The organism is Burkholderia sp. 9120, from assembly GCF_000745015.1.
Taxonomy (GTDB): domain Bacteria; phylum Pseudomonadota; class Gammaproteobacteria; order Burkholderiales; family Burkholderiaceae; genus Paraburkholderia.
In genome coordinates, this window is sequence record NZ_JQNA01000002.1 from 3671120 (window position 1) to 3728790 (window position 57671).

Here is a 57671-nt window from a genome sequence, read left to right on the forward strand (position 1 = left end):
CTGGTCTATCTGGTCGGCGTGGTGATCACCGCCTTTCTTTCCAACGACGCAGCCGCCGTCGTGCTCACCCCGGCCGTATTCGCCGCCGCCAAAAAAGCGAAGACGCACCCGTTGCCGTTGCTGTTCGTCTGCGCATTCATCGCCAACGCCGCGAGCTTCGTGCTGCCGATCTCGAATCCGGCCAACATCGTGCTGTACGGCAATCACACGCCCGCGCTCGGTGCGTGGCTGATGCGCTTCACGCTGCCTTCGCTGCTGTCGATCGTCGCGACTTACCTGATGCTGCGCTGGAGCCAACGCGACGCGCTGGCCGGCACCTGCGAGGCGAATCTGGAACCGCTCGCGCTGTCGGCGAGCGGCCGCGTCGCGCTCGCGGGTATCGCGGTGACGGCGGTCGCGTTGCTGACGGTGTCCGCGTTCGATCTGCCGCTCGGCCTGCCCACCGCGATCCTCGGCGCGCTGACGGCGCTGGTCGTGCTGATCCAGGAGCGCAAATCGCCGCTGCCGATGATCCGCGAAATCTCATGGAGCGTGCTGCCGCTGGTCGCTGCGCTGTTCGTGCTGGTCGAGATGCTCGATCACACCGGCGTCATCACGACGCTCGCCGGCCTGACGCAGCGCGCGGCGCTGCACAACGAAATGAGCACCGCGGGCTGGGCCGGCGCCGCCATCGCGTTCGGCAGCAACCTGATGAACAACCTGCCGGCCGGGCTGATCGCCAGTTCGACGGTGATGCAGGCGCATAGCCCGGAGCGCGTCATCGACGCGCTGCTGATCGGCGTCGACCTGGGGCCGAACCTGTCGATCACGGGGTCGCTCGCCACGATCCTCTGGCTCAACGCGATTCGCCGCGAAGGCGAAGACGTCGGCTTCCTGAAGTTTCTGAAGGTCGGCGTGGTGGTGATGGTGCCGGCGCTCGTGCTGGCGCTTGGCGCGCGGATTCTGATCCACTGAGCGGCGGCGCGCCGCACGCACCTCCCGTCCGCCATTCTTCAGCACAACGGGAATTCACCAGGCAATCTTGCGGACAGCATGTTCTATGCTGGTTCAACAGCCTTTTTTGCAATCGATACGTTATCCGCGGCTGCCTGAGGCGCCGTGGCGACGATCCACGGCGTCACGCGAACCGGCGCCAGCGGAGGCGCGGCCACGTGGACCGGATCGACCGGCACGCCGCTGTAGACCGGCCGGGGCGGCGGCGCATAGACCACGGCGGCGGGCGGCAAGGCAAGCGTGCGGGCGAATGGGGTCGACGACCAGGCGAGACCGAGGGCGGTCAAGGTGGAGACGCAAACGCGGCGAATGGTCATGGAGTACTCCTGAGACGGTGAACGGCGCCGTGCTTCTTGCGGTGAAAAAAGCCTGTCGCGTGGTTCGGATTGCTTGAAAGCCGGGGCGTTCCGCGGGTTGCGGCGGCGCCGCTGACGGCGCTTGCTGCGTCGCTCGAGCCGGCAGACGAAAGATACGCAAAGCGCGTTAGGAACGGCATCGCAAAGTCATTTCATTCCATGTCACGCCGACCGGCCGTGGCGGCGCGATGGCGTGTTGGGAGTGCGTGCTGTATTGCGGCAAGGAACGTGAGCCTCGTGAGCCTTCACATGGCGCGGCGTTGATCGCGGCACCCGTCGGTCATGACATAAGTCGACATGATTCTGAAATTGCGTTCGCCCGGCGCTTGCCCAAGAATTCGGCCTGTCATTGAACGGATCGCGGCACCAGCAGGCGACGCTCGATGACCCATCAAGGAGTCGGTCATGAAGAAGTTGTTCGCCATCGTGTTGCTGTGCTGCGCATCCACCGCTACGTTCGCTCAATCCGCCGCGCCGCAGGCCGGTAATCCCCAGCGTATGCAGCGCATGGAGCAGCAGTTGCAGACGCGTTTCTCGAATGCCAACACCACGCACGACGGCAAGCTCACCAAAGACCAGGCGGCGGCCGGCATGCCGATGGTGGCCAAGCACTTCGACGAGATCGACGCGCAGAAAGCGGGCTACATCACGTTGCCGCAGATCGAGGCATTCATGCAGCAACGCGGGGCAGCGCACTGAGCCGCGCGGGTATCGGCGGGATCGTAGGGCCGTGGCGCGGCGCGCAAGCCGTTCCGCAGCCGAACCCTCAGTCGTCCTTTGACCCACCAGCCTGCGCGATGAAATCCGCCCCGTCCCGCCGTTTGCGCTTTGCCTGCGCGTCGATGATCGTCTCGATGAGCGTGGCATTGAGCGCCTGCAAGAGCGTCGGCCCCGATTTCAAACAGCCGGACGTGACGCTCGAAAACCGCTGGCTCGAAACCTTGCCGGACCCGGGGCAGGCCACGCCTGCCGCGCAGGCCGCCTGGTGGACCGCGTTCAACGACCCGGTGCTGAGCGCGCTCGAAGAGCGGGCTTACCAGCGCAACCTGTCGCTGCAGGTGGCCGGTCTGCATATCTTCAAGGCGCGCGCGCAACTCGCGACCAGCGCGGAAAATCTGCTGCCGCAGTCGGGCAGCATGTCGGCGGGCGCGGACCATATCAACACCAGCGGCGTCGGACCGTTGCCGCCCACGCATTTATGGGCCGAACATTTACGCGTAAACGCCGGCTGGGAAATCGATTTCTGGGGTAAGTATCGCCGGCAGATCGAATCGGACCGCGCGCAATTGCGGGTGTCGGAAGCCGCCTATGACAACGCGCTGGTGTCGCTGTTCGGCGACCTCGCGAATGCCTATATCGACTTGCGCACGCTCGATCAGCGCATCGCGGTGGCGCAGCAGAATCTCAAGTCGGTGCAGCAGAGCCTCACGCTGACGCAGGCGCGCTACCGGCACGGCGCGGCGACGCAACTCGACGTCGAACAGGCCGCCACGCTGGTGGCCGAAACGGAAGCGCAGATTCCGCCGCTCATCAAGGCGCGTGCGCAGGACCGCGACACGCTGGCCGTGCTGCTCGCCGATCCGCCCGACGCCGTCGAGGCGCAACTCAAAGGCGGCACGGCGATTCCCGTGCCGCCCACGCAGATCGATGTCGGCATTCCCGCCGATCTGCTGCGGCGCCGTCCCGACGTGCGCCAGGCCGCGCTCAACGCGGCGGCGCAATCGGCGCTGATCGGCGCCGCGAAGGCGAAGCTGTATCCGTCGCTGTCGCTGACGGGGCTGTTCGGGTTGTCGTCGGGCGAACAGCACGGCATTGGTTTGACGCAGTGGGGCAGCAAGACGATCGGGCTGTTTTCCGCGGGCATCACACTGCCGATCATCGATCGCGGTCAGCTGAAAAACGCGGTGCGAGTTCAGGACGCGACGTTTCAGGAGGCCGTGCTCGACTATCAGAACACCGTGCTGCAGGCGCAGAAAGAAGTGGAAGACGCGATCGCCGCGTTGCGCACGTCGCTGGATGCGCTCGCGGCGTCCGCACGCGCATCCGATGCATCGCAGCGCGCGCTGCGGCTCGCGAACGCGCAGTATCGCGCGGGCTCGGTGACCTACGATCCGGTTCTGGACGCGTCGCGTTCGGCGCTGCGCGACGGCGATGCGCTTGCGCAAAACCAGGGCTGGCGGCGCTCGCGGCGGTGTCGCTGTATCGGGCGCTCGGCGGCGGATGGGAGGTCGCCCAAGGGCAGCAGGTGGTGAGCGAACAGATTGCCACGCAGATGGCGCAGCGCACGGATTGGGGCGTTTGTTGAATCCGCCCGCCGGTTCCGCTTTGGCGCGTGCGAGCGTGGCGCAGCCTGAGAACGGGAAATAAGAACATGGCGAATCGATGCGTGAACAACGAGCGGGGCGGCGCTGAGCGTTGTGTGAAAAGCCGGACCCCATCCGCAATCGCCTTTGGCATTACTCCACCAGCAGTCATCACCCAGCTCGTACTCGCCGCGCTGATCCTCACGCTGACGGCTTGCCACGACAACACCACCCAGGCCGCGCAGAATGCACCGCTACCGCAAGTCAGCGTCAGCCGGCCGGTGCCTCGCGAAGTGCGCGAACAGCTCGACCTGAGCGGCACCGTCGCGCCTTCCGCCACGGTCACGCTGGTGGCGCGCGTGCAGGGCGTGCTGCAGCAGATCGGTTTCGCCGACGGCGCGTACGTCAAGCAAGGGCAGTTGCTGTTCCGCATCGAGCCGGATTCGTATCGCGCGCAACTCACTTACGACCAGGCCGCGCTCGTCAACGCGGATCAGGAACTGACGCGCCAGAAACAGCTCACGTCCGACAACGCGACCTCGGAATCGTCGTTGCAGAAAGCGCAGACCACGCGCGACCAGGCGCTCGCCAAACGCGACATGTCGCGCATCAATCTCGGCTATACGGAAATCCGCGCGCCGTTCGCGGGCCGCATCGGCGCGCGTTCATTCGACGTCGGCAATCTGGTCGGCGCATCCGACTCCAGCAAGCTCGCCACGTTGGACCGCATTCAACCGGTGTACGTGAATTTCACGCTGAACGAGCGCGACGCGAATCGTATCGGGCTGTTCACCCAACCGCCGCGCACCGTGCGCGTGAACGTGCTCGGCGCGCCGGCCGCGCAGGGTGAAGACGCCGCGCTCGAATTCGTCGATACCCGCGTGGATTCGGGCAGCGGTGCGCTCAAACTGCGCGCCGATATCGCCAATCAGGACGCGCATCTGATTCCCGGCATGTCGGTCGAGGTGCATATCCCCGCCGGCGCGCCGCACAACGTCATGCTGATTCCCGATACCGCCTTGCTGCGCGAGCAGGCCGGCACCTTCGTGCTGATCGTGAACGGCGCGGGTGTGATCGAGAAGCGCGCGGTGCAAACCGGCGGCCTGTACGGCGCCTTGCGAGCCGTTACCGTGGGCCTGAACGCAAACGATCAGGTGGTGACCGGCGGCGCGCTGGCCATCGCGCCCGGCACCAAAGTGCAGGTGGTCGCGGCCGCGGCGCAGGCTCAGTCATGATCCGCTTCTTTGTCGAGCGGCCGGTTTTTGCCAATGTGATCGCGCTGATCGTGATGCTGCTGGGCGGCGTGGCGCTGATCAATCTGCCGATCGCGCAGTATCCGCCGATCACGCCGCCGACCGTGCAGGTGGTCGCGCGTTTTCCCGGCGCGAGTGCGGCGACGGTGATCGATCGCGTGGCGCTGCCGATCGAAACGCAGGTCAACGGCGTGGAAAACGCACTGTATATGCAATCGACCAGCACCAACGACGGCACCTACACGCTGACCGTGACCTTCGCCGTCGGCACCGATGTCGACAAGGCGCAGGTGCTGGTGCAAAACCGCGTTTCCGCCGCCACCGCGCAATTGCCGCAAGCGGTGCAGCAGCAGGGCGTCACCGTGCGCAAGCGCTCCACCGCGATCCTGCAGTTGTACACGCTGCAATCGCCCGATCCGAAATACGATTCGCTGTTCCTCAGCAACTACGCGGTGATTTCGCTGCGCGACACGCTCGCGCGTTTGCCGGGTGTCGGCGACGTCACCGTGTTCGGCACCGGTCAATACAGCATGCGCGTGTGGCTCGATCCGCAGAAACTCAGCGAGCGCGGTTTGACCGCCGCCGACGTGGTACAGGCGATCCAGAGCCAGAGCAAAGACGTGAGCGCGGGCCAGCTCGGCTCGGAACCGAACGCGGGCGGCTCCGCGTTTCAACTGACGCTGACAATGCAAGGCGCGCTCACCGATCCGCACGAATTCGACGACATCATCGTCAAAGCCGATCCGAACGACGGCGGCCATTTCGTGCGTATTCGCGACGTCGGGCACACCGAACTCGGTTCATCCAGCTACGGGCAGTTCTTTAACCTCGACGGCAAACCCGCGGCCGGTATCGCGATCTATCAGTTGCCCGAGGCGAATGCATTGGAGGTCGGCAATGCGGTGAAGGCCACCATGGCGCGTCTCGCGAAAGACATGCCGAAAGGCATCAGCTATCAATTGCCATTCGACACGACGACCTTCGTACGGCAATCGGTGCTCGACGTCTACAAGACGCTGTTCGAAGCGGCCCTGCTGGTGCTCGCGGTGATCCTGCTGTTTCTGCAGAACTGGCGCGCGATGCTGGTGCCCGCCACGACGATTCCGGTAACGATCATCGGCACGTTCGGCGCGATCTATCTGCTCGGCTTTTCGATCAACCTGCTGACGCTATTCGCGATCGTGCTGGCTATCGGGATCGTGGTGGACGACGCGATCGTCGTGGTGGAAGGGATCACGCAACACATCGAGCTAGGCAAGACGCCAAAACAGGCGGCCATCGACGCGATGCACGAATTGCTGGGGCCGATTATCGGCATCACGCTCGTGCTGATCTCCGTGTTTCTGCCGTCGGCGTTTCTCGGCGGCGTGACGGGACAGATGTATCGGCAATTCGCGCTAGTGGTGGTCGCTACCACGGTGATCAGCGCGATCAACGCGGTGACGCTCAAGCCGGTGCAAAGCGCAAGGTGGTTGCGACCCGCGCGGCCGGGCAAGCCGAACGTGGTGTATCGCGTGTTCGACAAGGGCTACGCGCGTGTGGAAAGCGGCTACGTGCGGGTGGTCGCATGGTTCGTGGCGCGTTGCCGTCTCGCGCTCGTGATCGCGCTGGCGCTCGGCGCGGCGTCCGCGTTTCTGCTCACGCGTATTCCCACCAGCTTCATTCCGCTCGAAGACCAGGGCTACATGCTGATCGCCGCGCAACTCGCGGACGCCGCGTCGCTCGGGCGCACTCGCGAGGCGAGCACGCAGATCGAAAAACTGATCGGCGCGATTCCCGGTGTGAGCCATGTGGTGTCGATCGGCGGCATCTCGCCACTCGACAATAACGCCTCGCTGCCGAACTCCGCGCTGATCTACGTGACGCTCGACGACTGGAGCAAGCGCGGCAAAGGCGAAGACCTGCGCTCGCTGTATCTGCGCATGAACCGCGAACTCGCGAAACTGCCCGACGTGCGCTCCGTGGTGATCGTGCCGCCGCCGATCCAGGGCCTGGGCAATAGCGGTGGTGTGCAGATGCAGGTGATGCTGACCGACGGCTCGCAAAACTATCAGCGGCTGCAGGACGCTACCGACGCGTTGATTGCAGGCGTCTCGAAGCGCCCCGAATTGCAGCGCGTGTTCAGCCCGTTTCGCGCGTCGGTGCCGACCGTCGAACTGACGCTGGATCGCGCCAAGGCCGAATCGTTGCAAGTGCCGGTCGGCAATGTGTTCGATCTGCTGGAGGACTATGTCGGTTCCAGCTACGTGAACCAGTTCACGACCTTCAACCATACGTTCCCCGTGTTCGTGCAGGCCGACGGCGCGTTCCGTCGCGACACCGACGACATTCGCCGTTTGCAGATTCGCAGCAATAGCGGCCATATGGTCGAACTGGGCACGTTCATCGACGCGCACACGAGCGTCGGCCCGGCTGTCGCGACGCTCTACAACCTCGCGCCGGCCGCGGCGATCAACGGCAATCCGGCGAACGGCTACAGCACCGGCGACGCGATCGCGGCGTTCGAACAGGAAGCCGCGCGGATTCTGCCGGCCGGCGTCGGCTACGAATGGACCGCCATGTCGTATCAGGAGAAGCTGGTCGGCAACTCGGCCTACTGGGTGTTCGCCGTGGGCGTGTTGCTGGTGTTCTGCGTGCTGGCCGCGCAGTACGAAAGCTGGCTGCTGCCGGTCGCGGTGGTGCTGGCCGTGCCGCTCGCATTGCTCGGCACGGCGGGCACGCTGGCGTTGCTCGGCGCCGCCAACAACCTGTACACGCAGATCGGCCTCGTGCTGCTGATCGCGTTGTCGGCGAAGAACGCGATTCTGATCGTGGAGTTCGCGCGGCATTTGCGCGCGCAGGGCGTGGGCATTGCGGAGGCCGCGGTGGAAGCGGCGCGTTTGCGGTTCCGGCCGATCATGATGACCTCGTTCGCCTTCATTCTCGGCGTGGTGCCGCTCGTGATCGCCACCGGCGCGAGTGCGAGCGCGCGCCGTTCGCTCGGGATTGCGGTATTTTCGGGGATGCTCGCCTCCACCTGTATCGCCGTGCTGTTCATCCCGTCGTTCTACGTGCTGTTGCAGCGCCTGGCCGAACGGCACGCGGCGCGTCAAACGCCGCCCGACGCTTAAATCAAGGAGCTTTCGCATGGATCGCCCCGCCAAAATCATCGTGCTCGACGACGAAGTCGAATTGCGCAACATGCTGCAGCGCTTTCTGCGCGGCCACGGTTTCGACGTGCGCGTCGCGGAAGACGGCAAGCGGCTCGATCGTTATCTGGAGCGTGAGCCGTTCGACCTGCTCGTGCTCGATCTGATGATCGGCGACGAAAACGGCCTCGAAATCTGCGCGCGTCTGCGTGAACAGGGGCAGACCTTGCCGATCCTGATGCTGACCGCGAAGGGCGATCCGCTCGACCGCGTGGTCGGCCTCGAAACCGGCGCCGACGACTACCTCGCCAAACCGTTCCTGCCGCGCGAACTGGTGGCGCGTATCAATGCGCTGTTGAGGCGCCAGAAGATGGCGTCCGGCGAAGTCACCGTGACCTCGCAGTCCGTGCGTTTCGGCGATTTCACGCTCGACGTCGGCAAGCAGCAACTGTCGCGCGCGGGCGCGCTGCTGGAGATTCATTCGGCGCAGATGCTGTTGCTGGTTGCGCTGGCGTCGTCGCCGAACCGGCCGGTGAGCCGTGACAATCTGCTGGCGCGCGCACGCGGCCGCGAGCACGACGCGCTCGACCGCAGCATCGACGTGCAGGTGCTGCGGCTGCGGCAGATCGTCGAGGACGATCCGTCCAAACCGCGCTTCATCAAGACGGTGTGGGGCATCGGCTACATGCTGGCCGCGGACGTCGACTCATGACGCGCCCGGAGCCGGACGGGACGCAAAAACACGCTGTGCAAGGCGGCGTGGAAGTAGGGGGGCAAGCCGCGCCAGGCGGCGTGCTACGAGCGCTACTGCCCAGAACGCTGCTTGCGCGCAACATCGTGTTGCTGATCGTGCTGGTGATGCTGAGCCAGGCCTGCGCGCTCGGCGTGTTGCTGCATTACGTGCAGCGGCCGCGGGTCGAACGCGCGGCCGCCGTTTTCGCGACCTATGTGACGACGCTCGACAACCTGCTCGCCGCCACGCCGCCCAGCGCGCGCGCCACGCTGACCGCGCGGCTCGACGCTCGTACGCAACTGCCCGACGACGCCACTGAGGCGCAGCCAACCAATCTGCTACGCGCCTATCGCATCTATCAGCGCGACGTGTTTCTCGACAGCTTGCGCGCGCATTTACCTGCCGACATGCCGGCGCGCTGGCAGTCGGTCGGCGGTCAGCGCCTGTGGATTCGCATGCATGCGCCGGCCGATGCGCCGCAAACGCCGTACTGGATCGCCCTGCCGATTCCCGAAGACGCGCAGGGCAACGGACTCGACGCCGCGATCCTGCTGTCGCTCGGTCTGGGCGCGTTGGCGGCGTTGACGGGCTACCTGATCCAGCGCCACCTCAACCAGCCGCTCCAGCAACTAACGCGGGCGGCGCGCCGCGTGAGCGCCGGCGAGACACCCGCGCCGCTGCCCACCGACGGCCCGACCGAAATCGCCACGGTGAGTCATGCTTTCAATCAGATGACGCAGGCGTTGCAGCAGGCCGAGGCAACCCGCGCGCTGATGCTGGCCGGTATCTCGCACGACATCCGCACGCCGCTGACCAAACTGCGCCTCGCGATGGCCATGGCGATGCCGCACGGCAGCGACAGCAGTTTCGTGGTCGCCGCCGAGTCGTACCTCGACCAGATCGAAACGATCCTGCAGCAGTTCATGGATTACGCGGGCAGCGGCGAACGCGAGGCCGCGGAGCCCGGCGATCTGAACGCGCTGATCGAACGCCTCGCGGGCGATTTCGCGGGGCTGGGGCATGAGTTCGCGTTGTCGCTCGCGGTGCTACCGGCTCTCGCATACCGGCCGATCAGCATGATGCGGCTGCTGATGAACCTGATGCAGAACGCGATCGTATATGGGGGAACGGGGCTCGCGGTGCGCAGCTGGACGACGCCGGAGGCGGTGTATGTCGCGGTCGGCGATCGCGGCAAAGGCTTGTCGGCGCAGGAACTGGAGCAACTTAAGGCGCCGTTTCAGCGCGGCAGCAATGCGCGCGCGCATAGTGGCGGCACGGGGCTGGGACTGGCGATCGTCGAGCGGATCGCGCGGCTGCATCACGGCAGCCTGCAGTTTCATGCGCGCGAGGGCGGTGGGCTGGAGGTGTGGGTGGTGTTGCCCGTTGTGTTGGCCGCCGGGTTGCCCGTCGTGCCGCCGCTCGCGTAGTGGATTGTGCTTAGACCCGATCCAGCCAGGCATCCAGCCCGACCCGGAACGCCACGCCCGCGATAACCGGCACGGTGAGCATGAGGATGATGCCGAAGTTCGGAATCTCGTCGCCATACGTAATGGGACCGTAAAGAACGACACCCGCGACGATCGCGAACACCACGACGCCGACGGCGACCATCAGAAGATTGCGCGCCGGCACCGGCAGCGCCTTGCGTTTCGCCTTGCCCGGCGTGGCGTGGGCGGTGGGAGCTTCGTCGTGTTGGGCAGGCATGATGATTCTCGTGGCTGGAAAAGGCGACGTGAGGAGCGGCGGCGAACCGGACTCCGCTAAGAGTGCGACCGGCATCATACCCGGGCGCGTGCGTGCCGCGCATGTCACGCCGAAACGTCGGGCGTGTGGATGCGGCAACACCTCTAACATCAATATAAGCCGCATTCACGCAAGGAGGATAAAAAGCGCAATACCGGCGGTTACGGCAGATAACCCGGCGGGCGCCGGAGCGGCGCTGCAACAGCGATAGCGCGCGCTTGTGGCATGGCGCCGCCCGCGTCGGGCGGACTCAGGCGCGCTCGCGTTTGCGCAGCAGATACGTGTCCATGATCCAGCCATGCGTGCGGCGCGCCTCTGCCCTGACGCGTTCGATTTCGTCCATCACGTCGCGCAGTTTTCCGGCGATCAGAATTTCGTCGGGCGTGCCGACATAGGCGCCCCAGTAAATGTCGAGATCGTCATTCGCGAGATGCCGGTAGGCGTTCTGCGAGTCGAGCATGACGACGACGCTGTCCACGTTGTCCGGGAAGCCTTCGGCGATCGAGCGGCCGTTGGTGATCGTGATCGAGCGGCCGATCAGGTTCAGCGGAACCTTGTGCCGCGCCGCCAGCGCCTGGACGCTGCTGATGCCGGGAATCACTTCGTAGTCGAGCGCCTCGCCGCCGCCTTCTACGATCGACCTGGCGATTGCTTCGACGATGCGAATCGTGCTGTCGTACAGTGATGGATCGCCCCACACCAGAAACGCACCGACCTCGCCGTCGTTCAGTTCCTCCGCGATCAGGCGTTCGAAGATGCGTTGCTTGTCGCGGTTCAACTCGTCCACTGCGGAGCGATAGTCGCCTTCGTCGGGCCGGCGTTCGGGGCTGCTCGCCTCGACGATCCGGTAACGCTCGCCGTCCACGAAACGCTCGATGATCTGCTTGCGCAGCGCGATCAGCTTCTCTTTCGCGACGCCTTTATCCATCACGAAGAACACGTCGGCCTGGTTGAGCGCGTTGATCGCCTGAACGGTCAGGTAGTCCGGATCGCCCGCGCCGATCCCTATGATCAGGATTTTTTTCATCAAGAGATTTTCAGTTAATGAGGATGAGTGGAGATCAGCTCGATGCTGTCGAGCTGCGCCGCGCAGATGTCGCGAACGATCCTCGCGAAATCGTCGAAGTAGGGTCGCCCCGCAATGTCTTTAGGTGCGACCGCATACAGTTCGCTCCACAGCCCTGCGGCGCCGACCCGTTTCGCGAGCACGTAGTCGTGATCGACGTAATTCTTCACGCCCCAGTTCGGCAGCGCCGCGATGCCGCGCCGGCTCGCCACGAGTTGCATGATCGCGATGGTCAGTTCGGCGGTGCGCCGTTCGAGCTTGATGCCGGCCGGTTCGAGCACCTCGCGGATCAGGTCGATACGCGCCTCCGGCACCGGGTAGGTAATCAGCGTCTCGCCTTGCAGGTCTTCGGGGCCGACACGCCGCTTGTTGCGCAGGCGGTGTTCATTGGCGATCACCACCTGGATCTCGAAGCGGAACAACGGCGCGACGTGCAGGCCGCGTTTGGCAGTGGGCTTCGAACCGATCACCACGTCGGCTTTGCGTTCATTCAGCAGCTTCATCGGGTCCGCGTGAAAACCCGCGACCAGATCCACTTCGACCTCAGGCCAGCGGCGCCGGAATTCGTCCATGACCGGCATCAGCCAGTCGAAACAGGTGTGGCATTCCAGCACGATCCGCAACTCGCCGCGCACGTCGCCCTTCAGGCGAACCAGATCGCGTTCGGCGGTGGCCACGGCGGCCAGCGTGTCGCGCGCGAGCGCGAGCAGCCGCTCGCCGGCGGCGGTGAAACGCAGGCCGTGGCGAGTCCGCTCGAACAGCGAGACCTCGTAATGGGCTTCCATGTCGCGGATCTGGTGCGATAACGCGGACTGGCTCAGATTGACGCGTTCGGCGGCGGCGACCAGCTTGTCGGACTCGGAGATCGCGATCAGCGAGCGAAGATGGCGCAGTTCAAGCATGGCGATACACCGAAACGGGAAAAGTCTTGATATGAATGTGGCTCATATGATGATGAAAACATGTCGCTTGATGAATCATAGCGCGACTCGCACACTGCGCGGCATTCACTCAAGGATTCCGCATGGCCCGCACCCATATTTCCGGTTTTCCGCGCATCGGCGCGCAACGTGAACTGAAGTTCGCGCAGGAGTCGTTCTGGCGCGGCGAGTCCGACGACGCCTATCTGCGCGGTGTCGGCAAGGCGCTGCGCGCGCGTCACTGGGCGTTGCAGCGGGACGCGAAGCTGGATTTCGTCGCGGTCGGCGATTTCGCGTGGTACGACCCGATGCTGAACCTGACCGCGTTGCTCGGTGCGCTGCCGGCGCGCTTCGGCTTCGAACCGGCCACGCTGTCGCTCGCGCAGTATCACGAACTGGCGCGCGGCAACAAGGCGCAGCCGGCGATGGAAATGACCAAGTGGTTCGACACCAACTATCACTACCTCGTGCCGGAACTCGGTCCCGATACGACGTTCAATGGCGGCGTCGACTGGTTCTTCGACGAAGTCGACGAAGCGCTAGCACTGGACTTCGCGGTCAAGCCGGTGCTGATCGGGCCGATCACTTACCTGTGGCTCTCGAAGAGTCGCGTGGCGGGCTTCGACCGGTTGTCGCTGCTGCCCGGACTGGTGATCCGCTATATCCGCATCCTCGACCAGTTGAAGGCGCGCGGGATCGAATGGGTTCAGCTGGACGAACCCGCGCTGTGCCTCGACCTCGAAGCGGACTGGCTCGAAGCGTTCGCCGCCGTCTATAACGTGCTGGGCGACGGCGGCGTCAAGGTACTGTTGGCCACGTACTTCGACACCGCCGCCAACCATGCGCCGCTGGTTGCCGGGCTGCCGGTTCACGGCGTGCATATCGATCTGGTTCGCGCGCCGCAACAACTGGACGCATGGCGTTCGGCGCTGCCGGCGGACAAGGTGCTGTCGGTCGGCGTGATCGACGGGCGCAACGTCTGGCGCGCCGATCTGGGCGAGATCGCGGCTTCGCTGGAAAGCGTTGATGCCGAGCGCGGCGAACGGCTGTGGATCGCGCCGTCGTGCTCGCTGGCGCATGTGCCCGTCACGCTCGCGTCCGAAAAGAAGCTCGACGCCGAACTCCGCTCGTGGCTCGCTTTCGCTACCGAAAAGCTCGACGAGATCGGCACGCTGGCCCTGGCGCTGCGCGATCCGGCGGCGGCCGAACCGGCGCTCGCGGCAGCGGACGCCGCACTCGATTCGCGCCGCAGTTCCGGCGGCGTGTTCAACGTGCTGGTGCAACGGCGCGTCGCCACCATTACCGACGCGATGGCGGACCGCAAGAGTCCGTTCGCCGACCGTAGCCGCGTGCAGCGTCACGCGTTGAAATTGCCGTTGCTGCCCACCACGACGATCGGCTCGTTCCCGCAGACGCCGGCGATCCGGCAAGCACGCGCGGCGTACCGGCGCGGCGAACTCCGCGCGCTCGACTACCTCGAGCGGATGCGCGCGGAAACGGCGAGCGTCGTACGCAAACAGGAAGAACTCGGGCTCGACGTGCTGGTGCATGGCGAAGTGGAACGCAACGACATGGTCGAGCATTTCGCCGACAAGCTGTGGGGCTACGCGCTCACCGAAAGCGGCTGGGTGCAGAACTACGGCTCGCAATGCGTCAAGCCGCCGATCATTTACGGCGACGTGTACCGGCCCGAACCGATGATCGTGGATAACGCCTGTCATGCGCAGTCGTTGACCGACAGGTTGGTGAAAGGCGTGCTGACCGGCCCGGTCACACTGCTCGAATGGTCGTTCGTGCGCGACGACCAGCCGCGCTCGACCACGGCGCTGCAATTGGCGCTGGTGATTCGCGATGAAGTGGTGGACCTCGAGAAAGCCGGCATCCGCATCATCCAGATCGACGAGCCGGCTTTCCGTGAAGGGCTGCCGCTGCGTCAGGCGGACTGGCCCGCGTATCTCGACTGGGCGACCCGCGCATTCCGCATCGCGGCGGGCGGGGTGTCGGACGCGACGCAGATTCACACCCATATGTGCTATTCGGAGTTCAACGACATTTTGCCGTCGATCGCCGCGCTGGATGCGGACGTGATCACGATCGAGACGTCGCGCTCGTCGATGGAACTGCTCGACGGTTTCGGCGAGTTCGCCTATCCGAACGGAATCGGCCCGGGCGTGTACGACACGCATTCGTCGCGCGTGCCGAGCGTTGAAGCGATGCAGCGTCTGCTGGAACGTGCCTGTGAGGTGATTCCCGCCGAGCGCTTGTGGGTCAACCCGGACTGCGGCCTGAAAACCCGTGGCTGGCCCGAGACGGAAGCCGCGTTGACCAATATGGTGCAGGCCGCGAAGGCCTTGCGGCAGAAACTTGTTGCGCCCGAGGTGACGTCCGATATCACGAATAATTGACGGACGGCACTACCAGTCGTTACGCTTGCGCCCTGATGGTTCCCCTGACCGGGATCAAAAGGGAACGCAGTGAGGCGCAGCAATGCGCCGAGTCTGCGGCTGCCCCCGCAACTGTAAGCGACGAGTTCGCGCCACTCATGACCACTGGGACACCGGGAAGGTCGGCGCAGAACGGCGACTCGCGAGCCAGGAGACCTGCCATCGACCGAGGTCTGCGCAGCCGTATCGGGCGGGGTGTCCCGATGCGCCAGCACCGCTCCATGCGGTCGCTCGTTGCAAAGACAGCCTAACCTCAGGACCTGTCATGTCCACCAGCATGTTTCAAAACGCTCCACTCGCGGGGGCGTTGTGCCTTCGCTTTTCCGCATCAGGCATTGGCTCACTATGAAGTTCCGTCATCTCCTCATTACGTCCGCGCTGACGGTTTCCTCAGTTTCCGCATGGCAAACGGCTCACGCCGCGGACGACGCGTCGCTATCGCCCGACGCACAACAGCCGGCTCAAACCACGCTGCCGAACATTCTCGTGACCGGCGATACGCAGCATCTGCCGCAATCGTTCGACCAACGCTATGCGTCGACGCAGGTGTTGAGCAAGGCGGATCTCGACCGTCTGTCGCCGGCTGATCCGAGCATCACGCAAGCGCTGGCGACGTTGCCCGGCGTGACCGTGTCGCAAAACGGCGGACCGGGCGCGACGGCGGCCGTCAGCATTCGCGGGTCGAGCGGCAGCCAGGTGGCGGTGTTCATCGACGGCATCCGGGTGGGTTCCGCGACGACGGGCCAGGCCTCGTGGGCCGATCTGCCGACCTCCGCGTTCGACCGCGTCGAAGTGATCTCGGGACCGGCCGCCGCGTCATTCGGCGCGGACGCGGTGGGCGGTGTCGTGCAACTCTTCACGAACCATGCGGCGAATCAGCCTAACCGGACCACGGTCTCGGTGGGCGGCGGTTCGAACAAGACGTTCGACACGCAAATCCGCACCTCGGGCAGCATTCCGTCCACGGGGCCGCTTTCGGCCTTGTCCGGGTTGACGTACTCGCTCGGTCTGCACGACTACAACACCGCAGGGATCGACGCCACCAAACCGTTCGCCTACGGGCACGAGGACGGCCGCAATCCGTACCACGCGCAAGACGTGGACGCGCGGCTCGGCTATGCGCGCGACAACTGGTCGATCTCGACCTTCGCGCTTTATCACAAGTCCACGTTTTCCTACGACAACGCCGGCGGCGACAACCAGCAGCTCGATCATCAACTGACGACAGGTATCGCGCTGCACGTCGATATCACGCCGTACACGCAGTTCGACCAGTCGGTCGGCTACGCGAACGACCGCCAGTTCCTCTACGCGAACGACCCGACCCTCGCCTCCGATGAAATCGACTCGACGCGTTTCAGCACGTCGACTTCGCTGACGCACCAGGAGCATGGGCATACGCTGTTCGGTTTGCCGTTGTCCGGCGAGACGAAGCTCGCTTATGACTTCTCGCGCGAGCAGGCCTTCCTGCCGATCGATATTCCGTCGGGCGTGCCGGCTCGCAACGATTCGGCGGTTTCGCTGCATCAGTCGGCCGTGCTCGGGGCGTTCACGCTGTTCCTCGCGGGCCGCCACGAGATCGTGCAAGGGCAGTCGGTCAATACCGGCAATGTCGCGCTCGCTTATGCGATCACGCCGGTTTATACCGCGCGTGTTTCGTATGGCAACGCGTTCCGTCTGCCGACGTTCAACGATCTGTATTACCCGGGTTTCTCGAACCCGAACCTGTCGCCCGAACGCAGTGATACGGTCGAAGCGGCGCTCGATGCTACGACGTCGATCGGTACGTTCACGGCCGCGTTGTACGACACGCGGGTGCATGACCTCATCACGTACGACCCGGTGACGTTTGCGCCGGTAAACGTGGGGCGCGCGCATATTCAGGGCATCGATCTGTCGTACCGTGGCACGCTCGGCCGCTCGACGCCGGTGAGCCTCGCGATCGGTCTGCTGAATCCGCAGGATGTTACCGACCGCACGTGGCTCAATCGTCGGCCGCGTCAGACGCTTAGCCTGAGCGTCGATCACACGTGGGACGAGTTTCATCTGCACGCGTTGAGCACCGGCGTGACGCTGCAGTACGGCGGCTCGACTTACGACGATCCGGCGAATACGACGTATCTGCCGTCGTACGCGACGGTCGGTCTGCGTGCCGCTTACACGGTCAATTCGCATCTGACGTTGTCCGCGTCGCTGTCGAATCTGTTCAATCATCAGTACTCGACCGCGTATGGCTATAACACGTTGGGTCGGACGGCATTCGGCAAGCTGGCGTATACGTTCTGATGTTTTTTGGCGGTGTGCTGAACTGACGAATCGCTGAACCGTACGCCGCAAAAAAACGTCTGCTACGCGCTCGCGTAGCAGACGTTCTAATTTGAAACTCAAACAGCGGCTTACCGCCTGAATCAGATCGCCGTCGTCACCGGCGCAACCGCGGCCGGGTCCGTAATGCTCGGCTTGCCGGTTTCGACGTGGCCGGCAATGCGCCGCACCCAGCTCGCGTTCCCCGCCACCGTGAACTGAAAGTCATACCACTGGCTGTTGCACGACAGGTCCCAGTGCGCCTCGGCCGTTTTTCCCGCCGGCACGGTCAGCGTTTGCGGCGGCGTGCCGTATGCGACGTCGGTGGCGGTGACGGTCAGCGGCGTGGTCCCCGCGTTGGCGAGCGTGACGTAGACGTTGCCGTTCGCCACGTCGTAGCAGGTCACCACATCCGGCTTCGCCGCGGCATCCGCGACCGCCGTCCCGCCAAAACGCCGGAAATAGCCGTTCGGACCGTACACGTTCACCATGTAGTTGCCGTTCGCATCCAGCGTCCACGTGTCGGTCAACTGCTTGCCGGCTTCGACGGTATAACGGCGCGGCATCGCGGTCGGGTCGCCCGTATAGACCCAGAAATGCGCGCCCTGCGTGCCGGTGTTGGCGAACGTCAACGCGTAGCCTTGCGCCTGCAACTGGCCGTTCACGTGCAATTCGTACGGCAGCGCGCGCGCTGGCCGCGTGCCGGGTTCCTGTGCGCTCACCAGTTGTTGCGCGGTGCTGGCGGGGGCGGCTTGCGCCGTCGGCCGCGCGCACTGCATGTCGGCTTGCGAGACGTAGGTCGTCGTGTTCGGCAGGGACGGCACGGTCGAGTCCGACTTCGAGAAGTCGAGCGCGGTGGTCAGGTCGCCGCAGATCGCGCGACGCCATGGCGAGATATTGGTTTCCATCACGCCGAAACGCTTCTCGATGAATTGCAGCACGGACGTGTGATCGAACACCTGCGAACAGACGAAGCCGCCTTTCGACCACGGCGACACGACCGTCATCGGCACGCGCGGGCCGAGGCCGTAGGGTAGGTTGTCGGCGGTGTAGGTGCTGGCCTGGGTCGCGGTCACGACGTTGTGACGTTCGAGCGAAATGTCCACCGTGCTCATGCCCGAGCCCGGCACCGTCGGCGCTTGCGGCGGCACGACGTGATCGAACAGGCCGTCGTTCTCGTCGTACATGATGAACAGGACGGTCTTGCTCCACACGTCGGGATTCGACGTCAGCGCGTCGAGGATCGTCGAGATGTAGTTCGCGCCGTACAGCGGCGTGAATTTCGGATGCTCCGAATAGGCCGCCGGCGGCAGCAGCCACGACACTTGCGGCAACGCGTTCGCCTGCACGTCGGCCTTCAACTGCGTCAGCGAGCGCGTGCTCATGCCGCGATTCGCCAGCGACGAACCCGCCGGCGCGTTCACGAAGTTCTGGAACGCGGCCAGCATGTTGGTGCCGTAATTGCCGGTGAAATTGTCGAAGCCCGTGCCTTGCTGATAGACCTGCCACGAGACGCCGGCCGTTTCGAGCCGCTCGGGGTAGGTGGTCCAGTTGAACGGCGCCAATTGAATGGCATCGAACTGGTTGTCGATGTAATCGGTATTGTCGAGCAACGGGCCGCCGCCGGTGGCCAGCGGATCGACCATGCCCGTCATCAGATACATGCGGTTCGGGTGCGTGTTGCCGGGGATCGAGCAGAAGTAGTTGTCGCACACGGTGAACGCATCGGCGAGCGCGTAGTGGAACGGAATGTCCGCGCGCTCGTGATAGCCCATCGTCATATTGGTCTTCTGCACCGCCCATTTGTCGGCGCGGCCGCTGTCGATCGCACCGTGCGTCGTGGCCCACGTATGCGGCAGGCCGCCGATACATTGCGCGTTGATGCCCGGATTCGTGGTGTCGTAGCGGAACGGCGCGATCACCTTGGTCTGATCTTCCTGGCGCGGCTGGAACCACACCGGCTGACCGTTCGGCAGCGTCACGGGAAAGCGGTCGTTATAGCCGCGCACGCCGCTCAGGTGACCGAGATAGTGGTCGAACGAACGGTTCTCCTGCATGAAGACGACGATATGCTGCACGTCCTGAATCGTGCCGGTGACCGAATTCGGCTCGATGGCCAGCGCCTTGCGAATCGACTCGGGAAACAGCGTGCTGGCGGCTGTCGCGCCGGCGAGGCCGGCGGACAGCTTCAAAAAATCTCGACGGGTTTTGGGGGCCATGCGAAGGACCTAATTGGAATTCTGATGTCAGGAGGCGGGCGAGACGGTGCCCGGAGGACAGCTCATATGCGTATTGGCGACGGGCGTATTGCCGCACGCGGATTTCGCCACGGGTGCCGCCGATGGCGACACGTTATCGCCGCAAGCGCCGAGCAGCGCGGTGGCGGCAATCAGGCCAGCGAGCGCGAGTGGACGGAATGCCAAACCCGGCATGAGTGTCTCCATGAAAGTGACTGAGGGGACGCGAGCGCGCGCCGGCGAGCGCGGCTCATTGGCGTCCGCGATGCCGAGAAGATAATTTCGAATTATTACGTGCGAGTGTCTCGTGGATAGAGAGATGTCGCTTTTTGACTTCGCGATTGATGAACTGAACTACTGATCCGTTAAGATCAATTCAGTTGCGCGAGCAATGTTCTTCAAAAACTATTCGAATGCCGAGGAGAAGTTGATGGCCGATGAAGTCATGCTGATGATTCTGATTCAAACGAAACCCGGACGAGGCGCGGAACAACTGGCGGCGTACCGTCAATTGGCGCCGATCGTTCGCGCGGAGGAGGGGTGTGTTCAATATGACTTACACCCCGTCGCGGGCGACGAGGACCGTTTCGTCCTGCTCGAAAAGTGGTCGTCAAAAGAAGCACTGGCGGTGCATGATGTCACCGCTCATATGATCGCGGCGGATGCGCATAGCCCTACGTTCAGGGCTGGACCCGCGACGGTGTTGCAGCTTGGAGCGACGAGCGTCGCGTAGGTTTATATCGAAGACTGATGGGTCACTTGAGTCGCTTACTGACCCGACGCATGCGTCCGGAGAAACGCCGCATAGCCATTCTGGGCGTTGATGATTTTCTCGGCGCACTCGTCATAGTCCGAACCTTGCTCGTTGTCCGGTCCGTACATGTTGCGGCACTGCGCGAACAGGGTGAGCGTCGCGCCCGCGCCCTTCGCGTCGCGGGTCGCCGAGAGCGCGGCCTTGCCTGAACGGGACGGCACGTCGGTCTCGATCGCGACGGCGTCGGCGCGCGTCACGGACGTGTCGGAATGTTGCTCGATATAACGCTTCGTCAGCGCCCACGCGGCGTCGCAGTTTGCCGGGGTGCAATTGACCGTGGCATTGCGTTGGGCAGCGGTCAGGCTTGCCTCGTCGTGGACGAATTGCTGGGCTTGCTGAGCCTGCTTTTCAGCAGACGAGCAAGCCGTGAGAGCGAGCGCAACGAGCGCAACGGTAGCGATCTTTTTCACGAGCGAGACTTCCCTGGCGATGGTCGAGCGCGATTATAGCCGTGCGCCGCCAGCAATCGCAGAATCGGACAGGGAGCCTGGTAACGCGGCAGGCGGGGCACGGCCGCATCGACATGGCGTCGAAAGGCGGTGAGCGGCAGTGAATGAGCGCGGTCCGCGGATCGATGGCACTATGGTCGCCAGCTTGCCGGACTTTCACCCAGCCGAATCCAGATCGGGAGAGATCGATGGCCGACAGACCGACTTCCAGCGCGTCCCCCGTTCGTTCGCTGGTACTGATTGCAGTCGTGGTGGCCGCGTTGGTCGCGGCCTTCGCCTTTACGGCCGGCTGGCTCTCGCCGGGCCGCCTGACGCCGACGAAGATCGTCAACAGCCTGGCGCCACCCGGCGGCCCGACGCTCGGCTTCCGCCGAAATCATGCGAAGGGCATCTGTTTTACCGGCAGCTTCGAATCGAACGGCGCGGCCGCGGCCCTGTCGACGGCGCCGATGCTGGCGCCCGGCTCGTACCCGGTCACCGGACGTTTCAACCTCGCCACGCCGGACCCCAAAGCGCCTGACGCCGCCGTTCGGGTGCGCGGCCTCAGCTTGCGCATCGTCGCGCCGGACGGGCGCGAATGGCGCACGGCGATGATCGATGCGCCGTTCTTTGCGGTCTCCACACCGCAGGCGTTCTACGGTCTGCTGCAGGCTTCGGCCAACAAGCAGGACCCGGACGCCATGAAGAATTTCATCGGCGCGCATCCGGAGTTCGGCGCGTTCGTCGCGTGGGCGGGGAGCGCGCCCTGGACGGCTTCGTACGCGGAGGAACGGTACAACAGCCTGAATAGCTTCATCTTCACGAATGCAGCCGGACAGGACCAGGCGGTGCGCTGGTCCTTCGTCCCCGCCGCGCAGCCCGAGGCCGTCCCGCACGATCAGTTGAAGGCGCGCGACGCCGACTTCCTCGCCGCGGACATCACGCAGCGGGTCCACAGTGCGCCGCAACACTGGACGTTGGTCTTCACGCTCGCCAATCCCGGCGACCCGACCGCGGACCCCACCAAAGCCTGGCCCGACGACCGACGCAAAGTGGAGGCGGGTACGCTGGTGGTCAATGCCATCGAACCGGAAGCCGACGGGCCGTGTCGGGATATCAACTTCGATCCGACCGTGCTGCCGCCCGGCATGCACGTCTCGGACGATCCGTTTCCCGCCGCGCGCTCGGCCGCCTATGCCGTCTCGTTCGACCGGCGGACCGCTGAAGACAAGGACTATCCGCACCATCCGGCGGGAGGAGCCACGCCATGAACCCGATCCACGATCGCTTCACACCGCTGCAGCGCGCGCTTCACTGGCTAATGGCGGTTTGCATTCTGGCGATGCTGTTCATCGGTGTCGGGATGGTGTCCACCGTGCGCCCGGATTATCTGTCGCTGGTGTCGATCCACAAACCGCTGGGCATGGTGATTCTCGTGCTGGCGCTCATTCGCCTGGTGGTGCGATTGACGCGCGGCGCACCGCCGTTGCCGACCTCGATGCCGGAGCCGATGAAGCTGGCCGCTCATCTGTCGCATCTCGCGTTTTACGTGCTGATGATTGCGTTGCCGCTACTGGGCTGGGGCATGTTGTCGGCCGCGGATTATCCGGTTGTGGTGTTCGGTGTTCAGTTGCCGTCTATCCTGCCGCATAGCAATGGGCTGCACACGCTGCTGTGGAATGCGCACCGAGTGCTCGCGCTATGCTTCTTCGCGCTGATCGTGCTTCATCTGGCGGCGGCGCTGTTGCATGCGCTGGTCCGGCGCGATGGTGTGTTTGAGACGATGGCGCGCTGGCGATGAGGGGCGCGTAGCGGTTTCATATTGGGAGTGATGCATGGGTGTGGTTTCACCGACCGAGCTTTACCTTCAGGATTTTCACCAGCGCGTCACGGGCGCGACGGGCGCTGCGTTCAACCACCTTCGCGCCCGCTATCGTCAGCGCGAGTATCCGTCGTCATATTACGTGCTGGCCTCGTTGGTACCCGATTCGGACGAGGCGCAAACGGTGCTCGACCTTGCCTGCGGCGACGGTCAATTACTGAAGCTGCTGGCTGAGCGTCGGCGGTCTTCGCTTCGACTGATGGGCGTGGACATGAGCCAGGGCGAACTGGACGCCGCGCGGGCCTGTCTGCCGGCGCACGTCGTGTTGCTGAAAGAGCGCGCGCAGCAACTATCGATAGAAACGGGCTCCGTGGATTGCGTGTTGTCCCACATGGCCATGATGCTCATGGACCACATCGACCAGGTGCTCGGTGAAATTCGGCGCGTTCTCCGTTCCGAAGGACATTTCGCCGCCGTCGTCGGGCGCACGTTCCTGCTCGGCGAGGCGAACGAGGTCTTCATGGACGTGTTCCGGCCAATCGCCAGGGAAGATCTGCCGCATTTGCCGTTTGGGGACAGTCGAACCCGAACCGAAGCCGGTTGGACCGAACTGCTCGAGCCGCATTTCAAAGAGATTCTGATCGAAGACGTCGACGTTGGCTGGGAGCCCACGCCGGAAGAGCTATGGCAATCGCTGACGGAAACGTATGACATCGACCGGCTCTCCGCGAATGCGCGAGAGCGCTTGCGTAGTAAATTACTGCAGGCGGTGTCCGCTCTGCGGCACGGTGACGGCAAAATCAGAACGGGTTGGGGCTTGCGACTGGTTCGCGCGCAGGCGGCATAAAACCATCATCAGATGAATCAAATGACGATCGCCCGTTTCGACGGGCGATTTGCGTTTATGGCGACCGTGAGGTTTTGAATTCGGCGCGGGAACTCGACGTGGCGTTGCACGGCACGCAACGCTGCCTTGCGCAGCGAACGGATTCTCTAAAAGGCGGCGCCCCCCTATCGTTGAGTCCATCGACAACCCACCTTCCCGATGGAACAACACAATGACCGCCCACCTTTTCAGCCCCCTCAAGCTCGGCCGCTTCTCGCTCGATCATCGCGTGGCCATGGCGCCGCTGACCCGCTCGCGGGCCGGCCAGCCCGGCAATGTGCCGACGTCGATGAACGTGGAGTATTACCGGCAACGTGCCGGCGCCGCGCTGATCATCACCGAAGCCACGCAGATCTCGCAGCAAGGGCAGGGCTATGCATGGACGCCTGGCATTTACACGCCGGAACAGGTCGACGCATGGCGCGCGGTCAGCGGCGCTGTGCATGCCGAAGGCGGCCGGATGTTTCTGCAACTGTGGCACGTCGGCCGCGTTTCGCATCCGGTGTTTCAGCCTGACGGCGGATTGCCGGTCGCGCCGAGCGCGATGCCCGTGCCCGGCAAAACCTTCATCGTCGACGCTGAAGGCAACGGCGTCTGGGGCGACATTCCCGTGTCGCAGGAACTGAGCGTCGCGGGCATCCGCGAGATCGTGGACGACTATCGCCGTGCCGCGCGCAATGCGATGTCGGCGGGCATGGACGGCGTGGAAATTCACGCGGGCAACGGCTATCTGCTCGATCAATTCATCAATAGCGCGAGCAACCATCGCGACGATGAATACGGCGGCAGTATCGAGAACCGCGCGCGCCTGCTGCTCGACGTCGTCGCAGCGGTGTGCGATGAAGTCGGCGCGCAAAACGTAGCGGTGCGCCTCACGCCGATGGGCCGCTTCATGGGCATGGGCGACGAGACGCCGGAAGCCACGTTCGGTTACATCGTGCGCCGTCTCGACGCATTGAACCTGGCGTATCTGCATCTCGTGGAACCGGCGATGGTCGGCACGGTCAAGGACCACGACGTGGATCCGCGCTGGGACGCGATCATCAAGCAACTGCGCAGCGAGTTTCGCGGCGTGCTGATGCTCGCGGGTGGCTACGACGCCGCGACCGCGGAAGCAGCGCTCGCGTCCGGCCGCGCCGACATCATTGCGTTTGGCCGGCCGTTCATCGCGAATCCCGATCTGCCGATCAGGTTGCGTGATCAACTACCGCTCAACGTGGCCGACAGCAGCACGTTCTTCGGTGGCGCTGAAGCGGGCTACATCGATTATCCGGCGCTGGTCTGAGGCTCGTCTGACGTGAGTGCCTGCGGTCACCGACGTTTCGGAGCCGCAGGTTGGTGGCGTCGCTGATCGAGGGCGTAGTTTGAGGGCGCGTTTCGCAACGTCGCAAAGATCACAGCGATTTCCATGACCATCGAGCCATCGGGCCATCGGGCCAAAATGCTATATGACGGTCATCATGAAAAAGCCATCCCTTCAGCCAAAACCCGCTAGCCGGAAGGAACTCACGCACGAGCGCATCGTGGAGGTCGCCGCGCGCGCGATCCGGCGTAGTGGCTATGACGGCACGGGCGTGGCCGACATCATGAAAACCAGCATAGCGCTCGTGACGGGCGCGTCGTCAGGAATCGGCGAAGCCACGGCAAAACGGCTGGCCCGAGCCGGCTACACGGTCTACGGCACCAGCCGCCATGGTACGCAAGGCGGCGAGCGCCCCGTCCAGATGCTGCCACTCGACGTGACCGACGAAGAATCGGTCGAAGCCGCGGTCAACGAGGTGCTGCGCTTGCACGGCCGAATCGACCTGCTGGTGAACCACGCGGGATCTGGCTTACGTCCAAACCGGACGGACCAAGGGAAAGGTCGTCATCAAGATCCGCTAGAAGGGGCGATAGCTTCTACCCCGCACCAGTCAACCCAATAATGAAATCAAGAAACACCCGCGTCTTAGCCGGCGTGTGGTGCCGCGACGGGTGATACGCGTAAAGCGGGAAACGCTCGTCCGGCCAGTCCGCGAAAAGCTGGACCAGCCGTCCCTCCTGAATCAGATGCTCGGATCCCAGCAGCAGCATCTGCGCAATGCCGGAGCCGGCCAGGCAGGCGTTGATGAGCGCGCTCGGATCATTGACCGTCAGCCGGCCATTCGTCTTGACAATCAGCTTCTTACGCTTGCGATGAAACTCCCACGGAAACGGCTTCCCGGTTTCCGGATTGCGGAACTCCAGGCATCGGTGCGCGCCGCTTTCCAGTTCCTGCGGCTCGGTAGGGCGCCCACGACGCGCCAGGTACGAGGGCGCCGCGACCGTCACAACCGGCGTGTCCAGAAGCTTCCGTGCCACCAGCGTGGATGAACGCGGTTCGCCGAATCGCAAGGCCAGATCGAAACCATCCACGATCAGATCGCCAAGCTGATCGCGCGCCATGAACTCGAGTTCGAGTTCGGGGTGCGCGTCCATGAAGGCATCGAGCCGCGTGCCCAGAATGACTCGCGACGAGACGGGATCGAGATTGATGCGCAGTTTCCCCCGCACGGTCGTGGCGCCGCCGGTGGCGGAGGCGGCCGCTTCCTCGATCCCTCTCAAGTGCGGCATGACCTGTTCGTAGAAACGCCGGCCTTCTTCGGTCAGCGAAACGGAGCGGGTCGTTCGATCGAAGAGCCGTATTTTCAGCCGCTTTTCGAGTCGCGCGATCGCCCGGCTCACGCCAGGCGGCGACATACCCATCAAATCGGCCGCGGCGGCGAACGTGCCCGCGTCGACCACCGCGGCGAACACGCCGATCCCGCTGGAGAGGTTTTCACTGGACGATCTCATCGGCGCTCCATTCCGGTCATTGACGCGATCTACGGTGGATTAGTAACTGTGTGTCACCTCACAAGTGTAATTCATGTCATTTAGTTTCTCTTCGCGTTTACCGACAATGCAGTTCAGCAACACGTCGCAGCGCGGGTCGCCTCAGTGGGACGGGCCTTCTGAGCGGACTACCCCTGCGCCGGCATTCAATCAGACAAGGAAACCAGATCATGTACGCAATCACTGGCATTACCGGCAAAGTCGGCGGCGCGCTGGCACACACGCTGCTCTCGGCCAATCTCCCCGTGCGCGCCGTCGTGCGCGATCCGGCGCGCGCGCAGGCATGGGCCGAGCGCGGCTGCGAACTGGCGGGCGCCCATATGGACGACGCCGCGTCGCTCACTGCGGCATTCGAAAGGGCCAGCGGCGTGTTTATCCTGCCGCCGTCCGAATTCGATCCGTCACCGGGCTTTCCCGAGGCACGCGTTTTCATCGACGCCGTGAAGACGGCACTCGTCGCGGCGCGTCCCGGCAAGGTGGTCTGTCTTTCGACGATCGGCGCACAAGCCGTCCAAGAGAATCTGCTGACCCAGCGCACGCTAATGGAAGAGGCACTCAACGAACTGCCGATGCCGGTGACGTTTCTACGTCCCGGCTGGTTCCTGGAAAACGCGGCATGGGACGTCGCCCCGGCGCGTGACGAAGGCGTGCTGCACAGTTTTCTGCAACCGCTCGACAAACCGGTCCCCATGGTCGCGACGGCGGATGTGGGCCGCGTCGCCGCGCAACTGCTGCAGGAGAGCTGGAGCGGCAAGCGCGTGGTGGAACTGGAAGGACCGCATCGCGTGAGTCCGAACGATCTTGCAGCGGCGTTCGCCGCGATTCTCGAACGCCCGGTTCGCGCCGAGATCGTTGCACGCGACACGTGGGAGTCGTTGTTTAGAGGGCAGGGCATGAAAGAGCCGATGCCGCGCATCCGGATGCTCGATGGTTTTAACGAAGGCTGGATCGACTTCGAAGGCGATGAGGCCAGCGTCATCAAGGGCCGTGTGACGCTGGAGACGGTATTGCGGGAACTGGTGTCGCAAGCCGGCTAAGGCGGCGCGCTTCGACTGAGGGGGGCTGGCATGCCAGCCCCCGCGTGCGTTTGGATCACATGCGTTTCTGATCAATGAGGTAGAGATGGAATACAGAACCTTGGGCCGCTCGGGCCTTCGCATCTCGCGCCTTTCGCTAGGCGCCATGACGTTTGGCACAGGCACTGGACTCGAACGGCTCGGCCGCGATCACATCGACCTGTTCCAGTTGCACGACCGCGACGCGCTGGTGCCGATCGAGGAGACGTTGCGCGCGGCTGAACTTCCCGCCGATCAATTCGGAAAAGGCCGACCCGATCGCGTGTCGCAACCCGAGGTAACCTATCCGCACTGGATGCAGCATTTCCACGACAGGGATCGCGTCCTGTCGTGATTCGACTTGACGGAGCCCACCATGAGCAAAGATTCTTCAGCCCCTTCGGGGGATTTGTCGTTAGGCGGCAGCCGACACCATCAGGTGTATCCCACGCTCGACGACAGACAACTGGCGATCCTGGAGCGATATGGTGAGCGACGCAAGCTGAAAGCGAACGACATTCTCTACGCCGAAGGCGAGCGGCACACGGCCATGTTCGTCATCCTGTCCGGCACGATCGAGGCAAGCCGAACTTCCGTTCGGGGCACTCAGGTCCTGGGCACGCATGGCCCCGGCAATTTCACGGGCGAGGTCGGCACGCTCGCCGGTCGCGCGGCCGCAGCCAATGCGCGCGCCATTTCCGATTGCGAGGTCCTCGTGATCGACGAGGAATCGCTGCGCACGCTGGTGGTGGCCGAAGCGGAGTTGAGCGAAACCATCATGCGTGCGTATATCCTGCGCCGGGTCGCTTTCATTCAGGGCATGCATGCCGGCGTGATGGTGATCGGCAGCACCGCCTCGGCCGCTACGCATCATGTGCGTCACTTTCTGAGCCGCAACGGTCAGCCGTCGGCGTACTTCGATATCGTCGAGCATGTCGAGACGAAAGACCTGCTGGCGCGTTATGACGTCACGGTCGCCGACATTCCCGTTGTGGTCACGTCGCAAGGCACGGTGCTGAGGCAGCCCAGCAACCGGGCCGTCGCCGATGCGATCGGTCTGAGTCCGGACCGGTTGAATGGCGAGTCCTTCGATCTCGTCGTGGTGGGCGCCGGGCCGGCCGGACTCGCGGCCGCGGTTTATGCCGCGTCGGAGGGATTGAAGGTCGCGGTGCTGGATGTCAAGGCACCAGGCGGCCAGGCCGGCACCAGTTCGAAGATCGAAAACTATTTCGGTTTTCCGACCGGCATATCGGGGCAGGCGCTGGCCGGCCGCGGCCTGTCGCAATGCCGCAAGTTCGGGGCTGAAGTCGGCGTGCCGATCGAGGCGTTGACGATCGACTGCGACGACGGCCGGGCCTTTCACATCGGGCTCAACTATGACGAGACGGTTCACGCGCGGGCTGTCGTCATCGCGACCGGCGCACGTTACCGGAAGCCGGAGATCAACCGGCTGGAGGAATTCGAAGGGCGCGGCATTTACTACAGCGCCACCTTCATGGAGGCGGCGCTCTGCAACAACCACGAGGTGATCGTGGTGGGCGGCGGGAATTCGGCCGGACAGGCCGCCGTCTTTCTCGCGAAGTTTGCCAGGCATGTGCATGTCGTGATTCGCGGCGAAGGACTCAGTGCGAGCATGTCGGATTACCTGATCCGACGCATCAACGTCGCGTCCAACATCACGATTCATGCGAAGACCACGATCGTCGAGTTGTGCGGCGAGTCGCAACTCGAAGCGATCAAGTGGGATCGGCAGGGCAAAATCGAACACCAGGCCGTGCGGCACGTGTTTCTTTTTCTGGGCGCGCAGCCCAGTACCAAGTGGCTCGGCAGTTGCGTCGCGCTGGACAAGGCGGGGTTCGTCTTGACGGGCGCGGCGACCGGCGGCGAATGGAAAGCGGAGCGGCCGCCGCATGATCTCGAGACCAGCACACCCGGCGTCTTTGCGGCCGGCGACGTGCGTAGCGGCTCCGTCAAGCGGGTGGCGGCGGCGGTGGGCGAGGGCGCAGCCGCTATTCAGGCAGTTCATCAATATCTCGCAAGCTGAGCGCGGTGGCCAGAGGTGGAGGGCGGTCGCCGCGTCGACGCCCTGGCCTAGCGAAACGCGGTACAACTGTGTCTGTCCTGGCGATGACGCATGGCGATAATGGGAAGATCGAAAAAACCGACCCATGAACCGAGGATGCCATGAATCGCCGCTATGTCACCGCCGATGTATTCACCGACGAGAAGTTCAAAGGCAATCCCGTCGCCATCGTGCTCGATGCTGCCGGCTTGTCGACTCGCCAGATGCAGGCCATCGCGAGCGAGTTCGGGTATAGCGAAACAACCTTTGTGTTGCCGCCGCGCGATGCTGCGAATACCGCGTGGGTGAGAATATTCACGCCGACTCGCGAGATTCCTTTTGCGGGACATCCCAACATCGGCACGGCGTTTGTGCTTGCCATGCAAGCTGTGTCGAACGGAAATCGACTGCCGGACCGGCTCGTCTTCGAGGAGCTGGCCGGCCTGGTTCCGGTCACTCAGTTGAAAGACGGGGAGACGGTGGTCGGTGCTGAACTGATTGCGCCCGAACCGTTGGCGAGGCTTTCGCAAGTCTCGGCGGAACGGGTGGCGGCGTGCCTCTCACTCAGCGCGCAGGACATTCGGATTGACGCTCACACGCCTCAGGTCGCGTCGGTGGGTCTCCCGTTTCTGGTCGTGGAACTGGCTTCCCGCGATGCGTTGAGGCGATGCGTTCCCGATCTCGTCGCGTATAAGAGTTTGCTTCCCCTCGATGGCGCCCTGTCCATCTACGCCTATACGCGCGAGATCGATCGCGCCGACGCAGAACAGGGCTGTGATCTGGCGGCGCGCATGTTCACGTCGCGCATGACGGAAGACCCGGCCACGGGTAGCGCGACAGCCGCCGCTACGGCGCTCATTGCTGATACGCGGGGCGTGTCGGCGCTGTCGCTATGCGTCGCTCAAGGCGTGGACATGGGGCGACCCAGCACGCTCTTTGCCAGCATCGACTCGCACGGTGGAAGTCCACTGATCCGCGTCGGTGGGAAATGCGTCACCGCTATGGAGGGATCGTTTGAACTTGAGGGTGAAGGCTGACCGTGCGTCAGCAATGGCTCTCTACCGCGTCACCGATTACACGCTCGACGATCGATACGAGTTCCGGCCGAGCGCTGCGAACGGTGGTGAATCCCGATACGGCAATGGCAAGCTGAGGCGCGTAATAGACCACCGTTCCCCAGAAGCCGGCATGTGAATAACATACGGTGCCCGCGATCTCATTGACGGCGATGCCTAGCCGATAGGTATCGGCGCCTTCATGTTCGCCTTGCCGAAGCATCTCGACCAGCGTTTGCGGCTTGTCGAATACGCGGCCTTCAAACAGATCTTGTGTCAACGCGGCAAGATCGCGCGCGGACGTGACCAGTCCTCCGCCACCATAGAGGTCCATGCTGGCATCGACGTCGGTAACGTCTATGTCGTCGAAGAATTGCCGTGCGCGAGGCTCAATCCCGGACGGCAGCTGTTCGAGTACTTCCCACCATGTCGAACGCAGTCCCCGTTGTTCAAAGCGCAACGCTTTTCGAACTGCTGCTGCAAGCGTTTGGCCCGTTGTCCGCTCAACGATATCGCCCAGCAGGATATAGCCCGTGTCGGAGTACTGAAACCGGGTGCCGGGTTCGCTTTGAGGCCCGGCGTATCGAGTCGATAAACGGACCTGCTCTTCGCGCGTCCATTGGTGGTGCGGCTCGGCAAGCACGGTCTGCATGAAACGCGGATCGTCGCCGTGATCGTAGAGTCCGGCGCTATGTGCCATGAGATGACGCACCATGATCCGCTCAGTGCGATAGCCGCCAGCTTGCAGCAGCGAGATCAGGCCCGGCGTTGCAACAGAAGCAATCGATGCATCAAGGTCGATCTCGCCTTGCTCCCACAACCTCAGCATGGCCGCCGCGACGAACGTCTTCGTATTGCTGGCGATCCGCAGCGGCGTGTCGACGGTCAACGGCCGGTTGATCGATGCGTCGGCCATGCCGGCCGCCGCACCAAACGGCGCCGGTATACCGTTGCCCGTGACGAACAGCGCCATGGGCGCACTCGCTGCGCTCAAGTCCGCGACAATTTTTTCTGATTTCAAATCCGTCTCCGCGATGAAAGCATGACGGGCGGCAGGCGCTTGTTCAAATGCGCCGGTAGACAGAGTCTTGCCGTGTCATCAGCTGGTCGCCGATCAACGCTCTGCGCGGCCTCGGATCGCGACCGGCATCCACCGCCTCAATGCTTCGGCACGCCACCGAGATGCTCGGCCAGAAACGCCTCCATAACCTCATAGAACTCGTACTGGTTCTCTTCGTTGTGGAAGCCGTGCCCTTCGTTTTCCTTGAGCATGTACCTGACGTCTACACCGCGCGCTCGCAAAGCGTCGACGATCTGATCGCTCTCGGCCTGTTTGACGCGCGGATCGTTCGCGCCTTGCGCGACCAGCAGCGGCGTCACGATCCGGTCCGCGAAGAACAGCGGCGACGCATCGTGCAAGGCCTTCTTGCCTTCTTCGGTGCGCGGATCGCCGATCATCTCGTACATCATTTCGATCATCGGCTTCCAGTATGGCGGCAGCGAGTCGAGCAACGTGAAGAGGTTCGATACGCCGACGTAGTCGACTGCCGCCGCGTAGCGATCCGGCGTGAACGCCACGCCCGCCAGCGTCGCGTAACCACCGTAACTCGCCCCGTAAATACCCACGCGCGCCGGATCGACAATGCCTTGCGACACGAGCCAGTCGACGCCGTCGTCGATATCGTTCTGCATCGTGAGGCCCCATTGCCCGAAGCTCGCTTCCCAGAAAGCGCGGCCATAGCCGACCGAGCCGCGGAAATTGAGCTGCACGACCGCATAGCCACGATTCGCCAGCAGTTGCGCTTCGACGTTGAAGCCCCACGTGTCTCTTGCCCACGGTCCGCCGTGCGGATTGACGATCAGCGGCAACGGCTTGGCGACAGGTTGCCCGAGCTCGTATCCCGCCGGCAAGGTCAGGTAGCCGTTGATCTGCAAGCCGTCGCGTGAGGTGAAATGAATTGGCGACATCGGCACCATATCGGCCGGGTCGAGCCAGGGTTTCAAGTCCGCCAGCTTGACGAGATGCTGGCGTTCGACGTCATAGAGCCAGGTCGAGCCGGCCGAGCGGTCGCTCGCGGCGTGCACGATCACGCGCGACTCGTCGCGCGTCAAACTGGTGATGTGGACTTCCTGGCCCGGCAACTGATGCTCGAGATCGGCGATCACGTCGCGCGCCCAGTCGTCGAAGAAATGACGATGAGTCCGGTCGTCCACGTAGGACGCCGCGATCAGCACGCGGCGATGTTCCGAATACGTGAAACTGGTCACATCGACATGCCCGGTTTCGAACAGCAACGCGCCTTCCTGGCCCGTTTGCGGATCGAACTCGAAAACGGCGACCTTGTCGCGGCCACGATTCGACATGACGTAGAGCGCTTTATTGTCGAACGTGAAAAACACCGGAGAGACGGTCTCGCGGAAGTCGGTCGTGACAATGGGCCGGAAAGGCTCGGTCTCGACGTCCCGATAGTGCAGGGTCTGGTTGACGCCGTCCGACGCGATCGCGACGCGCAAGCGTCCATCGTGATCGGTCATCCAGCCCATGATGTTGCCGGGGTTCTCGGCGATCTGCGTCAACTCGCCGGTTCGGACATCAGCGCGAAACACGTCGAAGACCTGCGGATCGCGACGATTCATCTGGATCAACACATGGCGGTCGTCTTCGCGCAGATCGTCGACAATGCCGGCGCGCACGCCGTCGAACGGCGTCAGGTCACGTGGTTCGCCGCCGTCGATCGGCACCGACAGCACATGAAAGTTCTCGTCGCCGCCGAAGTCCTTGACGAACAGAATCTGGTCGTTGCCTTTCCATGAATGGCCGGGCACGTCGCGCTCGGTTTCATTGGTCAAGGGACGCGGTTCGCCGACGAGCGCGCCGTGAGCATCGATTTCCTGCACGAAGATGTTCTGGCGGCCGGAGCGCCGTGCGAGAAAGGACAGGTGCCGTCCGTCAGGAGCGATGGTGAACGAGTGCTGATCGGGTCGGCGGAAAAAGTCTCGCACGGGGTACTGCCTGACCGCGCCGTCGTGGCCCTTAACGTTGTCTTGACCTTCTGCGACCATGCCTGCCTCCGTGAGTAAAAGTGCATTTGAACACGAGCGGCGGCGTTATGTCGCGAGTCGAGGCAAAGCGGCTTTGCACGCAGTGAGTTGATCGTCGGTCGTGGCCACGAGCCACAAGCGCGCGTGCTCGGTGATCTGGCGGTTGTGATCTTTCAGCGGACCCATTGCGGCGGCCGCTTTCCAGACCACCGGCGCGGCGCGGCTTTTTCTGCCCGACGCGGCACCTACCAGCAGGCAGTAAGGGCCCAGAGGCAACGACACGAACGGCAGGGCGGGACTGGTGCGCACGCGCCAGTCGATGAAAGGCGCGTCACTGATCAGCAGCGGCGTGGGCAGCCCGTAAAGCACGCTGAAGTCGTAGAGCGCCAGCTGTTCCCGTGCATCGCTGTAGAGCCGCCGTATATCGTCGACCACCGCCGCGCGGATTTCGTCGTCGAACATGGCTTCCTGCGCGTAACGCGCCAGCGCCTCGCGAGCGCCGCTCTGGTAGGCGGAGAACAGGCCGAGTTCGAGGCAGTCTTCCACCGCGCGTGAGACCTCGGCCGCGGAGCCGGCTTCTTCCGGCTTGCCCAATTGCGCGGCTTTCAGGAATCGCGCCAGTCCTGCTTCCTGGATCGCGGGTCCGTGTGCGGCGGGATCGTCGGCGGCCTGCCTGTCGAGCGGCACGTAAATATATTCTTCAGACGCGAAGTGCGATTTCTTGCCTTCGTCGAACTTGATCTCGCCGTCGGCGAAGTCCAGATAGCGGGTGCCGATCCGGCCATGCTCCCAGATCCAGTTCTTCAGTAGCGGACGTAGCGGATGCAACCTGTCTTGACCAGCCATTGAAGTCTCCTAGTGCCACCGTTCAGTTAGCTGCTCCCACTCGCGGCAAAATATTCGCCGACGCGCTCGCTTGCCGCTTCCCACAGGGCCGGTGAGCCGCGCGCGATCACGGGGCCGTACCTTTCCATGACCTGCTGCTGCGTGACCCCGTTCTCAGTCCATGTCCCACCGTTCGATAGGGTATTGATCAACAGGGGCTGCAATCGATCCAGCGCTTTCGCAAAGATCGCCTCGGGGGTTTGCGCGGCCTCGAACTCGAGCCAGAGTTCGAGCAGTTCGCGCCCCTGGGGTTCGGGCAGTAGCCCAAAAATTCGCTCGGCGGCGTGTTGCTCCGCCTCGGCAATCTGTGCGGCCTGACCGCTGGATGAATGCATCGGATGGTCGCCGGCGTCGATCTCGACAACGTCGTGCACGAGCAGCAGTTTGACGACGTGGAGGGTGTCGACCGCTTCCTTTGCGTGCGCCGAGAGGACGAGCGCGAACAGGCTCAGGTGCCAGGAATGCTCCGCCGAGTTTTCCTTGCGGCTCTGATCGATCAGTGGAGATTGCCGCAGTATCGACTTCAGTTTGTCCAACTCCACGAGAAAGGCAAGCTGCTGCGCGATTTGATCAGTGGGTCGGGAAGTCATAGACGGCACATTGATGGGTGTAGATGGAGAGAGCTTACCGATCTTCTTCGTGGAGCGCTGCGATTCGGGTGACGGCTGATGGTTCAGGGCTGGCGTTTGCCTCGGCCGCTAGCGGGTTTGCTAGCCGGTTTATGTGAACCCGCAACGGGTTTGCTGCGTGGCGCCGCAGGCTTGCGTTTGTTTTCGCCACCTTGCGGGCGCGGTTTTTTGCTGGGCGCCGGCATGGCGCGCGGCGCCGCTTGCGGCACTTTCGGCTTCTTGGGCTTTTTGGGTTTCTTGATGATCTCGCCCGTCGCGCTGGTTTGCGGCACGCGGTGTTCGGCTTCGAAACCCGGCTCTTCTTCACGGCGCAGCGTTTGCCGGATCAGCGCTTCGATCGCGGCCAGTTGCGGCGCTTCATCGGCACACACGAGGGACACCGCCACGCCGCTCGCGCCCGCGCGGCCGGTACGGCCGATACGGTGCACATAGTCTTGCGCCACGATCGGCAGATCGACGTTGATCACCAGCGGCAGATCGTCGATATCCAGTCCGCGCGCGGCCACGTCGGTGGCGACCAGCATCGATACTTCGCCCGTCTTGAAGCGCTCCAGCGCACGCAGGCGCGCGGGTTGCGGTTTGTCGCCGTGGATGGTGTCGACCGCATAGCCCGCTTCATCCAGCATGGCCGCCAGGTAATCCACGCCATTGCGGGTTTTGACGAACACCAGCGCGTGCGTCCAGTTGTTCTCCGCCACCAGGTGCATGAAAAGGTCGGGCTTGTTCTTTTTATCCACCAGCACCACCCACTGCTTGATCCTGCTGGCCGTGGCATTGGGCGGGCTGACGCTGATATCGACCGGGCCGCGCAGAATGCTCGCCGCCATGGCGCGGATGTCGTCGGTAAACGTGGCGGAGAACAGCAGGGTCTGGCGCTGAGCGGGCAACGCGGCAAAGACCGCGTTGAGTTCGCGCTCAAAGCCCAGATCCAGCATGCGGTCGGCTTCATCCAGCACCAGCGTTTGCACCTGATCGAACTGCACGGCGTTCTGGCGATGGAGATCCAGCAAACGGCCCGGCGTGGCAACGAGGACATCCACGCCTTTGCGCAACTTCATCATCTGCGGGTTGATGCTCACGCCGTCGTAGGCCGCCAGAAATCGTAAGTCGAGGCCTTTGCCGTAATCGATAAAGCTTTGCAGCAATTGTTCGGCCAGTTCACGCGTGGGCACCAGCACCAGAACCCGCGCGCGGTTGCTGGACACCGCCGGGCCGTGTTGCACCAGGCGTTGCAACAGCGGCAGCGCAAAACCCGCCGTTTTGCCGGTGCCGGTCTGTGCCGCGGCCATGACGTCCTTGCCACTGAGCACAGCGGGAATCGCCTTGGCCTGCACCGGCGTAGGTGTCCGGTAATTGAGGTCCTGCAGATTACGCAGCAAGGGATCGATCAGGCCAAGCGAGGCAAAAGACATTGGCGGTATTCCGGGCTAAAGGCGCAATTCTAGCGGTTACCGCCCGTGATTGCGCCGCGCAACCGGTTCCTGTCGAGGTTCACGCAGAATTGTGCCTTGTCCATGGCGGATTTTTGACACCCTGGAGGTACTATGGAGCGTTGCATGGGTCAACGACAGGAGCGTTGGGAGGGGCGGTGCGCAGGTCGTTAACGTCACGCCGTCACGCCGTCACGGGAGCCGGCATACTGATCCCTACTAGCATATCGGGTGTGTGAATGAGTCAACACGCAGTTTGCAACGTCATTCGTCGTTGTGCACTCGCAGCGGGTTTGATTGCCGCCACCTCCGTTGCGGGTCAGGCACTTCCCACCCCACACGACATAGTTGCATCACCAACGAACGCCTCGGCACAGATAGCGTCCCCGTTGATCGATCCCGCGTTCATTTTGGCTCAGGCCGATGCTGACGAGCTATTCGCCACAACGACGATTGAACAGGCTCAGGCAGCGGACGTGACGTTGAGGCTCCAGCCAGGCCTGGACAAGATTGCGCATTCGGTCGACGACCGCTTGCGGGACCTTACCCCGACGCAGTTGATGCAGCTCTCAGTGATGCGGCTGGAAAGCCTGGAGCGGCACTGGCATTTCGACGCACGCCTCTATGAACGCTGGCACGACAGCTTGCGACTGGCGACAACACCTTATGTCGCCGACGCTGCCGAGCTGGCTCGTCGGCGTGCCGTCTGGCAAGCGACAGCCGACCACGACGCTAACCTGCCCGGCGTTCTTAAGTTGCGCGTTGAAGCAGTCATCGCACTTCTCGATCGCGCCGAGCAGGAGATCTCCGTGCCACTGGCGCGCCAGATCGCGCTTGGCACCCGCGCCAACGCGATAGAAGCCCGTATTCAGGTTGCGCAGGCATCGATTACCCAGGCCATCGCCTTGATCGACCGCCGTTTGATGATCTGGGATGTGAGTCCGCTGTGGCGCGCGGATGCGTGGCTTGTGAGCGCAGCGGGGGACGCCCGCAGCATACCGGAAGGCCTGAAGATCGAAACCGACTTCGCCCAGGCCTACAGCGACGCGAACTTTGGAAATCAGATTGCTTTGGAAGTGCTAGCGTGGGGGCTGTTGCCATTGCTGCTATGGATCAAACGCTACACCCGACCGGCACGCGCGTCCGGCATGCTGGATCCCAGTGCCTCCCGCGTCCTGTCGCGCCCATGGTCAACGTGGCTGCTCCTGTGGATGGTAGGTTCATTGGGCCTTGAGCCCAATGCACCGATATTGACGACTCAAGCCTCGATGATCATCACGCTGATCCCGGTTCTGCGTCTGTTGCCGCACGACAGCAAGTCTTTGCTCGAGCGTTGGCCCTACCTCGCATCCGTACTTTATGCACTGTCGGGCGTCGGCCTGGTGTTTGCCGTCAACGGGTTAGGGTTTCGATTGTTTTCGCTGGGGTTGACGCTATTGGGTGCGCTGGGAACGGCGTGGCTGCTCTGGCGCGTCTACCGGCGCGACCATCCGAAACGGACCGGCACGCCAGGAAAAGTGCTGCGTGCGATTGCCTGGTTCGCGCTGGGCGTGTTCTGCGCGGCGGTGCTCATCAACGTGACGGGCAACGTGTCGTTAGCGGACATGCTGACCACCGCCGTGATAAGTAGCGCTTACCTGGCGCTGACGCTCTACGTGAGCGCAACGGTTGCTCTGACTTTTCTCCATCTGTTGCTGACTGGTACGAGCATCAACAACCTCAGCTTGGCGCGCCGGCATGTACCGCACCTGGTTCAGCTTCTTAAACGCCTCATTCTCATTGGCGCGGTGATCGGTTGGGTCATCTTCACGGTGGATTCGTTCCGGGTGCTGCGGCCGGTGTACGCTTTCCTGAGTCTGGCGCTTGGCTACGAATTCACGATTGGCGAGTTCTCCATCACCATGGGGCACATTCTGGCCTTTATCGCGACGGTCGCCATCGCGTTCTGGATATCGCACGTCACGCGCCTGCTTTTGCGGGACCTCATGAGCGGTTATTCGACGCCGTCGCGCGGCATCGGAAACAGCGTAGCGTCGCTCGTCTCCTATGCCATATTGTTGCTCGGCATAGTCATCGCGCTGTCGGCCGCCGGCTTCAAGGGGAGCCAGTTGGCGCTGGTCTTTGGCGCCCTCGGCGTTGGCGTGGGATTCGGTTTGCAGAACGTCGTACACAACTTTGTCTCGGGTCTGATCCTGATGTTCGAGCGGCCGATTCAGGCCGGCGATGTTGTCGAGATCGGATCGACCAGCGGCAGGGTCAGCGACATCGGGATGCGTGCCACGCGGATCAAAACCTTCGATGGCGCTGACGTGATTGTCCCGAATGGCTCGTTGCTTTCCGAGCGACTGACTAACTGGACGCTTCGGGATCGGCATCGCCGCCTGGAAATATCGGTAGGCGTCGCCTATGGTAGCGACCCACAATGCGTCATGACGTTATTGTCCAACTGCGCGTTGCAAACCCCGGGCGTCGCCAGCGAACCGAAATTGTCGGTGTTCTTCATGGGGGCCGGCGCGAGCGCTTTAGATTTTGTCATGCACGCGTGGATCCACGATCTCGATCGCTCCACCGCCATTCGCAGCGAGCTTCTCACTCGTGTCCATGTCGCGTTGAAGCAGGCTGGTATCGAGGTGCCTATCCCACAACGCGACGTGCATATACGAAGCATGCCTGATGATAGGCGTGAGCGGCCAGGTGTGGACGAATGAACCCATTGTTCCGGTTCCATCCGGTCACATTATTCTGAAGTGGCACGGCTTCTTCCCGACCTGTTCGAGTTTGAATCCCTTCTGGGTCGTGCAGGAAGAGATCTCGTCCGGTAACCGGCCGTCGACTTTCTCCAAAGCGATCAATCGACGCGGTCACCGACGTGACGACCCAATGTCCTCATCCAAACACTCGAACGGGTTTCCCACTATGTCAGTCGCAAAAGGAGGAACTCTCGTCAAAGCCTCGTTTCCAGTTTCTTATTTTGAGGCTGCTCTCGGGGACGTCGGCGGTCGTCTCGTCGGCATTGATCTGCTTGAGCTTGATCAGGCACACGTCGTGGCCGGTGACCAGTTCCGCCGCATACGACGCGCCATTTTTTGGGGCGAACGTCACGGTCGCATTGCATCCGCGAACCACAAACCCGATTGGCAAAGGGATGATTGCGCGGTCGACACTCATTGTGATGGATAGCGGCTCGCTGGCCTTGACGGCAACGGTGGTTTTTTTGGAATCCGACCTCATCAACGCAATGCTATGTCTTGAGGAACACGTCTCGGCATTGTCATAAGTTTGAATGCTGGTCGTTGAGTCCTTATATTTACTGAATGTAATGTGGGCCGTGTCGCCCGATGTCGGCGGCGCGTAGGTGCTTGCGCATCCCGCAATGCTCGCTGCCGTCACCAGCACAGTACCGATATACCGAATTCCCATATTCGCAACCCTCGTCGTTATGCTGCCGATTTGAAATCTCGTGTTCGACGCCTGTTAACGGCAACGTCCGGCAAGTCTTGAGCTCGGGGGCAGTTTTATGGCTGATCTTGTTGGGATCGGCAGCGTGGCGGGGAGTTATTTTCATTCGTGGAATTCGGTGTTCCGGCGTCTGGCTTGAAGTTGAACTACGACGTGACCTATAACGCGCCATCCAGGGCGACCATTCTCGCTCTATAAAGCTTTCACTCACGGAGCATAGAAAAAACTCGCGCTTCGCGACCACCTGTTTCTTGCTGGAAAAAGCTTTGAGACAGCACTATGATCGATCAACCGAGTAGCGCTAATTTTTTAATTTGCGGAGATTCCTTTGAGAGTGGAAACCAGATTCATCTTTTTCCCGGGCAACAATGCGCCAAGCCTGGTTCGAGCCGCAGCCGCAGTTTATTGGGTCGTGTTTTTGGTATTTTCAGTTCGTATCGTTGTTGGAGTGGGCGTTCCGCCTTTCAGCACACCTCGGGAAGTGGAAGCGGCGCTCACGGTGTTCGGGCTGCTCTCCGCGATTACAATTTTCTATGCATTCACTATCATGCGGCTTTCGGCTGGAAAGCTTTGGGCAAGAAATGTTGCACTCCTTTTGACGGGATTCCTGATCATGGTAGCCCTCTATCATTTGTTTTCGGACGGGTTATCCTCCGAGAAAAATAACGTTGTGGGCTTGCTAATCATTGTCGCCGAAACGGTTGCCGGGTTATTTTTGCTGACTTCCGAAAGTAGCCGTTGGTTTAAGTCAATGGCCCGCTAAACCGGCATACTCAAAACGGACGGGGATTGCGCTTTGTAGCGACGGGTAGCTGATAGCCGCACGAAATTTATAATTCTGGAGCAACAGCGCTGCCCTCCAGAATCCCTATCAACGTCTGCGCATTCCGCTGCCCCTGATCCTCAAAGCAGTTATTAAAAATAACATGCGTTCTTCCGGCCTTCGTCGCGATCGCGCGAATCGGCGTCGCCAGCTCACGCAACTCATCATCGTCATAATCGTAATCAAAACGATCCGCGGCACTGGCCGCACCTGTCGCGCTCCACGTCTGGGTATTCCGGCCGTGCAAACGCACCATCGCAAGCTGGGGATTCGTCGCTTCCCACACGGTATGCACGCGGTTCGTCACGTCAGGCGTGCGTCGACGATCACGTGTACGAGGCTGCGTTCACGCAGAAAATCGAGCGACCACGGCGCGTGCTGTTCATCGAACCACGACTGATTGCGAAACTCCGCCGCCATCAGATAACCCGCCATCCGAGCCCGGCATTCATCGACGAGCGCGAGGCCGTCCGGCGCGCGCGTGATCCACGGCGCGAACTGGAATAGCACCGCACCGAGGCGGCCAGTCACGCGCAAGGGTTCGAGCGCTTCCAGATAGCGGCGCCACAATTCGTCGAGGATATCGGCGGGCATGTCGCGGTAATACACGTTCTTTTTGCGCGGACCGGTGATCCCTTCCGGCAGCGCCATCGCGATGTCTTTGGGCAGCGCGTCGGGCGAGGTCTGATGCCCGGTGAACAGGCGGAACGCCTTGAAATTGAACGTGAAGCCTTCGGGCGTGCGCTCGGTCCACAGTTGCGCATTGCTTGCCGACGGCATGGCGTAGTAAGCCGAATCGACTTCGACCAGCGGGAATTGCGACGCGTAAAAGCGCAGGCGCGCTTCAGCGCTGCTGCTGCCGCGCGGATAGAAGCGCTTGCAGGCAATCAACGTCTTGTCGGTCCAGCCAGCGGTGCCGCATTGGATGTCCATGAGCGAAGTCGTGTGAATTGCGCCGTCCGCGCCATCGCGCGGCTTCGCGGCTCAAATCATTGTAGGTCACCAGTTCGCGACCTTGGCGCAGCCGGCCGACTGCCAGACCTTAGGCCCGATTCGTGCTCCCGCTACTTGTTCGCGCGCGCCAATGAGCGCAAGGTGCAACTGGACAGCACGCCGAATTCGAACATCAATAAACGCGGACCCTACCATGTCGAAGAAAAACCCCACACGCGCCAGACTGCCGAAAGCCGACGCCCGCCAGGCACTTTTGATCACGCGCCGCAACGCCAGAATGGCGCGATCCGCGCACGCGTATGTGCGCGGCAACACCAGCAAATTCTACGAATGGCTCGAGGGTATGGAGAGCCACACGTTGCCCGAAGGCCCGGCGATCTGGATCTGCGGCGATTGCCACACCGGCAACCTCGGGCCGGTGGCCGACGCGCAAGGCCGCGTCGAAATCCAGATACGCGATCTCGACCAGACCGTGATCGGCAATCCGGCGCACGACCTGATTCGCCTTGGCCTGTCGCTAGCCACCGCCGCTCGCGGTTCCGACCTGCCGGGCGTGACGACGGTGCGCATGATGGAAGCACTCGCGGACGGCTACGAGCGCGCCTTCGACGAAGCCGCGGGTGACGCCGACATTCACGCCGAAAAGCCCGAGGCGGTGCGCGTGGTGATGAAGGAAGCGGTGCGCCGTTCGTGGCGTCATCTGGCGGAAGAACGGATCGAGGATATCGAGCCGACCATTCCGCTTGGGCCTCGCTTCTGGCCATTGGCCAAGAGCGAGCGGCGCGAGATCGACGCGTTGTTCGAGAAGGGCACGCTGGCGCGATTGGCGACCGTGCTGCGCGGCGCCGGCGACGAAGCCGATGTGGAAGTGCTCGACGCCGCGTACTGGGTCAAGGGATGCAGTTCGCTGGGCCGATTGCGCTATGCGGTGCTGCTCGATATCGACGGCGCTGCATTGGACGGCGACGATCTGTGTCTGATCGATATCAAGGAGGCCGCGCAGGCGGCCGCGCCACGTTATCCGCGCGTGCGGATGCCGCGCGACAACGCCGAGCGGGTGGTGGAGGGCGCGCGGCATCTGTCGCCGTCGCTGGGCGAGCGGATGCGCGCGGCGCGTCTTGCAGACCGCGCGGTCGTGATCCGTGAGCTGTTGCCGCAGGACATGAAACTGACGATCGAACAACTGACCCGCGACGAGGCCATGAAAGCAGCACGCTTTCTTGCGCTGGTAGTGGGCAAGGCGCACGCGCGGCAGATGGATAGCGGCGAGCGCAAGGCGTGGCTCACCGAATTGCGCCGCAACCGCTCGAAGACGCTCGACGCGCCGGGCTGGCTTTGGACAAGCATCGTGGAGCTGGTGAGTAGCCATGCGGCCGGCTATCTGGAGCACTGCCGCCGCTACGCGACCGAACGCCGGGACGACTGACAGCGCATCCCGGCTGCCTGCAACGGCGACGGCGACGGCGACAGTGGCCCGAAAGAACTCACCGTCGCAGCAACCCGCAAAACCCGCAAACTCCTACATCAGTTCGACAGCGACACGTACGGCGAACTGAGCGGCGTCGGCGGGAACGGTTGCAGGCCGGTCTGCTTGCTGAAGCTGTAGCGCACATAAACCGACGCGAGCCATTCGCGGTATTCATACGCATTGCCGAGCGACGCCGTGGCGCCGAACGCCAGTTGCGGCGCGAGTTGATATTCGCCGACAGCGCTAAGCGAATACGACACCCCGGTCTTGCTCTGGCCAGGATAAACGGCGTTGCTGTCGAGCCCACCGCCGAGGGAATTGGCCTGTCCTGCCGCGTTGGCTTGACGACTGGAGCCGTCGTTGAGCGGGAAGTAGTTCGACGCATCCTGCCGGTAATGCTGCACGCCGATCGAGCCCTTCACGTCGTACGTGAACGCGCCGTTGCGGCCCATCCACTCGATCGGAAGATTCAGGATCATGTACTGCTGCGGGCTGAAATAGCCGCCCTGGCCATACGTGAAGTACGACAGGTTGTTGTTATAGGTCATCAGCGTGGTGTTCACGCCGACCGTGAGCGTCTGGTCGGCGTCTTTCAGCAGACGCGTATAAACACCGCCGCCGCCCTTGTACGCGTTGTTGCTCGCGACGTGGTAGCCCATATAGTGCTGATACGAAGCGTTCACGTACAGGCCGCTCGTGCCGTCGTCCCACGCGAGGCTGCCGAGGCCGCCATTGGACGTGACGCCGCCCCATTCGAGGCCCGAGCCCGAATCGCGCGCGCCGGCATACGAGAGCAGGCTGTCGGTCACCGCGCGCCGTGCGACGGCGAGCGAGTAGGTCACCTTGTCGGTGATCGCGCCGTTGTACTGCGCGCCGCCCACGATGTTTTTCTCGGGGAAGCCGAGCGGCGTCACGCCGATATCGGCGCTGATGCTGCGGCCTTCGTAACCGAGCGACAGGCCCACGCCATTCGCGGTCTGGCTGCCGTACGTGTTGTTGCCGGCCACCGCCGAGATCGCGGACTGCGGGTTGGACAGACCGGCGCCGAAGCGGGCCAGCGTCGACGTCGTGCCGGCGGCGGTGCCTGCGTCGAGCGTCACCGGCGTGGCCGTGATGACGATGTGGCCGTTGCCCGCCTTGATGCGTCCCTGAACCGGCGCTTCGATATCGGTGAGGGTGGACAGGCCGTCCTCGCCGGTGCGGTTGCGGAACACGATGCCGCCCGTCACGCTGCTCGATTGTTCGCGATTGACCTGCGCGAGTTCTTCCGCGACGCCGAGCGTTTGCGTGTTGGCGACGTTCGACGGCGCGTAGTTCGCGCCGTTGCCGTTCGCTCCCGGCTGCTGCGGGTAATAGGCCTGTGCATAGCCGGTCGGCGGCTGCGGAATGTATGGCTGCTGCTGTTGCGCGTAATAGCCCTGATTCGGATAAGCCTGCGGCGGCACCGGTTGATACGGCTGCTGGCCATACCCTTGCTGCTGCGGCGGATACGGTTGATAGGGCTGCTGCGCGTAACCCTGTTGTTGCTGCGGATACGGCTGCTGGCCGTAATAGCCCTGTTGTTGCGGATAGCCTTGCTGTTGTCCATAGGGCGCTCGCGCGTAGGTCGGCGCACTGCGCTTGCTCTTCGACGCGGTCTGCTTTTTAGCAGTCGGCCGTTTCGCGTTGGCGTTATAAGGCGCATACGGTTGCGCTTGCATCGAACCGGCGTTGGCCTGCGCTTCGCGCGCGGCCGGCGACATGGGCCACGGCGTCGCGGCGTAACCATCCGGCGCGCCGTATTGCGCCTGCTGCGGATACCCCGGGTTATACGGCTGTTGCTGCGCATACCCCGGGTTATACGACTGCTGCGGCGCCTGCATCGGCTGTTGCCCTTGCCCCGGATAAGGCTGCAACGGCGCGCCCGACTGGCTCGACCCATAAGTTTCCTGCCCATAGCCACCGGAATTCACGGCGGGGCGAGGCGTGTTGTACGGCAAGGCAGCGGGCGCACCGTTCGGCGTATAAGGCTGCGCGGGCGCCGTATAAGGCGCGACGTACGGCGCGGGCTGCGTAGGCGGCGGATAGTTCGGCACGGTCTGTGTCGGCAAGGAGGGCTGCGAGTACGGAAGCGCGGCGCGCGCGGCGGTGTAATTGCCGCCGCCCAGCGCGGCGTTGTCGGCGTCGGACGGTGTGACGGTAGCGGTTTTGCCTTCGAACGGATTGGTGCCGGGCAGCGGCGTCGCGCCGATCCGGCGCATGGCCACTTCCCAGCCGCGTGGCACGTTGCTCGCCGGGGTGCGCGGCGCGTTGGCCATCAGCGGCGTATTGGCGGCGACCAGCGAGCGCTGCAGATACGTCGACGCGAGCGACAGCTTGCCTTCCGCGCGATACATGCGGCCGACGGTGGCGAGCACGCCCGGATCGCCGGGCGCTGCGCGCAACGCCTGATTCGCGAGCGATTCGGCGTAGCTGAACTGTTTCGCGCCGACCGCGGCGGGAATCGTGGCCTGCAACAGGTTCAGGTCGTCGGGCTTGCGTTGCAGCGCGACGCGATAGCTGGCGAGCGCATTGCGGTCGTCGCCCGCGCTCGAATAAAGACGGCCGAGCGCGGCCTGCAGATCGGGGTTGTCCGGCATGGCCGCGAGCCACGGCGCGATCACGTCGTAGGCGCTAGCCAGATCGCCGCGCTGGCGCACCGCGTCGCATTGCTTGATGACGATGCCCAGATTCAGATTGCCGAAGTCCGTGCGTTGCTGCGGCGTCAACTGCATCGCGGCGAGCCGGCGCATCACCATGCCGAGTTCGTTTTCCTGCTGCGTGGCCGACAGAATGCCCGCGTATTGCAGTAGCAGATCGGTGTTGCCGGGCGCCGCGTTCATCGCGCTGCGCACGAGGCCCAACGCGCGGTTCGGGTCGCCCGCCTGCTGATAACCGGCGGCGATCACGCCGATCAGTTCGGGGCTGTTGCCGGCGACCGGTTCGGCCGCATGCAGCGTGGCGAGCGCCTGCTGGTTCTGACCGTTGCGCGCCATCCGCGTCGCGAGATCGGCCTGTTGATGCACCCACAGGCGGTGCTGCAAGGTCGTCATCGCGTCGGTGCGCTGCGCGGCGGGAATCCGCTCCAGTTGCGCGAGCCCCGCCGCCCAGTCCTGCGTTTCCGCCGACAGCAACGCGCTCGCATAGAGCGCGTCGGTCATGTCGGGATGCGCGGCCAGCAGGCCGTCCATCATGCTGCGGGCGTTGGCGACCGCGCCTTGCCGCACGTAAATGCGCGCGAGGTCGAGCCGCAGCCACGGGTCGTCCGGCGTGTTCAGCAGCGCGTCTTCGAACAGGCTGCGGGCGCTGCCGAGATCGCCGCGCGCTTCGGCGGCGCGTGCCTGAGCGGCTTGCGCTTCGCCGCGCAGACGGTTGATGCCGCCGGCCTTGGTCTGCTGTTCGGCGTTCAACTGATTGGCGAACTGCAGCGCCTCGTCGCCGCGGCCTTGCGCGGCGAGCGCGCCGACCAGTCCGCGCACTGCGTCGGGATTGTCGGCCTGGCGGCGCAGCGCCATCCGGTACGCCTGTTCCGCGCCGACCGGGTCGTTGTTGGCGAGCAGCATTTCGCCGAGCAGCACCTGCGCGGTGACGTCGGACGGATTCAGCGCGATCGCGCGTTCGAACAGCGACTTCGCTTTCGCGAATTCGCCGTTGCTGCGCGCGCCGATTGCGTCGCTGGTGTAGGTCCAGTAGGTCGCGCTGTCGAGCGCGGTTTTCCAGCGCGCCGGATTGCCGCTGCGCGACGCGCGTTCCAGATAATTGCGCGCCTCGGCGAAGCGTTCCTGCTTCAGCGCGGCGATCCCCATGCCGCCGAGCGCGTCGGTGTCGTTCGGGCTGTTGGCCAGCACCGAGGAAAACTTTGAGCGTGCGGTCGCGATGTCGTCTTTATCGAGCGCGGTGAAACCGTCGGCGACGGTACGGCCGCGTGCATCCGTCGCGGCGTTCTCTTGCGAGCGGTCGCGCGCCGCCTTGTCCTGCTGCACCATCGAATCGAAGCGCGCCTTGACCGCGGCGTCGTCGCCGGCGCTTTGCAGATACGACTCGTACAACGCGGAATCGGAGGGCCGCGCGTCGAGCCACAACAGCGCCTGACGCCAGCTCTTTTTCGCCGCCGCGCCGACCGTGTTGTCGGCGGAGAGTTTTTGCAGACGCGCGATACCGTCGCGCCGCGTGACGTCGCGATACGTTAGATGCTGCGCGTAGGCGAGGGCGTAGCGCGGGTCGTCGGGGTTGTCGCGCGCGAGCTGTTCGAGGCCGCGGCGCGCCTGGTCCCAGCCTTGCGGCGTGGCCGACAGCGCCTGGTAATACTCGAGCTGCAATTCGGGCGTGGCCGGCTTGCCGTTCAGCGCGCGCTGGTATTGCTCCACCGCGCTCGCGCTCTGGCCGCTTTGCGCGAGCCGCCGCGCGTCGTTCACGGTCTGGTCGCGCACGCTCGATTCGCCCAGACGCCGGCCGAGTTCATCCATATTCGGGTAGTTCGGCGCGACCGCTTTCAGGCGCGCCAGATATTGCTGCGCGCCCGCGCCGTCCTTGCGGTCGGCGAGCACCATGCCCATGCCGTAGAGCGCGTCGGGCTGCTTCGGATCGAGCCGCAGCACCTTCAGCCAGGCCTGCTCGGCGAGATCGCCGCGCTGATGCGACTGCCAGTACTTGCCCTGATCGATCAGCACGTTCAGCGGATCTTTCGACGCCTGCGCCAGCACGTCGGGCGCGGCGGTCGCCACATAGCAGACCGCCGTGACGCTCAGTGCGAAGCGCAATGACAACGCGAGGGCGCTCAATCGCATGCATTTCTCCAGCCAGGCACGAGACGGCCGGCTTCGTCGAAGCGATAGCGGCCGTCGATAAACCCCGTGCCGAACAAACCCAGCACACGATCGTAGTAAACCGGCTCGCGGCCGGGCACATTGGCGTCGAGCGCCGCGAGATGGGTGCGCGCGAGGCCGAGGCCGCGCTCGTCGCCGAGCGACTTGAAATACGGCGCGAGCGCGCCCCAGTAACTGAGCGGACCTTCGCCGCTGGCCGTGCCGCTGGTCGACGAGACTTTCTCCGGCGGAATGCCGGTTTGCGCGACCTTCGCGCGCATGCCGCCGAGCGCCGCGAGCCAGGGTTTGGCGAGCGGATCGGCGGGCGAAGTCAGACCGGCCCACAGATAGACGCGGATCGCGTCGTAGCTGCCGGTGTCGCCGTTTTTCGGATCCACCACGAACTGGCCGTTCTGCCACGCCGCCCAGTCGGGCGAGAAGCCTTGCGGCGCGGTGGTCTTGATCAGCTTGTAGGCGCTCTCGGCGAGCTTGGCCCACGGACCGTTCGGCTGTTCATGGGCGAGCGCGCGCAACACCGGCAAGGGCAGATAGCTCGGATTCAGACGCGTCACGCCGCCCACCTTGAAGCCTTGCGGTCCCGGCAGCAGCATCGGGCCGACGCCCGGCAAGGTAGTCATTTCCTGGCGCGCGATCTGCGTGGCCAGCGCCTGGCCGAGTTGCGTGTAGGTGGGGTCTTTCCACAGACGGCCGGCTTGCAGCAGGTCGTAGGCGATCCACAGATCGGAGTCGGAGGCGGAATTCGGATCGAGTACGCCGAACGAGCCGTCCGGTTTTCTGCCCCATTGCCACGACGGCAGCCGCATGTTTTGCGCGTCGAACTGATTGTCCGCGAGGTTGGTGCGGGTCCACGCGAGCAGCCGGTCGAAGGTCGCGCGGTCGTTCGCGACCAGCGCGAAGAACAGACCGTACGACTGACCTTCGGAGGTGGTTTGCTGGGTCGGCGTGGAGTAGTCGATCACGCGGCCGTCCGCCTGCACGAAACGTTCGACGAAGCGCCGGTAGCCGGTCCACTCACCGCACGCCCCGGACGCCGCGGCTGCGGGATTCACCTGCGCCACCTTCACGAGATTGGCAAAACTCGCCGACGCGGCGAGGCCGAGCGTCAATGCGAGGCATGCCTTCCGGTTGATTCGAACCTGCATAAACAGTCCTCAGTCCTTCAGGCGGCGCGCGGCGACCGAGCGCAGCGTCCGGTAGAACAGGCCCGCGATGATCAGCGCGGCGAGCACGCCGCCCAGCATCAACAGCAGCGGATGCGACGACAGCGCCCAGCGCAGATACTCCTGCGGCGACAGATGGCCGATGTAATACGCTTCGCCGTTCGACGTGATGGTCACGTTGCGGCCGTGAATCACGGCCATCGCGCCTTGAATTTCCGGCAGCACGTCGGCATCGAGCAGCGCGGTTGACAGATCCGCGTCCGACTGGCCGGCCGCGCTCACCAGCGCGACCGCGCTGCGGTTCTTCTGCAACGGCGACTCGAAACCGGTCAGCAGCGCGTCGCCGTTCGAGCTCACCAGCGTCAGGTCGGCGCGCGCCGGCGTGCGTTCGACACCGCGCTCGCCGTGCCACCAGTCCTCGAGTTTGAAGACGATGTCGGAGAGCTGGAAGGTGCGCGAATCGCCGTCGCTGGAGAACGGCATCGACTTGGCCCAGCGTTGCAGCAGCGGCTGCTTGCCCGGCGCGCCGAAAATCAGCAGGTCTTTATTGGCGTACTTGTCGACGTCGTCCGCGGTGCCGACGCTCACGCCGTTCACCGGATAACCGGTCGACGCGCCCATGCGGCCCATGGTCAGCAAAAACAGGCTGTAGTCGCTCGAATCGGCGTCGTTCGGCAGGATCGCGGCGGTCTCGGAGAGGTCCGCCATGCGCGTGAACGGGAAGCCGCTATTGGCGAACGCGGCCAGATCGGGCAGTGCCATGTAATGCGGGAACGACGACAGATCGATCGTCGAATTCGGATCGATTGCGCCGACCACGTTGTCGAGCAGACGGCCGTGGCATTCGCCGGTATCGGGAATGTCGTAGTAGAAGTGCAGGCGCACCTGCGCGCGCGGCGTCAGCAGCAGCGGCGGAATGTAGACGGTGCGGCGCGCCTCGGCGGTCCTGTCCGGCAACACGCGCGCGAAGTAATGGCTCAGATCGAACACGGAGGCGGACTCCGCCGGAATCGGCAGGGCCTGCACGAAGCCGTTGTTCACGCTCACGTTCAACGACGACCGGTCGACGTGCGGGCGCACCGTGTAGCGGTAGCGCAGATCGATCGGCGCGCCCTTGGTGTGCCACATGAACAGATCGGGCGGCACGCGCAGATTCACGCGCACCGCGTCGGCGTCGTAGCCTGACACGGTCAGATCGCGCGCGTCGGCGAGTTCGCCGAAGCGCACCGGACGATGGGTCGGCAACCAGTTCGGCGCGTCGTACGGCGCGCGCGGCCCGAGTTCGTTCAACTGCGTGATGGTTGCGCTCGCACCCGTCAGCGTGTTCTGGCCGATGCCGAGCGCCTTGGCGGCGGTCTTCAGTTCGGCTTCGGTGCGCCCGAGCACGAGCAGCAGCTTGCCGCGCGCCGGCGCTTCGCGATCCACCACCGCGATGGTCGGACCGGAGATCGCCGGAATCTCGATGCCGGCCGGGCGCTGGTCGGAAGTGGCGAACACCACGGCGTTGCCCGACAACGGCGCGTTGTCCAGTTGCGCCGGAAACACCGCGCCGCGATAACCGGCCAGCGCGCCGAACCACGAGGCGACGATGCCGCCCGCTTCGAGCGTTGCGGCGCCCGGCTTTTGCGGGAACACGAACGGCAGTTCGAGCCGACGCACGTCGCGGCGGTCGAAGAACGGCTGCGGCAGCGCCGCCAGATCCGGCTTGCTGGCGAGCGAAGCGTAGGTCAGATCGAGCGAACTCGCATTGCTGACGGTGGCCCACAGCGACGAGTTCGCCGGGTCCTCGCAACTCGTCGTGTAATGGCCGATCAACTGCACGTTCAGGTGATTGAACTCGGTGATGAAGCGCGGATCGATCGACACGTCGCGCGCCACCAGCATGCCGGACTGTTCGTGCGGCACGGGCAGGGTCGCGGCGACTTCGCCGTTCACCAGCACTTTCAGTTGCGAGAGATTCGGCAGCAGCGCGGGCGAGTAGCTATAGACCAGGTGCAGCACCGCGCCGGTCACCACTTCGTCGCCACGTACCGAGAACGCGACGCCGTTCTGACCGTCAGTGCCGCGCAGTTGCAGCGGATCGAGCGCGCCGAGATCGGCGAAGGTCAGCGTCTGCCGGCGGCCGCCCGGCACCAGCGTGCCGGGTTCGGCAGTGGTCGGCGTCTTGATGCCCAACGCCTTCACCGACGACGCGGCGAGCGCGGGCGTCGGCGTTGCCAACGCGGCTTGCGTGAGCGTGTTCGGGTCGTACGGCACGGCGGGGCTCGGCGCGGGCACGCTGCCCACGCCGGTGGCGACGAGGGGAGTGGGTGTACCGGGTGTGCCTTGATTGCCCGCCGTCGCGCGCGTTTGAGTGGAACCCGCCTGGGTGGAGCCCGCTGCCGCCGCGACGGCTTCAGCCGCCTGCGCGACCGACACGAGCGGCGCCGCCAGGGCGGTCTGCAACGCGAGCCAGCAGGCGAGCCCGCGCATCAGCCGTTGCGAGCCGGGACCTGCGAAGCGGCGCGCTGCCGGTTCCATCCCACTGCGCTCGTCACGCGAGCGTTCCTTGTGTGCCTTCGCCATCCGGTTGCGCATAGATCAGTCTTTGGTTTTTAGCTTCTTGACGTCCACTGGACGGCTTTTCATCGAGCTGCGAAGGTCGGCGTAAAGATGTTCGAACAGACCCACGATGCCGCGCGCGCCGACCGTCAGCACATGCGACAGGCCGCGCAGCGGCGTGTCCTGCTGACGCCCTTCGGCCCAACCGGTCCATGCATCCGCACGGGCGAAGGTGGTTTTGACGAACTCGTATTCCTGCTCGCGCGTGAGCTGCGAGAAGCGCAGGCCGACACGGCCCGGCGCGGTGAAGCCGACCGTCGCGGGGAAGGCGTATTCCTCGTCGCCGCGAAACAGCGACACGGTCACGCGTTCGTGCATCGGCACCTGGATCGCCGCGGGCAGCGCGACACCCACGCCGCCTTCCGAGTAGTCGATGGTTTCGCAGGCGAGCGTGCGGCCGGTCGAGAACTTCAGCATCACGGGCATTTGCATCGCCACGCGGTGCACCGCGCGAATCTGCCGGCGCTCACTCGCGGCGGCCACGCTCGCGCCGAGAATCAGCATGTTGTAGGTGGTCCACGCGAGGTTCAGCACGGTGGTCTGCACCACGCTGCGCAGATGCCAGTTGAAATAGATATGGACGATGCCCACGCAGAAGCCGATCAGGTTCAGCAACAGCAGGAACAGATACGGCCGCGAGATCGCCCAGTCGAAGTAGTTCTTCTCGATCTGGCCGCCCTTGGCGGTCACGTTGAACTTGCCGAGCTTCGGGTTGATCAGCGCGAGCAGCGTCGGCGCGGTGATGTACGAGGCCAGCACCGACTCGTACACCTCGGCCCAGAACGAATGGCGGAACGAGCGCTGCATCCGCGAATTGGTGATGCTCGCGTGCATCATGTGCGGCAGCGCGTAGATCGCGATCGTGCTGGCGGCGGCTTCGATCACGTGCGCGCCGAAGAACAGATACGACAGCGGCGCGGTCAGGAACACCAGACGCGGAATGCCGTAGAAGAAGTGCATCATCGCGTTCAGATAGCACAGCCGCTGACCGATTTTCAGACCCTTGCCGGTGAGCGGATTGTCGATCCGGAAAATCTGCGTCATGCCGCGCGCCCAGCGAATCCGCTGGCCGATGTGGCCCGACAGCGATTCGGTGGCGAGCCCGGCCGCTTGCGGAATCGCCAGATACGCGGTGGTGTAGCCGAGGCGGTGCAATTTCAACGCGGTGTGCGCGTCTTCGGTGACGGTTTCGACCGCGATGCCGCCGATCTCCTCGACCATGGTCCGGCGCAGCAGCGCGCACGAACCGCAGAAGAAGGTCGCGTTCCACAGATCGTTGCCGTCCTGCACCAGACCGTAGAACAGCTCGCCTTCGTTCGGCACCTTGCGGAAGGTGCCGAGGTTGCGTTCGAACGGATCGGCGGAGAAGAAGTGGTGCGGCGTCTGCAGCATGGACAGCAGCTTGTCGCGCAGGAACCAGCCGAGGCCGATCTGCAAAAACGAGCGGGTCGGAATGTGATCGCAGTCGAAGATCGCGAGATATTCGCCGCTGGTGATCTTCAGCGCTTCGTTGATGTTGCCGGCTTTCGCGTGGCGGTTGTGCGTGCGGATCGTCCAGTTGACGCCGACGTCTTCGCAGAACGCCTTGAACTCGGGACGGCGGCCGTCGTCGAGCACGTGGATCGAAATTTTTTCGGCTGGGTAGTCGAGCGCGAGCGCGGCGTAGATGGTCGGCTTCACCACCGAGAGCGGCTCGTTATAGGTCGGAATGAAGATGTCGACGGTCGGCCACAGATCGCGCGAGGCGGGCAGCGGCATCGGCTTGCGCTTGAGCGGCCACGCGGTCTGGAAGTAGCCGAGCAGCAGCACGACGGTCGAATAGACTTCGGCGGACACCAGCAACAGACCCCAGGCGGCGTCGAGCGGATGTTCCCAGTAAGTGGTGGCGGTCAGCCGCCAGTACATATAGCGGCCCGACGTAACCACCGACAGCATGATCATCACCATCGTCGCGTAACGGCCGGGCAGGCGGCGGAACAGCAGCGCGGTCACGAAGCAGCAGGTCGCGAACGTGAGTTGCTCGTAGAACGCGAGCGGCACCGTGAACACGAAGTACAGCATGGTCAGCGCGAACAGCGTCACCAGCCCGGTGACGACGCGGCTGTTCCAGAAGCGCGCGTCGACGAAGCGTTCCAGCCACGATGGTTCGGCGGCCTCGATGTCCTGCGACTGTGCCGTGCTCATGCGACGTTCCTCGGCGAGACGGCGATCGCGTCGACCGCTGTAATCAGCCAGGCGCCGCACGCGCGGAAATCGGCGGCGGCCTGACTGAGTGGATCGTAATGAATCAGCGTGGTGTCGCAGGCGAGCGCCTCGCTCACGCCTTCGTCCAGATGGATCACGCCCGGGAAGAGTCGCGTGCCGAGCATCTGGCGCAACACCTTGAGCACGTCTTTGGTGAGCTGGCGCGACTGGTCGATCTGGTTGACCACGTAGCCCACGCCGCCGAACTCGGCGCGCGGCGTCGCATAGGTATCGATCAGCCGCTCCATCAGCGGAATCGCCGCGTACGAGGCAGCGTCGGCGAGCACCACGTTCAGCGCGAAGGTGGCCGTGCTGAGCGCGGCGCGGACATACGCGGACGAACCCGGCGGCGTGTCGATGATCACGACGTCCGACGGATCGAGCCGCAGGTTCTGCAACGCTTGCGCAAGCCAGTGCGGGTCCTGGTCGACGAGTGCCTCGAAGCGGCGGCGGTCGTCTTCGAGCACCGCGCCGTAGGGCAGCACGGTCACGCCGTCGAGACCGTCGAACAGCACCGATTGCCACGGGTCGCCCGTCAGCGTGGCGCGCGACAAACCGTCGATGCTGTCGAGCGGCACGCCGAAGTGCAGACGCAGCGCGTTCTGCGGATCGAGATCGATCGCGATCACGCGCCGGCCGCCGGCGGCCAGCACGCAAGCGAGATTGGCGGCGAGGGTGGTTTTGCCGACCCCGCCCTTGGCGGACACCACCGCGATGACTTTCATGAGCGACGAGGGCCGTTGACCAGCCACGAGTTGGAGGGGGCGGGCGCGGCGGCGCGGGTGGCGCTGACCGGAGCGGCGACGGTTTGAGCGGGCGTGCCGCGCAGACGGTCGAAGACCGAGTGCAGCGGCGCGGCGGCGGCCTGGGACGCGGCGGGTTGCGGCGGCGTCGCGGCGGGTTCGGGGGTGAAGAGTTTGCCGAGGATCGAAGGCGGCGCGGCGGGTGCGGCCGGTTGCGCCCAGGTTTGCGCGGCGGGTTGGATCGGCGGGATCGGTTGCATGGCCGGCGCGCGATATTGGACCTGGGCGAGCGGGGCGCTTGCGACGGCTGCAACTGGTGCAACGGGAGCAAAGGCCGCAGCAGGTACGACAAAGGGCGCCGCCGCCGCGACCGGTGCGACAGCGGGCGCGGCAACCGGCGCAGCCGACACAACCGGCACAGCCGAAGCCACCGGCGCAGCAGCCCGCGCCGCCGGCACGACCTCCGTCGCCACCGCGTCGACCCGCACAACAGCGGACGCCGCCGGCGTAACGGCATCGACCTTAGAAACCGCTTCCGCCGGATCGAGCTCGCCGAAGCGCGAAGCGCCGCGCGGTGCCGTGGAGGGCGCGGCAGCCACCGCCACCGGCGGAATATCCCGCCGATGCGAGCGGGTGAACAACGGCGCTTTCGCGCGCGTCACCGAGGCGGCATCTTTGGGTGTGGTGTCGAGCGGATCGACGGCGACCGGCGTTGCGGCCACCTGCGGGTGAGCCCGTGCCACGCGCTGTCCGATGGCGGGAATCGTCGGTTGACTCAGATCCAGCGTGACCAGTAAAGGCCAGCGCGTGCGCGCCGAGCGCGCCTCGTTTTCGCGGCCGATTTCCTGGTACGCATTGGCGTCGCCGCCGAAATGATCGAAAAGCTTCTCGATGTCGCTGGATGAACTCATAGTGCCACCGTCTTGTTCATGACTTGCGTAACCCCCACGCCGATACATGCCTGCCTGCTTCCGGCGCTGGAAAGCGGATCCTGCCACTGCACGCGCACCGGTCTGGCGCGTTGTTCCACTGCCTGATGCTGTTCATGCAAAAGCAACCGCCAAGTAGCCGCTAAGTAACGACTAAGCAACCGCTACCGCCACTGTCATTGCTATCTCTACTACGCCCACTCACGACCTGTTCGCAAGCCGCGTTCAACCCGGATGGCGCCCGAGCCGAAACTCGATCGCGGTGTCTTCACCGTAACCGCTCGTCTGCGCGACCGACAAGCCTTGCGCGCCCAACGCGCTCAACCAGGTCTGATAGACGCCTTCGAGAAACGCCGGGGTCCACGTCAACGCCGTGCCGCCGAATGCGAGCAGCGGCGAGCAGTAGTGGACGATCCGCAACGACTCGGGTTCGTCCGCGAGTTCCACGTAGCCCCAATCCATGTCATGCCAGACCAGATTCAACGTGTGCGCGAGCTCGGCGGTCGAGCCGCAGGCTGGCAGCGGATGCGCGGCCGCGAAGCGGCTGCCGACGCGGTGCATCAGTTGACGCAGTTCATCGCGACCAATCTGCGCTTCGAACTCGGTCGCCAGTGCGCTCAGCATGCCGCGCCATTGTGGCGAGATCTGGCGTTCCAGCAGGTAATCGAGAATGGAGACCATGTTTTCCGGGAAGTGGCCGTGGCGCCTTTTTGTGAAGCAGGCAGGCGATGACGGCCAGTGCAAAAAAACGTGTTTCGGGAACCGCGTTTTGCGCGCGGCAGGTTGCTTTTACCGGCTTGTCTGGTTTGTCAAACTTTGTCAGACACAATTCGCAGGAGTCTACTTAAGACGTTAAGTTTTAGCCACTTTCCATTCGTCTTTTGATACGCGCAATCGATTGCGTCGGATGCAGCGCAACAACGTAATTTTTTCTGATTGCGTTGTGTTAGCGCTTGTACCTGGGCACACATCGTAAGATCGACCGCTCAACCCGGTCTAACGGCAATTCGCTCGGATGTTTTAGCTTTTCTTTTTCGTGTTAAATGCAACGCTACGCCATAAGAGCCGGGCATGGGCACACAATTGTCTACGCAGACATTCTTTCCGATTCTTTCCTGCTTATTGCCGTTCGTCGAGCCCCCAACTTTTGCCTGGGCCAGCTAAGCTTACGGACGCACAACGGTCGGCCGTGTCAGACAAGCGTGCGGACTGATTCAGGCAGCATGCGCATCGCGCCGTTGCATTGCCGTTCGACCCATTCATTGCGATGCTCAATCCACTCAGTATTCTGCTAGTCACCGTTTTGTCGAGCGCCATGGCGATGGCCGTGCTCGGCTCGTTGCGGCGCGCGGCCATTCCCGGCGTCGGCTGCTGGATCGCCGCGAACGCGCTCGCGCTCGTCGCGTTGCTGGCCTTCGCGTTGCAAGGTCACGCGCCGCGCTGGCTGACTTTCGTGGCGTCGAACATGTTGCTGGCCGTCTCGCCGTTGCTGGTGGTGGCGGGCTGCCGGCGCTTTCTCGCGCGCCCCGCGCGACCCTGGGCGGCCTACGCCGGTCTGGCGGTTCTGTTCGCCGGGCTGTGTTACTGGACCTTCGTCGTGCCGGACTTCAACGCGCGCGTCACGCTGGTCTCGGTGTTTCACGCGATCCTTTATGCGGTGCTGGCCGTGACCTCGTTGCGCGGCCGGCCTTTGAACCGGCCGTGCTACAGCTATTACTTCCTCACGGTCGCGGCCGCACTGCTATGTGCTGGGCATACTTTGCGCGGCGTGATGTACGGCTTCGGTCTGCTGGTTCAGACCGACCTGATGCAGGTCACACCGTCCAACATCATTTTTCTCGCGATCGGGGTGCTGGCGCCGCCCTGTCTGTCGATCGGCGTGGTGATGCTCGCGCACGACCGGCTGGCCGAGCGGCTCGAACGTCTGGCGAACATCGACGATCTGACCGGCGTGCTGGCGCGCCGCGCGTTCCTGAAGCTCGGCGACGCCCTGCTCGACGCGTCG

The 57671-nt window shown here is 63.8% G+C and carries 43 protein-coding genes, 3 pseudogenes and 1 riboswitch (2 of these 47 running past the window's edge); of the genes and pseudogenes, 24 read left to right on the forward strand and 22 right to left on the reverse strand.

Annotated elements, in window-relative coordinates; all coding sequences use genetic code 11:
* A protein-coding gene (locus FA94_RS24700; RefSeq protein WP_035556161.1) for an arsenic transporter crosses the window boundary here: on the forward strand, window positions 1–954 show its 3' portion. 297 nt of this gene lie to the left of the window's left edge; the window shows 954 of its 1251 coding nt (coding positions 298–1251); its start codon lies beyond the left edge, outside the window; its stop codon occupies window positions 952–954.
* 83 nt (window positions 955–1037) lie between these two features.
* Here FA94_RS24700 and FA94_RS24705 read toward each other — a convergent pair whose 3' ends face one another.
* Entirely contained in the window at window positions 1038–1310 is a 273-nt protein-coding gene (locus tag FA94_RS24705) for a hypothetical protein (protein WP_035562942.1), read from the reverse strand.
* 444 nt (window positions 1311–1754) lie between these two features.
* Here FA94_RS24705 and FA94_RS24710 point away from each other — a divergent pair, with 444 nt between their 5' ends.
* From FA94_RS24710 to FA94_RS24735, 6 genes are all read left to right on the forward strand, one after another.
* Entirely contained in the window at window positions 1755–2048 is a 294-nt protein-coding gene (locus FA94_RS24710; protein ID WP_035556163.1) for an EF-hand domain-containing protein, read from the forward strand.
* A gap of 98 nt (window positions 2049–2146) precedes the next feature.
* Window positions 2147–3601: an efflux transporter outer membrane subunit gene (locus FA94_RS24715; protein WP_231585026.1), complete on the forward strand. Its 1455-nt coding sequence runs from the start codon at window positions 2147–2149 to the stop codon at window positions 3599–3601.
* 119 nt (window positions 3602–3720) lie between these two features.
* Window positions 3721–4887 (forward strand): efflux RND transporter periplasmic adaptor subunit, encoded by a 1167-nt coding sequence (locus FA94_RS24720; protein ID WP_081936095.1) that lies wholly within the window; start codon window positions 3721–3723, stop codon window positions 4885–4887.
* A complete protein-coding gene (locus FA94_RS24725) occupies window positions 4884–8015 on the forward strand; it encodes an efflux RND transporter permease subunit (protein WP_035556164.1) in 3132 nt (1043 codons plus the stop codon). Before FA94_RS24720 ends, FA94_RS24725 begins: the two co-directional genes overlap by 4 nt.
* Window positions 8016–8031: 16 nt before the next feature.
* Window positions 8032–8745, forward strand: a complete 714-nt coding sequence (locus tag FA94_RS24730; protein WP_035556166.1) for a response regulator — start codon at window positions 8032–8034, stop codon at window positions 8743–8745.
* A gap of 146 nt (window positions 8746–8891) precedes the next feature.
* Window positions 8892–10193, forward strand: coding sequence for an ATP-binding protein (locus FA94_RS24735; protein ID WP_231585140.1), 1302 nt, complete (start codon window positions 8892–8894; stop codon window positions 10191–10193).
* Window positions 10194–10203: 10 nt separating this feature from the next.
* Here FA94_RS24735 and FA94_RS24740 read toward each other — a convergent pair whose 3' ends face one another.
* From FA94_RS24740 to FA94_RS24750, 3 genes are all read right to left on the reverse strand, one after another.
* Window positions 10204–10470, reverse strand: coding sequence for a hypothetical protein (locus FA94_RS24740; RefSeq protein ID WP_035556168.1), 267 nt, complete (start codon window positions 10468–10470; stop codon window positions 10204–10206).
* 289 nt (window positions 10471–10759) lie between these two features.
* Window positions 10760–11536, reverse strand: a complete 777-nt coding sequence (gene cobF / locus FA94_RS24745; RefSeq protein WP_035556170.1) for a precorrin-6A synthase (deacetylating) — start codon at window positions 11534–11536, stop codon at window positions 10760–10762.
* 14 nt (window positions 11537–11550) lie between these two features.
* A complete protein-coding gene (locus FA94_RS24750) occupies window positions 11551–12477 on the reverse strand; it encodes a LysR family transcriptional regulator (protein ID WP_035556172.1) in 927 nt (308 codons plus the stop codon).
* A gap of 122 nt (window positions 12478–12599) precedes the next feature.
* Here FA94_RS24750 and metE point away from each other — a divergent pair, with 122 nt between their 5' ends.
* Window positions 12600–14900 carry a 5-methyltetrahydropteroyltriglutamate--homocysteine S-methyltransferase gene (gene metE, locus FA94_RS24755; RefSeq protein WP_035556173.1) on the forward strand — a complete coding sequence of 767 codons (2301 nt, stop codon included), beginning with the start codon at window positions 12600–12602 and terminating at the stop codon, window positions 14898–14900.
* A 19-nt stretch (window positions 14901–14919) separates the two neighbouring features.
* Window positions 14920–15117: riboswitch (cobalamin riboswitch) on the forward strand.
* A gap of 167 nt (window positions 15118–15284) precedes the next feature.
* Window positions 15285–17225, forward strand: coding sequence for a TonB-dependent receptor domain-containing protein (locus FA94_RS24760; RefSeq protein WP_035556175.1), 1941 nt, complete (start codon window positions 15285–15287; stop codon window positions 17223–17225).
* Between the two features lie 122 nt (window positions 17226–17347).
* On the opposite strand, the gene FA94_RS24765 is transcribed toward FA94_RS24760, so the two are convergent.
* Both FA94_RS24765 and FA94_RS24770 read right to left on the reverse strand, forming a co-directional pair.
* On the reverse strand, window positions 17348–19462 hold the full coding sequence (locus tag FA94_RS24765; protein WP_035556177.1) for a phosphocholine-specific phospholipase C: 2115 nt from the start codon (window positions 19460–19462) through the stop codon (window positions 17348–17350).
* A 27-nt stretch (window positions 19463–19489) separates the two neighbouring features.
* Entirely contained in the window at window positions 19490–19675 is a 186-nt protein-coding gene (locus FA94_RS24770) for a hypothetical protein (RefSeq protein ID WP_035556179.1), read from the reverse strand.
* 196 nt (window positions 19676–19871) lie between these two features.
* Here FA94_RS24770 and FA94_RS24775 point away from each other — a divergent pair, with 196 nt between their 5' ends.
* Entirely contained in the window at window positions 19872–20213 is a 342-nt protein-coding gene (locus FA94_RS24775) for a putative quinol monooxygenase (protein ID WP_231585027.1), read from the forward strand.
* Window positions 20214–20248: 35 nt separating this feature from the next.
* Here FA94_RS24775 and FA94_RS24780 read toward each other — a convergent pair whose 3' ends face one another.
* Window positions 20249–20704, reverse strand: a complete 456-nt coding sequence (locus FA94_RS24780; protein WP_035556180.1) for a hypothetical protein — start codon at window positions 20702–20704, stop codon at window positions 20249–20251.
* Between the two features lie 227 nt (window positions 20705–20931).
* Here FA94_RS24780 and FA94_RS24785 point away from each other — a divergent pair, with 227 nt between their 5' ends.
* The 6 genes and pseudogenes from FA94_RS24785 to FA94_RS37610 all read left to right on the forward strand — a co-directional run.
* Window positions 20932–21993 carry a catalase family peroxidase gene (locus FA94_RS24785; RefSeq protein ID WP_035556182.1) on the forward strand — a complete coding sequence of 354 codons (1062 nt, stop codon included), beginning with the start codon at window positions 20932–20934 and terminating at the stop codon, window positions 21991–21993.
* A complete protein-coding gene (locus FA94_RS24790; RefSeq protein WP_035556184.1) occupies window positions 21990–22523 on the forward strand; it encodes a cytochrome b in 534 nt (177 codons plus the stop codon). The genes FA94_RS24785 and FA94_RS24790 overlap by 4 nt, the downstream gene beginning before the upstream one ends.
* 34 nt (window positions 22524–22557) lie before the next feature.
* Entirely contained in the window at window positions 22558–23391 is an 834-nt protein-coding gene (locus tag FA94_RS24795) for a methyltransferase domain-containing protein (protein ID WP_035556186.1), read from the forward strand.
* 211 nt (window positions 23392–23602) lie between these two features.
* Window positions 23603–24715, forward strand: a complete 1113-nt coding sequence (locus FA94_RS24800) for an alkene reductase (protein WP_035556188.1) — start codon at window positions 23603–23605, stop codon at window positions 24713–24715.
* 163 nt (window positions 24716–24878) lie between these two features.
* Window positions 24879–25022: pseudogene (locus FA94_RS39235) on the forward strand (TetR/AcrR family transcriptional regulator); the annotation flags it as partial.
* Window positions 25017–25271: pseudogene (locus FA94_RS37610) on the forward strand (SDR family NAD(P)-dependent oxidoreductase); the annotation flags it as partial. The pseudogenes FA94_RS39235 and FA94_RS37610, both read left to right, overlap by 6 nt.
* A gap of 58 nt (window positions 25272–25329) precedes the next feature.
* On the opposite strand, the gene FA94_RS24810 reads toward FA94_RS37610, so the two are convergent.
* Window positions 25330–26244: a LysR family transcriptional regulator gene (locus FA94_RS24810; protein WP_035556190.1), complete on the reverse strand. Its 915-nt coding sequence runs from the start codon at window positions 26242–26244 to the stop codon at window positions 25330–25332.
* A 209-nt stretch (window positions 26245–26453) separates the two neighbouring features.
* On the opposite strand from FA94_RS24810, the gene FA94_RS24815 reads away from it, so the two are divergent.
* The 4 genes from FA94_RS24815 to FA94_RS24830 all read left to right on the forward strand — a co-directional run bounded on the left by FA94_RS24815 (window position 26454) and on the right by FA94_RS24830 (window position 30437).
* On the forward strand, window positions 26454–27320 hold the full coding sequence (locus FA94_RS24815) for an NmrA family NAD(P)-binding protein (protein ID WP_035556192.1): 867 nt from the start codon (window positions 26454–26456) through the stop codon (window positions 27318–27320).
* Between the two features lie 85 nt (window positions 27321–27405).
* On the forward strand, window positions 27406–27693 hold the full coding sequence (locus FA94_RS39240) for an aldo/keto reductase (protein ID WP_035556194.1): 288 nt from the start codon (window positions 27406–27408) through the stop codon (window positions 27691–27693).
* Between the two features lie 21 nt (window positions 27694–27714).
* Window positions 27715–29382: an FAD-dependent oxidoreductase gene (locus FA94_RS24825; RefSeq protein WP_035556196.1), complete on the forward strand. Its 1668-nt coding sequence runs from the start codon at window positions 27715–27717 to the stop codon at window positions 29380–29382.
* A gap of 140 nt (window positions 29383–29522) precedes the next feature.
* Window positions 29523–30437, forward strand: a complete 915-nt coding sequence (locus tag FA94_RS24830; RefSeq protein ID WP_035556198.1) for a PhzF family phenazine biosynthesis protein — start codon at window positions 29523–29525, stop codon at window positions 30435–30437.
* Between the two features lie 7 nt (window positions 30438–30444).
* On the opposite strand, the gene FA94_RS24835 is transcribed toward FA94_RS24830, so the two are convergent.
* The 5 genes from FA94_RS24835 to FA94_RS24855 form a co-directional block, all read right to left on the reverse strand.
* Window positions 30445–31428, reverse strand: coding sequence for a serine hydrolase domain-containing protein (locus tag FA94_RS24835; RefSeq protein ID WP_051980720.1), 984 nt, complete (start codon window positions 31426–31428; stop codon window positions 30445–30447).
* A 185-nt stretch (window positions 31429–31613) separates the two neighbouring features.
* Window positions 31614–33518, reverse strand: coding sequence for a S9 family peptidase (locus FA94_RS24840; protein WP_035556200.1), 1905 nt, complete (start codon window positions 33516–33518; stop codon window positions 31614–31616).
* A 45-nt stretch (window positions 33519–33563) separates the two neighbouring features.
* Window positions 33564–34343, reverse strand: coding sequence for a hypothetical protein (locus tag FA94_RS24845; protein ID WP_035556202.1), 780 nt, complete (start codon window positions 34341–34343; stop codon window positions 33564–33566).
* 26 nt (window positions 34344–34369) lie between these two features.
* Entirely contained in the window at window positions 34370–34972 is a 603-nt protein-coding gene (locus FA94_RS24850) for an HD domain-containing protein (protein ID WP_051980721.1), read from the reverse strand.
* Window positions 34973–35055: 83 nt separating this feature from the next.
* Window positions 35056–36423 (reverse strand): DEAD/DEAH box helicase, encoded by a 1368-nt coding sequence (locus FA94_RS24855; protein WP_035556205.1) that lies wholly within the window; start codon window positions 36421–36423, stop codon window positions 35056–35058.
* Between the two features lie 407 nt (window positions 36424–36830).
* Here FA94_RS24855 and FA94_RS24860 point away from each other — a divergent pair, with 407 nt between their 5' ends.
* Window positions 36831–39149, forward strand: a complete 2319-nt coding sequence (locus FA94_RS24860) for a mechanosensitive ion channel family protein (RefSeq protein ID WP_051980722.1) — start codon at window positions 36831–36833, stop codon at window positions 39147–39149.
* Window positions 39150–39360: 211 nt separating this feature from the next.
* On the opposite strand, the gene FA94_RS24865 is transcribed toward FA94_RS24860, so the two are convergent.
* Window positions 39361–39861 (reverse strand): hypothetical protein, encoded by a 501-nt coding sequence (locus tag FA94_RS24865; RefSeq protein WP_035556207.1) that lies wholly within the window; start codon window positions 39859–39861, stop codon window positions 39361–39363.
* A gap of 373 nt (window positions 39862–40234) precedes the next feature.
* On the opposite strand from FA94_RS24865, the gene FA94_RS24870 reads away from it, so the two are divergent.
* A complete protein-coding gene (locus FA94_RS24870; RefSeq protein ID WP_156126700.1) occupies window positions 40235–40663 on the forward strand; it encodes a hypothetical protein in 429 nt (142 codons plus the stop codon).
* A 67-nt stretch (window positions 40664–40730) separates the two neighbouring features.
* On the opposite strand, the pseudogene FA94_RS24875 reads toward FA94_RS24870, so the two are convergent.
* A pseudogene (locus FA94_RS24875) lies at window positions 40731–41656 on the reverse strand (DUF72 domain-containing protein).
* A 214-nt stretch (window positions 41657–41870) separates the two neighbouring features.
* Between FA94_RS24875 and FA94_RS24880 the strand changes: the two are divergent.
* Entirely contained in the window at window positions 41871–43103 is a 1233-nt protein-coding gene (locus tag FA94_RS24880) for a DUF2252 domain-containing protein (protein WP_035556212.1), read from the forward strand.
* A 98-nt stretch (window positions 43104–43201) separates the two neighbouring features.
* On the opposite strand, the gene FA94_RS24885 is transcribed toward FA94_RS24880, so the two are convergent.
* The 7 genes from FA94_RS24885 to bcsD form a co-directional block, all read right to left on the reverse strand.
* Window positions 43202–47950 (reverse strand): cellulose synthase subunit BcsC-related outer membrane protein, encoded by a 4749-nt coding sequence (locus tag FA94_RS24885; protein ID WP_035556214.1) that lies wholly within the window; start codon window positions 47948–47950, stop codon window positions 43202–43204.
* The gene (bcsZ, locus tag FA94_RS24890) at window positions 47941–49131 is read right to left on the reverse strand and encodes a cellulose synthase complex periplasmic endoglucanase BcsZ (protein ID WP_035556216.1); all 1191 of its coding nucleotides are present in this window, start codon (window positions 49129–49131) and stop codon (window positions 47941–47943) included. Before bcsZ ends, FA94_RS24885 begins: the two co-directional genes overlap by 10 nt.
* 9 nt (window positions 49132–49140) lie before the next feature.
* Complete coding sequence (bcsB, locus tag FA94_RS24895) at window positions 49141–51726, reverse strand: cellulose biosynthesis cyclic di-GMP-binding regulatory protein BcsB (RefSeq protein ID WP_035556217.1); 2586 nt, start codon at window positions 51724–51726, stop codon at window positions 49141–49143.
* A gap of 3 nt (window positions 51727–51729) precedes the next feature.
* Entirely contained in the window at window positions 51730–53934 is a 2205-nt protein-coding gene (bcsA, locus tag FA94_RS24900; protein ID WP_035556219.1) for a UDP-forming cellulose synthase catalytic subunit, read from the reverse strand.
* Window positions 53931–54719 (reverse strand): cellulose biosynthesis protein BcsQ, encoded by a 789-nt coding sequence (bcsQ, locus tag FA94_RS24905; protein WP_035556221.1) that lies wholly within the window; start codon window positions 54717–54719, stop codon window positions 53931–53933. The genes bcsA and bcsQ overlap by 4 nt, the downstream gene beginning before the upstream one ends.
* Window positions 54716–55648, reverse strand: coding sequence for a cellulose biosynthesis protein BcsP (gene bcsP / locus FA94_RS24910; RefSeq protein WP_035556224.1), 933 nt, complete (start codon window positions 55646–55648; stop codon window positions 54716–54718). The genes bcsQ and bcsP overlap by 4 nt, the downstream gene beginning before the upstream one ends.
* Window positions 55649–55891: 243 nt before the next feature.
* Window positions 55892–56347, reverse strand: a complete 456-nt coding sequence (bcsD, locus tag FA94_RS24915) for a cellulose biosynthesis protein BcsD (RefSeq protein WP_035556225.1) — start codon at window positions 56345–56347, stop codon at window positions 55892–55894.
* 586 nt (window positions 56348–56933) lie between these two features.
* On the opposite strand from bcsD, the gene FA94_RS24920 reads away from it, so the two are divergent.
* Window positions 56934–57671: the 5' portion of a GGDEF domain-containing protein gene (locus tag FA94_RS24920; RefSeq protein ID WP_035562963.1), read on the forward strand. The gene runs 426 nt beyond the window's last position; only the first 738 of its 1164 coding nucleotides appear in the window; it begins with the start codon at window positions 56934–56936; its stop codon lies beyond the right edge, outside the window.

Bases quoted from the DNA above. Each gene is read 5' to 3' on its own strand.
- FA94_RS24715 (WP_231585026.1), top strand. From the start codon at position 2,147: ATGAAATCCGCCCCGTCCCGCCGTTTGCGCTTTGCCTGCGCGTCGATG.
- FA94_RS24775 (WP_231585027.1), top strand. From the start codon at position 19,872: ATGTTCTTCAAAAACTATTCGAATGCCGAGGAGAAGTTGATGGCCGAT.
- FA94_RS24740 (WP_035556168.1), bottom strand. From the start codon at position 10,470: ATGCCTGCCCAACACGACGAAGCTCCCACCGCCCACGCCACGCCGGGC.
- FA94_RS24765 (WP_035556177.1), bottom strand. From the start codon at position 19,462: ATGGCCCCCAAAACCCGTCGAGATTTTTTGAAGCTGTCCGCCGGCCTC.
- FA94_RS24790 (WP_035556184.1), top strand. From the start codon at position 21,990: ATGAACCCGATCCACGATCGCTTCACACCGCTGCAGCGCGCGCTTCAC.
- bcsB (WP_035556217.1), bottom strand. From the start codon at position 51,726: ATGCGCAACCGGATGGCGAAGGCACACAAGGAACGCTCGCGTGACGAG.
- FA94_RS24815 (WP_035556192.1), top strand. From the start codon at position 26,454: ATGTACGCAATCACTGGCATTACCGGCAAAGTCGGCGGCGCGCTGGCA.
- FA94_RS24845 (WP_035556202.1), bottom strand. From the start codon at position 34,343: ATGGCTGGTCAAGACAGGTTGCATCCGCTACGTCCGCTACTGAAGAAC.
- FA94_RS24725 (WP_035556164.1), top strand. From the start codon at position 4,884: ATGATCCGCTTCTTTGTCGAGCGGCCGGTTTTTGCCAATGTGATCGCG.
- FA94_RS24730 (WP_035556166.1), top strand. From the start codon at position 8,032: ATGGATCGCCCCGCCAAAATCATCGTGCTCGACGACGAAGTCGAATTG.
- cobF (WP_035556170.1), bottom strand. From the start codon at position 11,536: ATGAAAAAAATCCTGATCATAGGGATCGGCGCGGGCGATCCGGACTAC.
- FA94_RS24785 (WP_035556182.1), top strand. From the start codon at position 20,932: ATGGCCGACAGACCGACTTCCAGCGCGTCCCCCGTTCGTTCGCTGGTA.
- FA94_RS24840 (WP_035556200.1), bottom strand. From the start codon at position 33,518: ATGGTCGCAGAAGGTCAAGACAACGTTAAGGGCCACGACGGCGCGGTC.
- FA94_RS24855 (WP_035556205.1), bottom strand. From the start codon at position 36,423: ATGTCTTTTGCCTCGCTTGGCCTGATCGATCCCTTGCTGCGTAATCTG.
- bcsA (WP_035556219.1), bottom strand. From the start codon at position 53,934: ATGAGCACGGCACAGTCGCAGGACATCGAGGCCGCCGAACCATCGTGG.
- FA94_RS24735 (WP_231585140.1), top strand. From the start codon at position 8,892: ATGCTGAGCCAGGCCTGCGCGCTCGGCGTGTTGCTGCATTACGTGCAG.
- metE (WP_035556173.1), top strand. From the start codon at position 12,600: ATGGCCCGCACCCATATTTCCGGTTTTCCGCGCATCGGCGCGCAACGT.
- FA94_RS24750 (WP_035556172.1), bottom strand. From the start codon at position 12,477: ATGCTTGAACTGCGCCATCTTCGCTCGCTGATCGCGATCTCCGAGTCC.
- bcsQ (WP_035556221.1), bottom strand. From the start codon at position 54,719: ATGAAAGTCATCGCGGTGGTGTCCGCCAAGGGCGGGGTCGGCAAAACC.
- FA94_RS24800 (WP_035556188.1), top strand. From the start codon at position 23,603: ATGACCGCCCACCTTTTCAGCCCCCTCAAGCTCGGCCGCTTCTCGCTC.
- FA94_RS24865 (WP_035556207.1), bottom strand. From the start codon at position 39,861: ATGGGAATTCGGTATATCGGTACTGTGCTGGTGACGGCAGCGAGCATT.
- FA94_RS24760 (WP_035556175.1), top strand. From the start codon at position 15,285: ATGAAGTTCCGTCATCTCCTCATTACGTCCGCGCTGACGGTTTCCTCA.
- FA94_RS24710 (WP_035556163.1), top strand. From the start codon at position 1,755: ATGAAGAAGTTGTTCGCCATCGTGTTGCTGTGCTGCGCATCCACCGCT.
- FA94_RS24880 (WP_035556212.1), top strand. From the start codon at position 41,871: ATGTCGAAGAAAAACCCCACACGCGCCAGACTGCCGAAAGCCGACGCC.
- FA94_RS24850 (WP_051980721.1), bottom strand. From the start codon at position 34,972: ATGACTTCCCGACCCACTGATCAAATCGCGCAGCAGCTTGCCTTTCTC.
- FA94_RS24720 (WP_081936095.1), top strand. From the start codon at position 3,721: ATGGCGAATCGATGCGTGAACAACGAGCGGGGCGGCGCTGAGCGTTGT.
- FA94_RS24885 (WP_035556214.1), bottom strand. From the start codon at position 47,950: ATGCGATTGAGCGCCCTCGCGTTGTCATTGCGCTTCGCACTGAGCGTC.
- bcsD (WP_035556225.1), bottom strand. From the start codon at position 56,347: ATGGTCTCCATTCTCGATTACCTGCTGGAACGCCAGATCTCGCCACAA.
- FA94_RS24770 (WP_035556179.1), bottom strand. From the start codon at position 19,675: ATGCCGGGTTTGGCATTCCGTCCACTCGCGCTCGCTGGCCTGATTGCC.
- bcsZ (WP_035556216.1), bottom strand. From the start codon at position 49,131: ATGCAGGTTCGAATCAACCGGAAGGCATGCCTCGCATTGACGCTCGGC.
- FA94_RS24795 (WP_035556186.1), top strand. From the start codon at position 22,558: ATGGGTGTGGTTTCACCGACCGAGCTTTACCTTCAGGATTTTCACCAG.
- FA94_RS39240 (WP_035556194.1), top strand. From the start codon at position 27,406: ATGGAATACAGAACCTTGGGCCGCTCGGGCCTTCGCATCTCGCGCCTT.
- FA94_RS24835 (WP_051980720.1), bottom strand. From the start codon at position 31,428: ATGGCGCTGTTCGTCACGGGCAACGGTATACCGGCGCCGTTTGGTGCG.
- FA94_RS24705 (WP_035562942.1), bottom strand. From the start codon at position 1,310: ATGACCATTCGCCGCGTTTGCGTCTCCACCTTGACCGCCCTCGGTCTC.
- FA94_RS24830 (WP_035556198.1), top strand. From the start codon at position 29,523: ATGAATCGCCGCTATGTCACCGCCGATGTATTCACCGACGAGAAGTTC.
- FA94_RS24825 (WP_035556196.1), top strand. From the start codon at position 27,715: ATGAGCAAAGATTCTTCAGCCCCTTCGGGGGATTTGTCGTTAGGCGGC.
- bcsP (WP_035556224.1), bottom strand. From the start codon at position 55,648: ATGAGTTCATCCAGCGACATCGAGAAGCTTTTCGATCATTTCGGCGGC.
- FA94_RS24810 (WP_035556190.1), bottom strand. From the start codon at position 26,244: ATGAGATCGTCCAGTGAAAACCTCTCCAGCGGGATCGGCGTGTTCGCC.